Raw genomic sequence first — 56511 nt, 5'->3', positions numbered from 1 at the left:
TTACAGCAGCTGATTGAGCTGGGTGATAATTTAGGGCTAGCCAGTCGTGCGCTGCAATGCCCAATCGAAGAAGTCCATAAACTGCAAACACCGTGTATATTGCACTGGGATATGAATCACTTTGTGGTGCTGACCAAAGTCTCTGGTAAAGGGCCTTCAGCTAAATTTGCTATTAACGACCCTGCTGTGGGTAAGCGTAGTTTAAGCTCGGAAGAGTTTAGTAAACACTTTACCGGCATTTGTTTAGAGCTCACGCCAACCAGCAAGTTTGAAGCTAAACAAGAACAAGCAAGAATGAAGTTTACCCAGCTTTGGAGCACCATGAAGGGCTTAAAAGCAGGGTTGCTAAAACTGATTGCATTGTCATTAGTATTACAACTATTCGCCTTAATGACCCCGTATTATATGCAGTGGGTTGTGGATGAAGTACTAATTAGTTTTGACGAATCGTTATTAACGGTACTGGCTATGGGGTTCGCGCTGATTGCAATTATCTCAGTGGTGACTAATGCAGTGCGGAGTTGGCTGATTTTGCGGCTTTCGAGTTTGCTCAATATGCAAATGGGGGTGAACTTGCTCAGGCACTTATTGCGACTACCAATGAATTATTTTGAGTCGCGCCATGTTGGCGATATTGTCTCGCGCTTTGGCTCATTAGCACAAATACGAGAACGCATTACTACTGGGTTTGTAGAAACCTTAGTCGATGGCGTCATGGCCATTACCGTATTGATTATGATGCTTATTTATTCACTGAAACTCACTGCGGTGGTTGTAGGGGCAATTGTGCTGTATACCTTAGTGCGCTTAGCACTTTACAGGCCACTGCACCAAGCCACCGAAGAAATGATTCAAAATTCAGCTAAAGAACAATCCAACTTTTTAGAAAATATTCGCGGTATGCAAACCATAAAATTGTTTGGTAATGAATCGCAGCGCCAAGGCATTTGGCAAAACCGTTATGCTGAGGTAATAAACAGCGAAATTCGTTTAGGGCGATTAAATATAAGTTTTGATTCATTTAATAAACTGCTATTTGGCCTGGAAAATGTATTAGTGATTTACTTTGCGGCATTGTTAGTTATGAGCAATAGCTTGTCTGTTGGTATGGTACTGGCGTTTATTGCCTATAAAAACCAGTTAACTAGCCGCTTTGCCAACTTAATTGAGCAAATCATTCAATTTAAAATGATGCGCTTACACTTAGACCGTATTGCCGATATTGCCCTAACTCAACAAGAAGCCAATCGCGATGGTGAAATAGCCTATACCGGTGATGACGAGGGTAATGTTAAAGGTCAGCTTACCCTTGAAAATATCTGCTTTAGTTACAGTGAAGAGCAAGCGCCCATTTTAACTAACGTGAATTTAACGCTCAATGCTGGTGATTCTATTGCGATTACCGGGCCTTCTGGTGCGGGTAAAACTACCTTGATGAAAATGATGCTCGGGTTATTGCAACCTACCTCAGGTAAAGTGCTGCTTGATGGTAAAGACATTACCCAGCTCGGCCTTAAAAATTACCGTAAGCAAATTGCCGCTGTAATGCAAGACGACACGTTACTGGCAGGTTCAATCGCCGATAACATCAGCTTTTTTGATCCACAACCCAATTATTTAAAAATAGAGCAGTGCGCCCACCATGCTGCTATTCATGATGATATTACTAAAATGACCATGGGTTACAATTCGTTAGTAGGTGATATGGGCTCAAACTTATCGGGTGGGCAGGTGCAGCGGTTATTACTTGCCCGTGCGTTATATCAATCGCCCTGCGTGTTGTTTATGGATGAAGCAACAAGCCATTTAGATAAAGATAACGAGGCTAAAATAAGCGAGCAAATTCAGCACTTACCCATTACACGCATTATGATTGCCCACCGCCAAGAAACTATTAATATGGCAGATAAAGTATTTGAACTTAAAGGTGGAGAGCTGGTGAATATGCAACAGCAAACAGTAAGTGCGTAATGTTGGGCAGTAAAAATAACTTTAAAAATTTTGGTAGTTTGCTAAATGCAAACAACTAAAAGACGGGTAGCTTTAGTTAACTTTAGCGAGCAGCTAAAGCCAGCCTATTAACCGCACACCTAATTGTAAGGTTGAGCATATTAACAACCCGATGACTTAACTAAAAAGCACCGGATTTATGGAGTATAATAAAATGCGTGAATTAAGCGTGAATGAATTTCAAGAAGTGAATGGTGGATGTGCAGAACATTGTTGGGGAGATTTTTCTTCAAAAGATTTATCTTCGGCAATGTCTGCTGGTGGTATGTTGGGCGTTAAAGGGGCACTTGTTGCTGGTGCTGTATACATAGCTGCAGTAGCTTGGTTTGATTTGAAGTAATGAGATATAAAGTACTTTTAATTCAGATAATTGCAACTTTTTTTATATGGTCTTCTCTTAACTTATTATATGAAAATTATATTCACTTTACAGATGAAGTATATAAATTTGCTTATTATATGCTCATAGTCTTAGTTGTTATTTACTTCAATAGAAAGTTGCGAACATATCTTTTGAAAGATAAAAAGTAGTAGCTTTAATATGATTGAGTTTTACTATTTAGGTTTAATATGACTATTGGGTTTAATTTAGCAATAATGTTAAAAAAGAGGAAGCAGAGCCGCTGCGAACGTTGCTGTTTATTACATGATAATTCATTGTGCACATGTCCTCACTGCTCTTCCTTGATGGGTGATCAGCTTTTAGATTATAAGCTTAAGAATCAAAAGAAAGTTCATAATATGGGTAAGTTTTTCATTGTATTATCACTTTTTTTATTTTTTTGCTTACTAATAAGTTTTTTTCTTTACGGATAAAAGCTCAACATCAAGGATATAAACACCCCAGTAATAATCAGCTGTACCACGCAAAAGCCCATAATGTCTTTAGCTTTTAATCCTGCAATGGCTAATACCGGCAATGCCCAAAAGGGTTGAATTAAATTAGTCCACGCATCTCCCCACGCCACAGCCATAGCAACCCGCGCCATATCTGCACCAAGCTCTTGTGCTGCAGGGATAACAATAGGCGCTTGTACCGCCCATTGTCCGCCACCTGAGGGCACAAACATATTAACGAGTCCTGCACTAATGAAACTGTAAAATGGCAAGCTATCGGCATCAGCGATGGCTATAAAGCCCTGTGATATTTGTTGCGCCAGTCCAGTATCTACCATGACCGCCATAATGCCAGCATAAAAAGGGAACTGAATTACAATTCCTGCGCCACTCGGAATCGCTTGTTGCAAGCTATTAAGCACATTATGGGGTGTTTGATGCAGAGTGATTGCCATAAACAAAAACAGGGCAATTACACTATTGAGGTTTAAGCCGCCACCTGCGATGAAAAAGTAATAACCTAAGTAGGCAAGTCCGATTAAACCAATGCCCATACCTAATAGCTTACTTTGTTCTAAATGCTGAGCAGGGCGTGTTATTGTTACTTTATCAGGTGGTGTGTTTTCAAGCAGTGATGGGTCAACATAAACACTGTCTTTTTCACTCGGTAGCATGTAGCGGTTAACCAGCGGCATAATAATAAATAAGCCAATCAGAATCGCAATGTTAAAGCCTGCGAATAAGGTTTGCTGTGTGCCAATAATACCCATAGTCGCCTGTGAAAAATGCCCTTCGGTGGCAATGGTTAGTGGTACGGAGCCTGCCAATCCGCCGTGCCATACTACAAAGCCTGAATAGGCACTTGCCACTAACAGCCGATAATCCACTCGAGTCTGATTAGCAATCGCTTTAGCAAATAAAGCACCAATTACTAAGCCAAACCCCCAATTTAGCCAGCTTGCCAAAAGCGAAATAAATGTCACTAAAATAATGGCTTTTGGGGCCGTATTAGCAAGCGTTGCTAATTTTGTTAGTAACATACTTATTAAAGAGGTACTGGCAAGCATATAGCCTGTTACTAGCACCAACAGCATTTGCATGGCAAAGCTTAGTAAGTTCCAAAACCCGCTCCCCCATGATGTTATTACCTCAAGTGTGGTTGCAGGGGTCGCTAAATTCGCAATGACTAAAGTAATAATGGTGAGCAAAATAACAAATATAAATGGGTCGGGTAAGTAGCGCTCGACGAGCTTGGTAAATGGACTGGCAACTTTATTAAGCATAATTAATAACGAGTTAGTGAAAACTTATTTGTTAATTAATCATGAAATCTTAGGATTAGCAAACACCGCTTTGAATAAACGCTCAGCAAGGCAGACTTTTTAAAGGTTGTTAATGAGGGGGTGTCGCTAGCAAATACTTACCTTGGTCGGTATTTGCTAGTTATGCTCAATTAAGAATCACCAAGCACTTGCTTTAAGCGATTTTGTACTTCTTGAACGAGTAAGTCGGGCTGAAATTTTGATAAAAATGCATTACAGCCTACTTTTTCCACCATGGCTTGGTTGAAGCTACCACTCAGGGACGTGTTAAGCACCACATGTAAGTTTTTTAAGCGATTGTCGTTACGTATTTCATAGGTTAAGCGATAGCCATCCATCGAAGGCATTTCGGCATCGGTAATCACCATTAGCAGCTCTTTTTCAACATCGCGCCCTTCATCAGCCCAGCTTTTGAGCATTTGTAGGGCTTCTAGGCCGTTACTGGCAGGAATAATTTCGATACCAAGCTGCGATAACGTATCGCTAACTTGTTTACGTGCTGTTGGCGAATCATCGGCGTGCAATATTTTGCGTCCTGCAAATTCGTTTACGATGGTTTCATCCAACACCCCATCAGTAATATTGACCTCGTACTCAACTATTTCAGCGAGTACTTTTTCTACATCAATAATTTCAACTAATTGCTCTTGGCCATCACGCTGCACTTTAGTTAGTGCCGTAATATAATGATTTTTACCCACAGAGCTGGGTGGCGGCATAATGTCAGACCAGGTCATATTCATGATTTGATCAACCTTGCCAATTAAAAAACCTTGTGTGGTGCGGTTATATTCAGTTATGACCAGGTTACAATCTTCACCATATTCTTTTTTAGCCATAGAAATGGCTTGGCGAAGGTCAATCACTGGGATAGATTCACCGCGTATGTTGGCTACACCGGTTACCTTAGGGTGAGAGTGCGGTATTTTGCTTAAACGGGGAAGCTTTACCACTTCTTTTATTTTAAATACATTGAGTGCAAATAAATGGCGGCTATGCAAATAAAAAAGTAGCAACTCTAAACGATTTTCGCCTACAAGCTGAGTACGCTGATCAACTGACGCTAAAACACCTGACATAATAGACCCATATTTTTCCTCATAACTTTATAACTATAGTTTACTCTTATTTTTCTTCATAACGAACCGTGAATATTTCGATTACAGTAAAACGTTGCTTAAGTGTTATCATGTGCAGTATCGTGTTACTAAATGATTTAAATAATCAATCGATTAACAAAAAATTATGCATCATATTTTTAAACGTATTGTTGTGCTGTTGCGCAGCCATATTGATCAGGTAAGTTGGCAGTCTGTTGTAATAGCAACATCCTTACATATGCTGCTTACTTGGTGCTTATTGTTAGTGGCAAATGAGCAGGCACTGCTTTCACCGGGTACTTTTTTTTACTACTACACGGTAACCACTTCAACGGTAGGGTATGGGGATTTAAGTCCATCAACTGACTTAGGTCGATGGATTGTCGCATTAATACAAATACCTTTTGGTTTGGCTTTATTTGGTGTCTTGTTGGGTAAAACAGGACAAACAGTAACTTACTTAATTAGGCGCGCTATGACTGGTGATAAAAACTTTGCTCACAGTAGCAATCATATTATTATTTTTGGTTGGCATAATGCTCGTACCAAAAAAATGATCGACTACATTTTGGCTGATACTAAGCGGACAGATCGCCGTATTTTATTAGCGGTTACTGAACAAATAGAGCATCCGTTTTTAAGTAATGAGAATGTTGATTTTGCTCGCCTAACCAGTTTCACCGATTTGGATGAATTAGAACGCGTTGCCATTCGCCACGCCGATAAAGTGATTATTGATGGCCAAGATGACGACCAAACATTTACCACCGCACTGCGTATTAGCCGTTTAGTCAAAGAAGATTGTCACATAAGTGCACACTTCTTTGATGAAACGAAAGTGGAAATGTTATTAGAGCATTGCCACAACGTAGAGTGTAGCAGTACTAAATCGGCAGAGATTTTAGTGCGCTCAATGCAAGACCCAGGCTCAAGTCGTGTACAAGAGGAACTATTATCAACCTTGCATGGTGATACGCAGTTTAGTTTACAAATCCCTAGTAATGTAAAAACCATGGAGTTTGGTAAATTATTTCATCACTTTAAGTACGATCATGATGCAATATTGTTAGGTGTGGCTCATAATTTAAGTGCAAAAAATATGGATTTAAATCCGCCTTTAGATTATGCAGTAAACGCCGGAGATATTTTGCATTACATTGCGCAAGAGCGAGTATTGAGTAATGAAGTTGACTGGCCTAGCTTGGAAAAATAATGACTGAAATTGCGTTTTTAATTATCGTTTTATGTGCTTACATTTTCCCTATTATGATAATTCTTAACAGTAAGCGTAGCCAAGGCCATGAAAAAAATGGCTGGCTAGTCGGCGCTATCTTCTTTTCGTGGATAGCGCTGATTCTTTACTTTTCGATTGTGCCCAAGCAAGGGCACGCCAAGAAAAAGTAAAGAATGAGTACCTTTTGTTACTTATTCTAATTGTCTCAGCTTATGCTCAACCAGCGGGTCGTCTGGCGCTAGCTGTTGAGCCACTTCTAATAGTTTAATGGCATCATTTGGATTTTCATCTTGATGCTTAATGGCTACGTCTATTAAAGGTTGAATATCAATTTTTTCTTGGTGCTCTTGCACGTGCGCTGCTTTTTCGTCGATTAAAATAGTGTGAGCGGTACTTAATAACGCTTGACGATGCGGCGAATTAGCATTGGCTTTATTAAGTTTTTTATAATAATCCTCTTTTAAACGCAGTGTTTTTGTTTGTAGCCTAAATTGTGCAATGTCGATTTGTTGATTAGCAATAAAATCAATAGCCACTTGTTTATAAAACCCAAACTTATTTAAATAAGTGGCATGGGTGCCGTGCCCCATCCCAAATACGCGTAAGTGAGTGAGCTGCTTATAGCGTTTAGCGTGTTGGCGGTCAATGCAGTTGGTTGGGTCGTAAATAATGTAGCCCTGTGCATCCCCTAAATCTAAATCATGGTAGTCACCTTGCCAGTCATATTGCTGGGCAATGTCGGTACTTGAGCGGTCATCCCAAGGGGCGATAAGTTTGTTTTTAGTGCTAACAGGATGGAAAAGCAGTACTTTGTCGAGTTTGAGTAATTTAGCAAATGCACCCACAGCAAAGCCGCCACGACTAAGTCCATAGCCTAGCTTGGTTTCAAAAGGAGAGAGTAGAGTTGATAGTTGCTCAATAAAAAAGATTAAATTGCGGTTACGAAACCAATTACTTTTACCCAAATGCTGAAACGCAATAATATTAACGTTTTGCTTTTGTGCTAAATGATAGCCCCAAGGTGCAAAGTCTTCGTTCAAATCACGCTCTTTTACATCAGTACCGGCAGGTGAAAAAGTAAAAAGCAGGGGGTTGTTGAGATCAACAAAGTGATATTTTACATACACATCACCGAGTAAATCCCCACCAGAGGTAGGTAGTTTTGCTTGCTTCTCATTATCGCTGAGAGTTAACCATTCATCTAACCAGTATAGTAATTTCATTTTTCCTCCAGTGCGCACAAGCCGCAGATCATAGCAAATCTGAGGGCATAAGAGAAATTGAGCCAAGCTATGCTGCGCTGGTGGAGTGCCTTTTTAATGGCAAAATGTATGTTACCTTTGCGACTATTAAGCCATGTTCAAAATTTCATTCCAGTCATTTTCGGTCACTGGCATGACCGATAAACGTCCCCCTTTTTTAAGTGCAATGTCTGTCACTGACTCATTTGCCTTAATTGCTTGCAAGCTCACTATGCTACTGAGATGAGAATGGTAGGTTACTTCCACCACAAACCAACGGGGGGTCTCAACGGTTGCTTTGGCATCATAATAATCGCTACTTAAATCAAACTGAGTCGGATCAGGGTAAGCGGCTTTAGTGACAATTCCTATTCCCGCAACACCAACCTGTTTACAGCTAGAATGATAAATCATCACTAAATCACCTTGTTTAACATCATCGCGGATAAAGTTACGCGCTTGGTAGTTTCGCACGCCTTCCCATAACGTGGTTTGTTCAGGTGCATACTTTAAGTCATCAATTGAAAAGGCGTCGGGTTCGGTTTTAAATAGCCAAAAAGCCATATTAGTTTTCCTCACTCAGTGTGTTGGTATTTTTCCAGTATTGTATAGTATCATTTAGAAATTAGGGGATTGAGGAAGAAATAATGAGCCAAGTATTAGATGATTTATTGTCGTTGTTATCACTTGAAGAAATTGAACAAGGTTTATACCGAGGACAAAGCCAAGACTTAGGTTTTAGAGCGGTGTTTGGCGGTCAAGTTATGGGGCAAGCGCTTTCAGCAGCCAAAGAAACACTGCCAGCGGGGCGAATTGTTCACTCATTACATTCTTACTTTTTACGCCCAGGCGATGCTGCAAAGCCGATAGTGTATGACGTTGAAACGATTCGCGATGGTAAAAGTTTTAGTACGCGTCGTGTTAGCGCGATTCAGTACGGTAAGCCTATTTTTTACATGACGGCGTCGTTTCAAGGTGATGAACAAGGGTTATCGCATCAAGCGACCATGCCAGATGTTCCTGCCCCTGAAGAGCTACGTTCTTCATTAGAGTTTTATCAAGAAAATGCACAGCATATTCCAGAAGCTATCCGTAATAAATTTATTCGTGAAATGCCAATTGAAATGCGCCCAGTGAATTTTCATAACCCCTTTAAACCAGAAGCCATTGAACCAGTAAAACATATTTGGTTTAAAGCCAATGGCGATATGCCTGACGATCAACGTATTCATAACTATTTATTAGCGTATGCGTCCGACTTTGAATTTTTACCAACCGCATTACAACCACATGGCGTGTCGTTTATGCAGCCGAATATGCAAGTAGCGACGATTGACCATGCTATGTGGTTTCATCGTCCGTTTAGAATGGATGATTGGATTTTATATACTATTGATAGTCCAAGCGCGAGCTCAGGAAGAGGGCTGGTACGTGGGCAGTTTTTTGACCGCCAAGGAAACTTGGTAGCCTCTACTATTCAAGAAGGGGTAATGCGCCAGCGCTAATCCTAATACCCACTATATTGAATACCTTTAATATAGTGGGTATGGCTTTATTTTACTTGCATTGAGCGTGCACAATATCTGTTATTGACTGCCAAATACGTGCCGGTAATAGCGTTTGTAGTTGCTTGTAAGTCTCGCACAACGCTGAGCTGCCTTGTAAGCCACTGTCTGATTCACTAATCAGCTTTTGTTCGCGTAGGTTTGAAATAAAGCTACTGAGTACCTTTTTGTCAAAAAACTCCGGCGTTTTAATGCCATGTAACGTACCCAAGCGCTGCGCCAGCACATAGCTTTCACGTTCAAGCTCTGCTTTTTCAATCCCTTGGCTGGTTTGAATAAAGCCAATCACAATCGCATAACGTTGCAAAGTAAAGCTCAATGCACGACCGAGCATTTCGAGTTTGGCAAAGCTATCGTTATTTTGAGTCACTTTAATGTTATCACCATCAAGCGCAATTAAGCCTTGATCACTAAAGTTAGTTAAAATACGAGTAACATAGCTCTCATCTAACTCTTGCAAGTACCACTCTTTAGCAAACAATGGATAAAAAGATTTCACCAGCTGATGGCACTGAGTTACGGTGCTTTGATGTTGCTTAAATAAATGCAGCGCCACTAAACTAGGTACCGCAAAAATATGTAAAATGTTATTACGGTAGTAGTTGAATAAGGTTTTTTCTTTATCGCTTATCGCAATTATTTCGCCAAACTCATCACTGATCACATCAAACTTATTAAGCTTTAAGGCATGTTCAAGTAGCTGCTTTGGTGTTTCATCTGGTGCGGTTATTTTACTGCTATAGCTGGCTTCACGTTGCAATCGTAAGTAAAACTCAAGCTGAGCTAACAGCTTTGGCTTACTCAATGCCTGCTTATCGTTTACCAGCAGTATCATCGCCAGTAAGTTAACAGAGTTAAGTGCGGCGGCATTGTTAATTTTAACCATAACCTGATCAGCAAGATTAGCCACCTGCGGCCCTAACCATTGTGGTTTTTGCACATCGGTTGCATGAATTGATTCACGCCAGTCAGGCTGGTTATCATTTAAATACTGATTGATAGAAATAGGGTCGCCAAAGTTTAAATAACCACGACCATAGTTTTTTAAATTTTTAATCGCTTTAAAAATACCTAATATCGACTCGCCTTTTTTATCGTTCCCAGCCAGCTCTTTTAAATAGGTATTGATTTCCATGACGTGCTCGTAACCAATATATACCGGCACAATAGATATAGGTCTGTCTATACCGCGCAACATGGCTTGCATTGTCATTGCGAGCATGCCGGTTTTAGGGGGTAGTAAACGTCCCGTTCTGCTGCGCCCACCCTCGGTATAAAACTTTACCGAGTAACCTTTGATAAATAACTGGCTTAAGTATTCTTTAAACACCGCTGAGTAAAGTTTGTTACCAGCAAACGAGCGGCGAATAAAAAACGCGCCACTGCGGCGGAATATGCCACCGGCTGGGAAAAAGTTTAAGTTAATACCCGCTGCAATATGCGGTGGAACAAGCCCTTGATGGTAAATAGAGTAGGTCAGTAGCAAGTAATCCATATGACTACGATGACACGGCATGTAGATTATTTCATGGCCTTTGTTGGTTAGGTCATGGATTTGCTCGGTGTACTTTATATCAATCCCATTATACAGCTTGTTCCAAAGCCAGGTTAATATGCGATCGGCAACGCGAATGGTGGCGTCGCTGTAATTAGCAGCAATTTCATCAAGAAGCTTTAATGCGTTTTGTCGCGCTTGGGCTTGGCTAATATTTTTTTCAGACGCTTCAGTTTGAATCGCTTTTTTTATCGTTGGGGATGCCAGTAGTGAGCTAAATAATTGATCTCGAGATGGGATTTTAGGCCCTGTGGCAGCCAGCTTCTGGCGCTTAAAGTGTACTCTAGCTACGCGAAGTAGTTTATGCGGAAGCTCATTTACATCGGCTTTTTCGTTCACCAATAATGATAAATCGAGTGGTTGGCTAAAACGAATAAAGTTGTCTCTACCTGAAAAAAGTACAACAAATATTTTTCTAAACCAGCTGGGCGTAAGTGAGTGCGAAAGTAAAGTACTCAGTCCTGGCTTCTCTTTACCCGGCGCTCTGCCCCATAAAATAGTCACAGGCACAACCTGCACATTTTTTTGGCCACTATTTAATAAGTGTTCAATGATTTGCTTGCCCTGATCTAATGCGTTGGTAGGCTTTTCTTTATTACCAAATAACGGTGGTGGGTTTTTAATGCCAATAAAACGATCTAACGCTTGGTCACCTAACACTTGCTGCTCGGTAGGGTCGGGCAAGCCATTTCGTTTACATACGCGCGCGAGTGCCGCTAAATCAAAGCGTGAATTTAAACGCACTATATAAAAGGTCGGGTTTTTAGGGTTTAACTCAAATTGCTCTAACGGCTTCTCAGGCAGTACTTTGCTTTTAACAAACAAGCGGCTAATACCACCAGAGATAAGATTTAAACCATAATTTAAAATACGCATTGACTCACCATAAGAGAGTAGTTACCCAAATCAATATGGGTATATAACAGCAAAATTAGCGCATAGGATAACATATTATCGCAAAGATCCTCTGCAGATTAATCGACAAGCTATGACATTATAGTGACATCATCACTTCCATTACGTTCACTATTAATAAACTTAGCTATTTTTTAAACGACAATTGCAAAGCAATTATGTCTAAATAGTTGTTGCATTTATCACCAGCATCATTATAATACGCAGGCTTTCAAAATTCCCTCGGGAACAAGAAAGAATAAATTAAGCTTGGATTTCAAGCTAATAAACAGGAGTTCCGATTTGGAACTCAACGTAGATATAATCTAACAACCGGCATCTTAATTATTAAGATTGTTTCGGTCGTTTTTTTATGCTCTTTAAATGCTCTTTATATTGAGGTTTAAGAATGTCAAATCAACGCATTCGTATTCGCCTAAAAGCTTTTGACCACCGTTTGATTGACCAATCAACGGCGGAAATCGTGGAAACTGCGAAACGCACTGGCGCACAAGTACGTGGTCCAATTCCACTACCTACACGCTTTGAACGTTTTACTGTACTTACATCACCGCACGTTAATAAAGACGCGCGTGATCAGTACGAGATCCGCACCCATAAACGTCTGATCGACATCGTAGAACCAACTGACAAGACTGTAGACGCACTTATGCGTTTAGACCTTGCTGCTGGTGTTGATGTTCAAATCAGCCTGGGTTAATCGGAAGATTAGAGAGGTTTTAGGAAAATGGCATTAGGTCTAGTCGGTCGTAAAGTGGGTATGACACGTATCTTCACTGAAGATGGTGTATCTATCCCTGTGACAGTTATTGAAGCGACTCCTAACCGCATTGCTCAGATCAAATCTGACGCAACAGACGGTTATAACGCGCTTCAAGTAACCGCAGGCACTAAAAAAGCAAGCCGTGTAAACAAAGCAACAGCGGGTCACTTCGCTAAAGCTGGTGTTGAAGCGGGTCGCGGTCTGTGGGAATTCCGCCTAAATGGTGGTGAAGGCGATTTTGAAGTAGGCGCAGAGCTTACGGTTGAATTATTCAACGAAATCAACAAAGTTGACGTAACCGGTACTTCTAAAGGTAAAGGTTTCCAAGGTGGTGTTAAGCGCTGGAATTTCAGCATGCAAGACGCTACACATGGTAACTCTCTATCTCACCGTGCTCCTGGTTCAATCGGTCAAAACCAATCACCTGGTAAGGTGTTTAAAGGTAAGAAAATGGCCGGTCAAATGGGTAATGAGCAAGTAACAACTCAGAACCTTGAACTAGTTCGCGTTGACGCTGAGCGTAACCTGCTTTTAGTTAAAGGTGCAGTACCTGGCGCTATCGGCGGTGACGTTATCGTTAAACCAGCTGTTAAAGCATAAGTCCTGGAGATTTAGTGATGGAATTAGCAATTAAAGACGCTTCTGGCGCTCTTGAAGTTTCTGAAGCTACTTTTGGACGTGAGTTTAACGAAGCATTAGTACACCAAGTAGTTGTTGCATACGCAGCAGGTGCTCGTCAAGGTACTCGTGCTCAGAAGACACGTTCTGAAGTAAGCGGTGGTGGTAAAAAACCATGGGCTCAAAAAGGTACTGGCCGTGCACGTGCTGGTACAATCCGTAGTCCAATTTGGCGTTCAGGTGGCGTTAGCTTCGCAGCTAAACCACAAGACCACAGCCAAAAAGTAAACCGTAAAATGTACCGCGGTGCGATCAAAAGCATCTTATCTGAATTAGTTCGTCAAGAGCGTTTAATCGTTGTTGAAAGTTTTGGTCTTGAAGCACCAAAAACTAAAGAACTAGTTGCTAAGCTTAAAGAACTTGAGCTTAAAGATGTTCTTATCGTGACTGAAGAAGTAGATGAAAATCTTTTCTTATCGGCACGTAACCTGTACAAGGTTGACACACGTGATGTAGCTGGTATCGATCCTGTAAGCTTAATTGCTTTCGACAAGGTACTAATTACAGCTGCTGCTGTTAAGCAACTTGAGGAGGCGCTAGCATGATCCGTGAAGAACGTCTTTTAAAAGTGATCCTTGCTCCACACATCTCTGAAAAAAGCACAATCGCTGCTGAAGAAAACAACACGATTGTTTTCAAAGTAGCAAATGACGCAACTAAAGCTGAAGTTAAAGCGGCAGTTGAGAAGCTTTTTGAAGTAGAAGTAACTGGTGTTCGCACACTTAACGTTAAGGGTAAAACAAAACGTACTGGCATGCGTTTCGGTCGTCGTAGCGACTGGAAGAAAGCTTACGTTACTCTTAAAGAAGGTAGCGAGCTGGACTTTGTCGGCGGCGCCGAGTAATAAGGGGAGTTAGAATTATGGCACTTCAAAAGTGTAAGCCAACTTCTGCGGGTCGTCGTCACCTAGTTAAAGTGGTTAACCCAGATTTACATAAGGGTAAACCTTACGCACCACTATTAGAGAAAAACTCTAAATCAGGTGGTCGTAATAACAATGGTCGTATTACGGTTCGTCATATCGGTGGTGGTCATAAGCAGCATTACCGTTTAATCGATTTTAAACGTACTAAAGATGGTATTCCAGCCACTGTTGAGCGTTTAGAATATGATCCAAATCGTAGCGCAAACATCGCTCTTGTATTATATGCAGACGGTGAGCGTCGTTACATTATCGCACCAAAAGGCTTAAAAGCTGGCGATGCAATCCAGTCTGGTGTTGATGCACCAATCAAACCTGGTAATGCATTACCAATGCGTAATATGCCTGTAGGTTCGACTGTTCACAACGTAGAACTTAAACCAGGTAAAGGTGCTCAAATTGCACGTTCTGCTGGTGCATACGTTCAAATCCTTGCACGTGATGGTCAATATGTAACATTACGTCTTCGTTCAGGCGAAGTTCGTAAAGTTGAATCTGATTGTCGTGCGACACTAGGTGAAGTAGGCAATGCTGAGCATATGCTTCGTTCACTTGGTAAAGCAGGTGCAAATCGCTGGCGTGGTATTCGTCCGACAGTTCGTGGTGTTGCCATGAACCCGGTTGATCACCCACACGGTGGTGGTGAAGGTCGTACATCTGGTGGTCGTCATCCTGTGTCTCCATGGGGTAAGCCGACTAAAGGTGCTAAGACGCGTAAGAACAAGCGTACGGATAAATTTATAGTACGTCGTCGTACTAAGTAATATTGAGGAATAGCCATGCCACGCTCTCTCAAGAAGGGTCCTTTTATAGACCTACACTTGCTGAAGAAGGTAGAGAAAGCTTTGGAAAGCGGTGAAAAGAAGCCAATTAAAACTTGGAGCCGTCGTTCAATGATCATACCTAACATGATCGGATTGACCATTGCTGTCCATAATGGTCGCCAGCATGTACCAGTTTTCGTTTCTGACGAAATGATCGGTCACAAACTAGGTGAATTTGCACCAACTCGCACTTACCGTGGCCATGCTGCGGATAAGAAAGCGAAGAAACGTTAAGAGGGGAAGATAAATGCAAGCATTAGCTAAACATAAATTCGCCTCTGGTTCGGCGCAAAAAGCACGTCTAGTTGCAGATCAGATCCGCGGGTTACCTGTCGATCGCGCACTAGAAATCCTGGCGTACAGCCCGAAAAAAGCGGCTGTATTAGTTAAGAAAGTACTTGAGTCTGCTATTGCTAACGCAGAGCATAACGAAGGTGCTGACATTGATGAGCTACGTGTAACAACGATTTTTGTGGACGATGGTCCAACAATGAAACGTATTATGCCACGTGCTAAAGGACGCGCAGACCGCATCCTTAAGCGTACAAGCCACATCACTGTTGTGGTTTCAGATAGCTAGGAGATATAAGTAATGGGACAAAAAGTTCATCCTACTGGTATTCGCCTAGGTATATCTAAACCTTGGGTTTCTACCTGGTACGCGAATTCAAAAGATTTCTCTGCACAGCTTTTTGGCGATCACAAAGTACGTACATTCCTTACTAAGGAATTAAAAGCGGCTTCTGTGTCTAAAATCGTTATTGAGCGTCCAGCAAAATCTATCCGAGTAACTATTCACACGGCTCGTCCGGGTGTTGTTATCGGTAAAAAAGGCGAAGACGTAGAAAAATTACGTCAAGCGGTAACTAAAATCGCTGGTGTACCTGCTCAGATTAATATTTCTGAAGTACGTAAACCAGAACTAGATGCACAACTAGTAGCAGACGGCATTGCCTCTCAGCTAGAGCGTCGTGTTATGTTCCGTCGCGCTATGAAGCGTTCGGTACAAAATGCAATGCGCATCGGTTCTAAAGGGATTAAAGTTGAAGTTAGCGGTCGTCTTGGCGGCGCAGAAATCGCACGTTCAGAATGGTATCGTGAAGGTCGTGTACCTCTACATACTCTTCGTGCTGATATCGACTACGCAACTTCTGAAGCCTTAACCACTTACGGTATCATTGGTGTTAAAGTTTGGATCTTCAAAGGCGAAGTTATTGGTGGTTTACCACTAGTACAAGAGCAAGAGAAGCCAGCTAAACGCGCACCAAAGAAAGCCAAAAAAAGTGCTAAGTAGAGGTAGCGAGTAATGTTACAGCCAAAACGTACAAAATTCCGTAAAATGCATAAAGGCCGCAACCGTGGTCTAGCGCAAAACGGTAACAAAGTAAGCTTCGGTACTTTCGGTTTGAAAGCTACTGGTCGTGGCCGCATGACTGCTCGTCAAATCGAAGCAGCTCGTCGTGCTATGACGCGTCACGTGAAACGTCAAGGTAAAATCTGGATCCGTGTCTTCCCTGACAAGCCGATCACAGAAAAACCTCTTGAAGTTCGTATGGGTAAAGGTAAAGGTTCTGTTGAATATTGGGTTGCTGAAATTCAGCCTGGTAAAGTACTTTACGAAATGGAAGGTGTTTCAGAAGAGCTTGCTCGTGAAGCGTTTAACCTTGCTGCTCGTAAACTGCCATTCAAAACAACTTTCGTAACTCGGACGGTAATGTGATGAAAGCAAGCGAACTAAAAGATAAAAGCGTAGAAGAGCTAAATGCTGAACTTCTAGGTCTTCTTCGTGAGCAGTTTAACCTGCGCATGCAAGCAAGCACTGGTCAGTTAGCTCAGACACACACGCTAAGAACAGTACGTCGCGATATCGCGCGTGTAAAAACAATTATTAACCAGAAGGCAGGTCAATAATGAGCGATAAAATTCGTACTCTTCAAGGCCGTGTAATCAGCGACAAGATGGAAAAATCTTTCACTGTTGCTATCGCACGTTACGTGAAGCACCCAATCTATGGGAAATTCATCAAACGTACGACTAAGTTACACGTACATGACGAAAATAACACTGCAAAAGCGGGTGACGTAGTTACTATCCGTGAATGCGCTCCAATCTCTAAGAACAAATCTTGGACTTTGGTAGATGTTGTTGAACGTCCAAAACAAGCTTAATTTTTAATTAAGTCTGTTTTATGAAAAGCCCCGGCATTAGCTGGGGCTTTTTACGTTTAGAGCAGTTTTTAGCGGTAAGCTTTCAGCCTTTAGCTGGCAGAAGTAAATTATAGCGCCGTAGTTTGGGTTGAGTGTTACGAACCTAAGTGCAATAAAATATTATTATAAAATAGGCGTAAGAAAAGCCTTTGCAAGTGCAAAGGCATATGCTTTTCTGCGAAGCCCGAAGCCCGAAGCCCGAAGCCCGAAGCCCGAAGCCCTTTTACCAAATCATTTCTACAAATTCAGGGTGGTCGATATACGGGTTACGATTTCCCTGAAATTCAAACGCTGCTTGATTGCGGTCTAATTCCATTTGGCTAACGGGGTCGTTGTTATGCCATTTTAACAACATAGCCACGACCCAATTTTCAAATACTTGGTTACTAGAGCCGTTAAGTACGGCATTACTAGCCGTGGTGTTATTTTGCCAAGAGCCGATTACGTTTTGGTAGCGTGTAGCCATGTAAAAATAAGCACGAGCAAAGTCACCTTTAAATTCATCAATAGGCTCAAATACAGTACCAGTGTAATTAATCGCACTACTTGCAGAACCTAGTTTGCTGCCGTTTGTTGATGTAAACGTAGCGCTGGCCACTTCACCGAACGGGAAGTTGCTACGCTTTGAATTTACATAGCCGTCAGTGGCGTAAATATGATGAACATCAGAGTTCATTGGTTCTATGGTGCCGCCAAACCAGCTTTTAGGAAATGAATGTTCACGGTTATAACAATCGGCTTCGCTATTGTAGGTGCCACACTGATCGCTTACAGCAGTATAAGTGTAGCTATCAACTCCATTTGGCTTTTCACTGTACATATCTAAAATACTATTATCATTTTCAAAGTATTTATCGCGTGCTGATGCGTCGTAAAAACTCCAAATAGCAGAATACCCTTGAGCGTTATGGTTATTAATAATGTTATAAAGCTCAGTTTTTAGCGTGTATCCAGTTAAGCCTTGGGTTGTCACATAGTAGCCGGTTGGCGTCGGTGTTGGCTGAGTCTCACCTAATGAGAATGCGGTAGACTCACTTGATTGAAAGCTTGATCCACTGGCAAGCAATGTGGCTTCATTATTCAAGGCGTAGCTACCACTGCCATATGAACAGCAAATACCATCGCCGTAGCTGTCGTTAATAGTAAATGTATAGTCGCCATTGGTTAAACATAATTGTTCGGTGTATTGAGTATTTGCGGCATAACCACTGCCGCTGGCAACTATACCGACTTGGTTGTGTGTTATTTGCCAACTGGTTTCTTCGCCGTAGTTATCTGTGGTTAGGTTAAAAGTAAGGCTGTTATCTGCGCAGCTTGGAGAACCGCCGCCGCTATCATTATTAGGTAAGAAGTTATCAACATAGACTAACTCACTACCATCAAAGCCGCTTGTATCGTAAAAGCGTAAACCGACATCAATCGTTTTACTACTATCAGCGGTATAGCTGTAAGTTATGGTTTGCCACTGGTTTGTTAAAGCAGGGTTTGAGTAGCCTTGATAACCATCTATGAACAAACGGGCCTTAAGATGACCTTCGGTATGATACACATCCACTGAGAACTCATAAGTTTTGCCCATTTCAACTGCGACTTGCTGTAAAAAATCAGTGTTACTTTGTGTGCCTGTATTTACGCTAATCACAGCTGCTTGTAAGCCTGTACTCACGACTGCGCTGTTGGCAGATACGTTAATACCGCTATCAATCACCGTCCATGCTTGTGGGGTGTTGCCTGTCCATTGTTCAAAGTTGCCATTAACCACATTAGCCATCGCAGGCAAAGAGCTCAATAACAACGCGCTCAAAAGTAATTTGTTTTTATATATGCCGTGTAACATAGGTGTTCCTATTTTATAGTTTTAAGCAATATACATTAGATCATAAAGGTTATAAAATTGTTAAATTAGAATTTCATAAAAGGCAATAAAAATCCTTTAGGTTAATTTCACTGGTTTTTAACTAGATTAATAACTAAATGGAATATCAAAGCAGATTCTATTCTTTTTTTATCTATGCTTAGACGGCTATCCTGCATACTCAATTAACCTCAACAGAACCTTCTGAATGAGGTGGCACTCATTTTAAACAATGTGAACAAGCATTGTGTTTAACGTTCAGGGTTATGAGGAAAAATTCATGTTGTTAGGTCAACTCAATGCGCTAGCAAGTCCGCTTTCGCAAGAGCAAGTACAAAAGCTACAAGGTTTAGTGGCTGAGCTTAATCCAATTCAGCAAGCGTGGGTTAGCGGCTATTTGGCTGCTAATGCTAATTCAGCAGCGCTAGGCGCGCCAATTGCAGGTACACCAGCAACCTCTGAGGCAGCAGTACTTACTATTTTGTATGGTTCACAAACAGGTAACGCTAAAGCGGTGGCGACTAAGCTTAAAGAGCAAGCTGAATCTCGTGGGTTAGCTGCAAAGCTGGTTAGCATGTCAGATTACAAGCCAACCGCATTGAAAAAAGAAAAGTTTTTAACCGTTGTTGTATCGACTTATGGTGAAGGTGAGCCACCTGAAGATGCCGAAACACTGTACGAATTTTTAATTACCAAAAAAGCGCCAAAGCTTGATGGCGTTAAAGTCGCGGTATTAGGTTTAGGTGATTCTAGCTATGAATTTTTCTGTCAAACCGCTAAAGACTTTGAAGAGCGTTTAACTAAACTCGGTGCAGAGGTTATTTATCAACGTGCCGACCTAGACGTTGATTACGATGATGAAGCCGCCACTTGGATTGAGGGCGCGTTAAATGCGTTTGAACCAGATTTAAAAGCTCAGCAAGATGCCACAGGCGGCCAAGTTGTATCAATGCCATTTGGCACGCCCACTACAGCGGCTAGCCAATACACTAAGCAAAACCCGTTTGCGGCAGAGCTAAGCTTAGTGCAAAAAATTACCGGTCGTGACTCAACCAAAGATGTACGCCATGTTGAAATTTCACTTGAAGGCTCTGACATTACCTATACGCCGGGTGACTCGTTAGGCATTTACTTTTTAAATGATGAAGCCCGTGTAGATGAGTTACTAGCGCAAACACAAATTGATCCAACTAGCCGCGTTAAACTTGGCGATGAAGAACTCAGCGTGCGTGATGCCTTAATTGAAAAACTAGAGCTGACACAATCGTACCCTGGTTTTGTAGAAAAATATGCCACGGCTACAGGCACGCCTGAACTTCTTAAGCTTGTGGAAGATAAAGCCGCAATGCGTGAATATATTGAGCCTCGCCAAATTTTTGATGTGGTTGCACAAAACCCAGCTAAATTAGAGGCGCAAACACTGGTTGATTGCCTACGTAAATTGCAAGCGCGTTTATATTCAATTGCTTCTAGCCAAAGCGAGGTTGAGGACGAAGTGCATTTAACTATTGCATTGGTTGAGTTTGAAGCGTTTGGCACAGAGCATTTAGGTGGATGTTCAGGCTATTTAGCACGCCGTGCGCAAGAAGGCTGTAAAGTAAAAGTATTTAGTGAACATAACGACAACTTCCGCTTACCAGTAAATGATGACACACCGATCATCATGGTAGGGCCAGGTACAGGTATTGCACCGTTCCGTGCCTTTTTACAAGAGCGTGATGCGCGAGAGGCTACGGGTAAAAACTGGCTGTTTTTTGGTAACCCACACTTTACCCAAGACTTTTTATACCAAGTAGAAATTCAAGGTTACTTAAAATCAGGCTTGTTAAGTAAAGTAGATGTGGCGTTTAGCCGTGATCAAGCAGAAAAAGTTTACGTGCAAGATAAGTTACGTAAAAACTCAAAAGAAGTGTTTGACTGGTTAGAAGCGGGTGCTCATTTTTATGTGTGTGGCGATGCAAACCGTATGGCTAAAGATGTACACAATGCCTTAATTGATATCATCACAGAAAATACCGGCAAAAGTAATGAAGAAGCCGATCAATACTTAAAAGATTTGCGTAGCGCAAATCGCTATCAGAAAGACGTGTACTAAGTGCACGTTGTTTATTTTATTAAAAGCTAACAGCCGTCACTGTAACAAATTTAGGATTTAAAATGAGCGAACAAGATAAAACCGTAAAGCTTTCTGATAACGAACGTTTAAAAAGAGAAAGTAACTTTTTACGCGGCACTATAGCGCAAGATTTAAAAGATGAAATTACCGGTGGTTTTACTGCCGATAATTTCCAGCTAATTCGTTTTCATGGCATGTACCAGCAAGATGACCGCGATATTCGCCCCGAGCGTGCTAAACAAAAGCTAGAACCACTACATAATGTCATGCTGCGTGCGCGTATGCCTGGCGGCATTATTAAGCCCGAGCAATGGTTAGCAATTGATAAGTTTGCTGGGGAGAAAACCAGCTATGGCAGTATTCGTTTAACTACGCGCCAAACATTTCAGTTCCATGGTGTATTAAAACCTGAAATTAAAAGTATGCACCAGCTACTTAATAGCGTGGGTATTGATTCTATTGCCACCGCCGGTGACGTGAACCGCAATGTACTTTGTACCACTAACCCTGTTGAGTCTGAGTTACACCAGGAGGCGTATGAGTGGGCGGCAAAGATTTCTGAGCACTTATTACCTAAAACCAAAGCGTATGCAGAGATTTGGCTCAATGGCGAAAAAAGCGAAACCACAGAAGAGCCAATTTTAGGCTCAACTTATTTACCGCGTAAGTTTAAAACCACTGTAACAATTCCACCTAATAATGAGGTGGACGTACATGCTAACGATTTAAACTTTGTGGCGATTGCTGATAACGGTAAATTAGTTGGTTTTAACGTTCTAGTAGGGGGTGGCCTTGCCATGACCCATGGTGATACTGCAACGTATCCACGAAAAGCCGATGATTTTGGTTTTATTGCCCTTGAAGATACCTTAAAAATTGCTGAGCACGTAGTGTCTGTGCAACGTGATTGGGGTAATCGTTCTAACCGTAAAAACGCAAAAACTAAATACACACTTGACCGTGTTGGGTCTGATGTATTTAAAGCAGAAGTTGAAAAACGTGCAGGCGTGAGCTTTGCACCAAGCCGCCCTTATGAGTTTACTCATCGAGGGGATCGTATTGGTTGGGTTGAAGGCATTGACGGTAAACATCACTTAACGCTCTTTATTCAAAGTGGTCGTATTTTAGATTACCCCGATAAGCCACTGAAAACAGGGTGTCGTAAGATTGCAGAAATTCATCAAGGTGATTTTCGCATGACCGCCAATCAAAACTTAATTATTGCCGGTGTACCTGCAGATCAAAAAGCAATCATTGAAAAAATAGCGCGTGAACACGGTTTGATTGATGACAAAGACACTGAGCAACGTAAAAACTCAATGGCGTGTGTGTCACTGCCCACTTGTCCTTTAGCGATGGCTGAAGCCGAGCGTTACTTACCGAGTTTAATTGAAAAAATAGAAGGCTTATTGGCTAAGCATGGAGTACCAAATGACAGCATTATTATGCGTGTGGTTGGTTGCCCTAACGGCTGTGGTCGTGCCATGCTAGCTGAAGCTGGATTAGTAGGTAAAGGCCCAGGTAAGTACAATGTTTACCTTGGTGGGAATACGGAGGGTACACGTATCCCTAAGCTTTATCTTGAAAATGTGGGCGAAGAAGTTTACCTAGAGGCATTTGATAAGCTGATAGGGCAATGGGTTAGTGAGCGCAATGAAGGCGAATGCTTTGGTGATTTTGTTATTCGCAAGGGTATTGTTGCAGAAGTAAAAGTATCTGTTACCGATTTTTACGCATAATTTAAAAGCAGCGCACCGCGCTGGTGAGGTTTAAAATTGACCATGAGTGAATTTAAAAACATATTACAGCTAGATAAGCAAAGCCAACAGGCTATGTTAGCTGATGCGAACGGTTTGCTGGCTAACATGAGTGCTGAGCAGCGCGTTGCATGGGCGTTAGAGCACTTGCCTGACACCGCGTTTTTATCATCGAGTTTTGGTATTCAAGCAGCGATAATGTTGCATTTAATGACATCACAGCGCCCCGATATACCTGTTGTACTAACAGACACGGGTTATCTATTTCCAGAAACCTATCAGTTTATCGATCAGATGAGCGAGCGTTTATCACTTAATTTAAAAGTGTATAAAGCGCAGTTGAGCCCTGCATGGCAAGAGGCTAAATTTGGAAAACTATGGGAGCTAGGTGAAGAAGGTATTAAGCAATACAACCAGCTCAATAAAGTAGAGCCAATGACGCGTGCTTTAAAAGAGCTTAACGCGAGCACCTGGTTTAGTGGCTTGCGTCGAGATCAATCGTCGAGCCGTGCTGAAAAACAAGTTTTAGAAATCAGCCGAGGTACAGTAAAAGTGTACCCTATTATTGAGTGGAATAATCGTGATGTGTACCAATACCTCACTAAACATGATCTGCCATACCACCCATTATGGGAGCAAGGCTATGTGTCGATGGGTGATGTACACACTACGCGTAAATTAGAGCCAGGAATGAGCGAAGAAGAAACCCGCTTTTTTGGGCTGAACCGTGAGTGTGGCTTGCATATTGATGGTGATGGAATTTAATTACCTTATTATTCAAAGCTATAAATTTAAAAACGCAGCTAAAGCTGCGTTTTTATTTTGTGGAAAATAATTGCCTGACTGCTGTTTTTTTATTATATTAATGATAATAAAGGATTAAATTTACAGCAGGAACGCTATGAAATACTTTGCCTACTTAGCAATATCAGTAATGGTCATTGCTCTTATCTCTTTGTTTTATCTTAAAAAGCCAAATGGGCAACCTTGGCTCACCAGCTCATTGATTAAAAATGAATCTTTTTCTATTAAAGATAAAGTGGTAGCGCTTTCATCTAATACATTCGAACAGCTCACACTTGAGCTTAAAAAAGTAGGAGATAAAATCACATCGTCACCGTTGGCTTCTGACTCTCAAAGTAAAATTTATAAGTGGCAAGATGAGCAAGGGCAGTGGCATTTCTCCGATGTGCCAAATAAAAATGGCAAGAGTATTGAAGTGCACCTTGACCCTGCAGATATTAATGTTGTGGTAGCCGAAGATACGGCTATATTGAGTGGCAGTGCTAAATCTGCGGCAAAACCTTTTCCTCAGCGAGCGCCTGAAATATACAACAGTGAGTCAATCAATAAGTTGTTTGAAGATGCTGAAAAAGCCAAAAAGAGAATTGAGCAACGCAGTAAAGAAGTCGAAAGTTTCAGCGGCTTTTAGCCCTAGGGAGTTACTGCGATTTCAAGTAGCGCTTTTCTGCTTCCATTAATAATATGGTTAAATAAATTTTAGTTGGCAGTGATAAAAACACACCAATTGCAATGCACGCTGCTGCAGTAATAATGCCTTTAATACCGTACTGGCTGGTAAAGTAGCTCGATACAATTAATACATGGCCTGTCACAATCAGGCATAACCCAAGCAAAATAGATGTTTTAAGCAGTCTTATCATTACTATTGAAGACATGGTGACCTCTGCGCAGCGTGTCTTCTTAGTGTATGGTATCTTGATAGAGCAACATTGATTTAGCGCAAGGGTGTATCAATATTTACTCTATAGCGAATGTAAAAAAGCCCAGCTCATTGCTGAGCTAGGCTTTTAAGCTACCTTGTTTAATGGCTAGTTAGTCGAGCATATTGCGTAATACGTACTGCAAAATCCCGCCATGTTTGTAGTAATCCCACTCTTTAGGGGTATCAATACGCACATCGGCACTAAAACTAACTTGTTTACCTTCACTGTTAGTGGCAATGACACTGACTTCGTCGGTTTTGTCGTATAAACCTTGAATATCAAATTGTTCTTGCCCCGTTAAGCCCAATGACTCATGGCTTTCACCCTCTTTAAATTGTAAAGGTAATACGCCCATACCAATCAGGTTCGAGCGGTGAATACGCTCATAGCCTTGTGCTATCACAGCTTTAATACCGAGTAGTAATGAACCTTTTGCAGCCCAATCTCGTGAGGAGCCGGTACCATATTCTTTACCTGCTAGAACAACTAATGGTGTTCCACTCTCTTGATATGCCATTGCCGCATCATAAATACTCTCTAGCTTATCGTCAGGTTGAGTGCGGGTTACACCGCCCTCAGTACCAGGGGCGAGTAAGTTTTTAAGGCGCACATTAGCAAACGTACCACGCATCATTACTTCGTGATTACCACGGCGAGAACCATAAGAATTAAACTGTGCTTTTTCTACCCCATTTTCTTGTAGATAAAGTCCTGCGGGTGCCTCCGCTTTAATCGCACCTGCTGGTGAAATATGATCGGTAGTCACTGAATCTCCTAGTTTAGCTAGACAGCGCGCACCTTCTATTTTTGGGATCCCCGGTGGTTCAACACTCATACCATCAAAGAATGGCGCTTTTTTGATATAAGTCGAGGCAGCATCCCAATCGTAAAGCTTACCATCAGGTATTTGAATTTTTTGCCAGCGACTGTCGCCATCGTAAACATTGGCGTAGCTTTTTTCGAACATTTCTTTAGTTACCGTATTTTTTACAAGCTCACTCACTTCTTTAACGCTTGGCCAAATATTTTTAAGGTATATATCGTTACCATGCTTATCTTGCGCAAGTGGTTCGTTGTATACATCAATATCGGTTCTACCTGCTATAGCATAAGCTACTACAAGTGGTGGCGACGCGAGGAAGTTCATTTTAACGTCTTGGTGAATACGCCCTTCAAAGTTACGGTTACCCGACAAAATAGAGCTTACAATTAGTTTATGTTTTTGAATAGCTTCTGAAATTTCATCCGCTAATGGGCCTGAGTTACCGATACAGGTGGTACAGCCATAACCAACTAAGTTAAAACCAAGCGCATCAAGATCATTCATTAACCCTGCTTTTTCAAGGTAATCGGTAACCACCTGCGAACCTGGTGCTAAAGACGTTTTAACCCAAGGTTTTACATTAATACCTAATTGACGTGCTTTTTGAGCCACTAATCCTGCCGCTAAAATTACGCTTGGATTAGAGGTATTAGTACAGCTTGTGATTGCAGCAATGACGCAGGCGCCATCGTTTAATTCAAACTCTTGGCCATTAAAGTTAACTTTTGCTGCGCCCATAAACTGCGCTTCATCAGTGGGTTCGTCAGGATTGGTAGTAGGGCCTTCACTTTCAATACGCGCTTGCTCTTCATCGCTTTTATCTCGACGTGCCATACGTTCGTCTTGGAAGTCTTTTAAGTGTTGACCAATAACATCACCGGCTTTATCCAGTGTGATTCTGTCTTGTGGACGTTTCGGGCCAGCAAGACTTGGTACTACATCATCTAAAGTTAGTTCTAGCTTATCGGTATAATGTGCTTCATCGCCATCATTACGCCATAAACCTTGATGTTTTGCGTAATCTTCAATCAGTTTAAGCTGCTTTTCATCACGATTAGTTAAGCGTAAGTAATTAATCGTTTCATCATCAATAGGGAAAATACCACAGGTTGCGCCATATTCCGGTGCCATGTTGGCAATAGTCGCTCTGTCGGCCAGTGGTAAGTCGGCAAGCCCGTCACCATAAAACTCAACAAACTTACCTACCACACCGTGGTTACGCAGCATTTCAGTAACAGTAAGTACTAAATCGGTTGCTGTAGTGCCCTCAGGTAAGCGACCATTTAATTTAACACCCACAACCTGTGGGATAAGCAAGCTAATAGGTTGGCCAAGCATGGCGGCTTCGGCTTCAATACCGCCTACACCCCAACCGAGTACGCCTAGGCCGTTGATCATGGTTGTGTGAGAATCAGTACCAACCAGTGTATCTGGATAGGCTAACGATTTACCGTTTTTTGTATCATTAAATACTACACGTGCTAAGTATTCTAAATTTACTTGATGGACAATACCTGTGGCTGGTGGCACCACTTTTAAATTATCAAATGCGGTTTGACCCCAACGTAAAAACTCGTAGCGCTCTTTATTACGTTCATATTCTAGTTTTGAATTTAAGTCGAATGAGCCATCTTTACCGTAACCATCCACTTGTACTGAGTGATCGATCACCAGTTCAGCCGGAGAAAGCGGATTTATTTTTGCAGGATCGCCACCAAGCTTTTCCATCGCATCACGCATGGCGGCTAAGTCAACAATAGCAGGGACACCGGTAAAATCTTGCATTACTACGCGGGCAGGGGTGAAGGCTACTTCGGCCGAGGGCTTAGCCTTTGGATCCCAATCTAGTAGTGCCTGAATATCTTGCTCTTTAATATTCACACCATCTTCATTACGCAATAAATTTTCTAGTAATATTTTTAACGAAAAAGGCAGGCGTTTGGCTTTATCGCCAAGTCCCATGAGCGAGTTAATATGGTATTGCTCGCCATTGATAGTAAGCTGTTGTTGGGTGTCGAAACTATTTTTCATTATTTGTCCCTTCAATAAATTAGATTGATATTCTTGAAAAAGTGAGCTCTGTAGTAGTTTGCAAACTGTGTACCATGATAAAAAAATACCATGCAGTGTAATTTTTTTGACTGTTATATAAATAGAGATGAAGGCCAAAAGTTAAAATTCAAGGGATGCTCTGAGTAATAATTGGCCACAAAACTAAACTCAAAAAAGTGTTATTTAAAGTAGTCCTGTTGTTTTAAGTGGAAACTTAAATACACCAATGCAATCGCAATTAAGGTCACTGCAATAGGCATAAAAATAGCGCTAACGCCAAACAAGCTGATGCTATTAATAATCATAAAATTATAGTATTGCTGAGCTAAAACCGCTGCCAAAGAGATTATTAATGTTAATGCGGCTAGTGATTTTTTGAATAATAAAAGTACGCACCCTAATGCGCCGCCAAATACTGCAATAGCAAACGCTAAAGTAGCCCATAGAGGTTGGTTGTTATAAGCAAGCTGTTGTTCTTGTGGGAGTTTACTTACCATTTCGGGTGTTAATGATAGCTGCATGATAAATGCAAAAACACCTAATATATTCCATAACAGGGCGGTGATGAGTACGGGTTTTATCCAGCGGTTTGCAGTGTTTTCTGACATGTAAGCATCGATTTTTTATTATTGATATTCTATTAAAGAATAAAAAAGCCAGTGATGCAAACTGGCTTTTAATAACACATATGACGTAAGCGAATGTTAGCCAAACGAAATAGGACGACGACCCGTTTTTTCATCCACTTTAGGTTTTTTAGTACGTTTGCGCTTATTTTTAGCCGGCTCTGTTGTTGCTACGGGCGCGGCTTTTTCTGCTGTAACTGTTTCATCAATAACAGGACGCTCTGCAGGAGTTGCATCTTCACTTAGCGTCAGTTGGAACAACTCGCCATCAAATGTAAGAACATCGCCACTGTATAATTTTTTCCGTTTAATTGTACAAATTTCATGGTTAACACCCACATAGCCACCGCTAATTAGATTTTTTGCTTGGCCACCACCTTCAACTAGATCTAATACTTTTAATAATTTACAAAGCTCTATAGGCTCTTCTTCTAATTCAATTTCTATATATTCTTCGTTCATCATGTTTCTCTGTGGGGGGTGGTATTAGCTGTAGTATAAAGGCTAGCTGGTTATTTTGCATCAAAGTGCGTTTGTTAGATGCGATGATTGTGCATTTTTTATGAAACTTTTTACCTCTTTCATTTGTCTTTAAAAAAACTGAAGTAATTCAAGGCTACACTTCGCGTGAAAAAAATTACACATTGGCGCGCTTATTGCCAATATCTGTCGTAAAAAGAGATTGAATATAAACAGTGGAGTAAAACATGGGCATAAGATTAGCGATGAAAAAAGAGCTAATGGGCTTAGACAATTCAGATATGTTAACTGCTGATGATGTTAGAAAGCATTTGGCTCAGCAGGTACAAGAAGACACTGAACGTGGTTTTTCAGTTATCTCCAAGTTTAATGACACCCATAGTCAGTTAGTCAGCGGGCTTAAAACCAAACAAAGCGAGCTGGTATTTGAACGACATCGTTTATTTAATGAAGTACTTTATAATCGCCAGAGTGTTGATGCATGGTTAAATAACCAAATAAATTAAATTGCCATTTTAAATCCCCCCTTATAGACTACACTTGTAATCATTTGGGGGTGATAATGAAAAATGGAATTTTAATATGTATATTGGTGTTTTTATTAGCTGCGTGCCAGCGACCTACTGTTTATGTTTTTATTGAAAACTTGCAAGGTGAACAGCGCAACCAGCTAGATGCTGCACTAAATGCACAAACTCTTCCCTATGAATATGTAGAACTAGCAATCCCATCAGATTTTGGTGAGGCCACATTACTACTCTCAAGCGATAAAATTTACCCCAAAGAGACGGAGCAACTTGCAGCTATAATGCAAGAGTTAGGGTACGCGCCACAAGTTAATTATACAAGTCGTTCAAATCATTTTTATGGTGATGGCAATATAGGCTTTTATTTAAAAAATGCTGATGCCAATAGAAATTTTGTTATGCCTAAACAGCTGAGAACAACTCATTGCAGCGAAGATAAATACAATGATTTAGCAGTCAAATTTGCAAATGAAGCTGTTGAGTTTACATTACCAAGTGGCGCAATCGTGAGGTTAAGTTGGGAATATTTATATGGTTATGTTGTTGTTTATTATAAAGACTATTCGCAAACATACAGTCATTCGCAGCCGCTTGTAAATACCCCCTTTGGCGCCAAGCCGTCAGATACCTACACATTTACCGCAAGTGTTAACACCCCCGGTTGGCTTGATTGCTCACTACAAATTGTTTATATGGACTGATTTAACCGTGGGTTTCTATATGTTCGCTTAGTTTAGCTATGCGCAGGCTCATTCCTTCAATAATACGGTCTTTAATTTTTTCGCGTATAACATTAGGCAGGCGGGTAAGGGCGTCGGCAGTAATAGCCAGTACGATGGCATTTTCTTTGGCGCGTGCATTAATGCTGCGCTCTCGGTTATTAATAAACGCGCCTTCACCAATAAATTCACCAGGTTCTATACTACCCAGTTCCAGTAGGTGACTATGCTTAAACACCATCAAAGAGCCACTGAGGACAATAAAAAGTCGCTTGTCATTATCAAACTCTTTAAATAAAAACTGATTTTTACTTACTAAGTATAATAATCCAAACGACTCTAAAAGAATTTGACGTTCATTAAGCGTGAACTCTTTAAAGAATTCTAAGCGATTTATAATTTCCATTTGCTTAAACAAAGGGATGTTTTCAATTAACTTCATCAATAACCTAGGGCGCTAGCCTTATAAAATATCAGCTAATATTGCGCTCTTTTAATTTACGGGTCAACGTATTGCGACCCCAACCAATTTTTACCGCGGCTTCTTGCTTATGGCCTGAACAATTAGCGAGTGCTGTTTTTATTAAGCGGGTTTCCAGCTGGGCTTGAATATCCGGCCAAATATTTTCTTTACCTTGTTTAAACTCTTGATTAAGCCATTGCTGAAATGAATCTAGCCAATCGCCTTCTTGAGTTGCGGCGGCATTATCAATAATTTCAGGGGGTAAATCTTGCTCACCAATCAGCTCCCCAGGTGCCATTACGGTTAACCATCGACAGGTGTTTTCAAGCTGGCGAACATTTCCTGGCCAATTAAATAAACACAGTTGTTTAATCGCTTTAGGGCTAAGTACTTTACTATCTACTTGCAGGTCTTTTGCACTTTTATGTAAAAAGTGTAGCGCTAAGCGTTCTATGTCTTCGGGGCGCTCGCGTAGAGCCGGCAAGCGTAAGCGAACCACGTTTAAACGATGAAATAAGTCATCTCTAAACTTACCTTGTTTTACCAGCTCTTCTAAATTTTGGTGAGTGGCAGCAATAATGCGCACATCCACCTTTATACTTTGATGGCCGCCAACGCGGTAAAACTCGCCATCGGCTAATACGCGTAACAAGCGGGTTTGTACATCAAGTGGCATATCACCTATTTCATCCAAAAATAAGGTACCGCCATTGGCTTGTTCAAAGCGCCCTTTACGCACGCTATCGGCCCCCGTAAAAGCGCCTTTTTCATGGCCAAATAATTCAGACTCAACTAACTCTTTAGGAATAGCGGCCATATTAAGAGCAATAAATTGATTTTCTTTACGCGGGCTATGATTGTGCAAGGCGCTGGCAACCAACTCTTTACCGGTACCTGATTCACCATTGATGAGTACGCTCATACTGGATGCTGACAGCTTACCTATAGCACGAAACACTTCCTGCATAGCAGGGGCTTCGCCAATAATATGAGCGCTTTTGGGTGGCGCGCTTTTTCGTTTGGTTTTTTTGGTCGAATTAGCACGATAGGCGCTTTCCACTAGCGCAACGGCTTCATTTAAATCAAACGGTTTAGCTAAGTACTCAAACGCACCTTTTTGAAAAGCATTAACCGCTGAGTCTAAATCAGAGTGTGCGGTCATAATAATAACGGGTAGGCCAGGGGTTTGCTCAGCTATCAGCTCAAGTAACGCCATCCCGTCCATCCCCGGCATTCTTACATCTGAAATTAACACACTGGGTTGACTAAATTTTAGTGCATTAAGAACGTTTTGCGCATCTGCAAAGCTTTCTACTTCAAACCCTGCGCGAGTCAGTGCTTTTTCTAGTACAAAGCGAATTGAGGCATCATCATCTACAAGCCAAGCTGTTTTCATGCAAACTCCAAAGTATTAATCTGTAAATGGCAGATAAATATTAAATTCAGTATGTCCTGGCCAACTATCGCATTCGATATAGCCATCATGTTGATCAATCAAGGTTTGCGCTATAGATAATCCAAGTCCCGAGCCACCTTCTTTATTAGTGGTCATAGGGTAAAATAAGGTGTCGCGTAAATTAGCATCAATACCTGGGCCGTTATCCATTACTTGAATAAGTAATGCCTTTTTAGGGGCTTTTCCCGGACGACGATGCTGATAATTAATCCGTGTTTTTATTTTTATTTCGCCACCATCTACCAATGCCTGTTGTGCATTACGCACAATGTTTAGCACCACTTGTTGAACCTTGCTCTGATCAATATAAACATCAGGAATACTCGGGTCGTAGTCTTTAACTAACCGAATATTGCGGTTGTTATCTAACGTACTGAGTTTAACAACCGACTCTAATGTTTGATGTATATTGCCATACGATTTTTGCGGTAGTTGGTTAGGCCCAAGGAGTTTATCAACTAATTCACGCAACCGATCGGCTTGTTCAATTATCAGTTCTGCACATTGATCTCTTTCTTGTTGATCACCCTCGTACTGCAATAATTGCGCCGCCCCGCGAATTCCACCCAGCGGGTTTTTAATTTCATGAGCTAAACCGCGAATTAAGTTACGCGCAGCTTGGTATTGATGCATTTGATTTGAGACTTGGTCATGCTTTATTTCGTCATCGGTTTGTCGACATTCAAATAAAATATAATAGGTGTCGTTATGTTTTATTCGCCGAGTACTCACCGCTAATTTTGCATGGCGAGAATCGATAAACACCACGTCAGCTCTGTGCTGGTGGCAGTCTACACCATCAACTAACGAGTACTGTGCAATGCGTTTTAAGTCGATAGAATGGTAGTTAAATAAATCGTCGAATGCTTGTCCTAGCAAACGTTTTTCGCCTAAGCCAAGTAATTCACTGGCACTGGTGTTAGCGTAAATAAGCTTAAAGCTTTCATCAAGTAACATCAGGGCGGTGGTTTGGTTTTGCCAAATTATATTCAGTAGCTCTGGGCTAAAATGTGTTTTATTAATCATCATTGCACCATTTTAGTGCGCCTGGGAAGGTAGGCAAGGTTTTTAGAAAATATACGCTAAACACGCGTACTTAATTGTAATTATCGACCTATGTTAAGGCCTTTACGGTGCATAAAAAATACACTTTCAGGACTGGTTGCAATTACCTGATTTTGTTTATTATAAAGTTTAACTTGCAGTGTGTGTTGGCCTCGCTCCACATCTCTTAACGCCAGTGTAGTGGTGTCACTAGGTTCACCAATGGCAACGCCATTTAAAAATAAACCAATAGTAAATCCAGCTTCAAATCGAGGGGCAATACGGGTAGAGACATACACAGAGCCGGTGTTTTCCCTGATAGTTTGGTTTGGTTCAGGCGATGAAATACTAATACTAAACTTTACTGCTGTTTTAGTAGGAGCAGTATCAAGAATATCGGTGTTTGTAGCGGGCATGCTGAGATGTTGGCTCGTGAGTTTAACCTCTTTAGCGCCAGGCTGAGGAGTATCTGAAAAAACCAGCACCCCATTTTTGTCTTTCCATGCGTAAATTTTTTTATCGCTCGCATGGCTATTAAGGCTTAACATTAAAGCTATTAATAGCAACAAAATCTTACCTACCATCCAGCTATCCTGCATTGTTTAAACTAACTTCACTTTAGTGTAGAACCGTTAAATTTACCATAAAAAAAGCCCGCAAAGCGGGCTTAAAACACACATTATTTATCGGTTAATAAATTAACAGCTGTAGTACATTTCAAACTCAACTGGGTGAGTTGTCATGTTAAGTTTTTCAACTTCTTTTGACTTAAGTGCGATGTAAGCATCGATTAAGTCATTGGTGAATACACCACCTTGGTTTAAGAATTCACGGTCTGAATCAAGCGCAGCTAATGCTTCATCTAATGAAGAAGCAACTGTTGGAATTTCTGCCGCTTCTTCAGCAGGTAAGTCGTATAAGTCCTTGTCCATAGCATCGCCAGGGTGGATCTTGTTTTTAATTCCGTCAAGGCCAGCCATAAGCATTGCAGAGAAAGCAAGGTATGGGTTAGCTGTTGGATCTGGGAAGCGTACTTCGATACGACGACCTTTTGCAGATGGAACCACTGGAATACGGATTGACGCAGAACGGTTACGAGCCGAGTATGCAAGCATTACCGGTGCTTCAAAACCAGGTACTAAACGTTTGTACGAGTTAGTTGACGCGTTAGCAAAAGCGTTGATCGCTTTAGCATGTTTGATAATACCGCCAATGTAGTAAAGTGCATCTTCAGAAAGTCCGCCGTATTTATCACCTGCGAATAAGTTTACGCCATCTTTTGCTAAAGACTGGTGACAGTGCATACCAGAACCGTTATCACCAACAACCGGCTTAGGCATAAACGTTGCCGTTTTACCGTAAAGGTGAGCCATGTTGTGGATAACATATTTCATTTCTTGGATTTCATCGGCTTTTAACACCATAGTGTTAAAGCGCGTTGCAATTTCGTTTTGACCGGCAGTCGCCACTTCGTGGTGATGCGCTTCAACAACTTGACCCATTTCTTCTAAAACTAGGCACGTTGCAGAACGCCAATCTTGGAAATCATCAACAGGTGCAACTGGGAAGTAACCGCCTTTAACAGCTGGGCGATGGCCTGTGTTGCCATCTGCATATTCTTTATCTGAGTTCCAAGCTGCTTGCTTAGAATCAATTTTGTACATTGAACCAGACATGTCAGATTTGTATTTAACGTCGTCAAATACGAAAAACTCTGGTTCTGGGCCAAATAAAACAGTGTCAGCAATACCCGTAGAGCGCATGTACTCTTCAGCGCGCTTAGCAACTGAGCGAGGGTCGCGTTCGTAACCTTGTAATGTAGAAGGTTCAACCACGTCACAACGAACGATTAGGGTTGTTTCTTCTGTGAAAGGGTCAAGTTTAATTGAATCTGCATCTGGTAGTAACACCATGTCTGATTCGTTGATGCCTTTCCAGCCAGCAATTGAAGAACCGTCAAACATCTTTCCATCTTCAAAAAAGTCTTCATCAACTTGATGATGAGGAATAGAAACATGTTGCTCTTTACCTTTTGTGTCAGTAAAGCGTAAATCAATGAACTTAACGTCATTTTCTTTAATAAAATCTAAAACCGATTGTGACATGTGTCCTCCAACTATTGGGTTTTATTATTGCTGCTTAGATACGTTGAATATCTACAAGCTGATTTTGTGCCACTATTATAATTATTTGTTTTTTATGTAAAAAAATATAAATAAAATAAAGGTGATATAGATTGAGCACCATCTTAGTGCGTAATTTTTCCAAAATGGTGCAATATTTACAAAGCAATAATTGCTTGTAAATTAATCACCTTAGACTAGCACAAAGAAAATGCAAAATACGCAGTAAAGTCGCTTTAAATTAACCCAAAACCATCTTTTTATATAAATATCTAAAAATTAATCATCATAATTAATTATTTTAAAACAATGGGTTAATTATTTTATTGAGAAAGTTTGAAATTTTATTTTGGATAAACTTTCATCCATTCCATTTATAGGGGATAATATGCGCCCTTTTAAATCCTATGCTGGGACATCTCGTGAAAGCGCAGGTGAGAACGTATAGCCCCTGCAGGATCAATGAGATTCAATTTCTCTGAGTGAATATATGAGCATCGAAAAGTTAAGAAATATAGCAATTATCGCCCACGTTGACCACGGTAAAACAACACTGGTTGATAAACTACTTGAGCAATCAGGTACATTAGAAACACGCGGCGGTAATGAAGAGCGCGTGATGGATTCAAACGACATTGAAAAAGAACGTGGTATTACCATTTTAGCGAAAAACACCGCTATCTCATGGAATGATTACCATATCAATATCGTAGATACTCCTGGACACGCCGACTTCGGTGGTGAAGTTGAACGCGTACTTTCGATGGCTGACTCAGTATTACTACTTGTTGATGCTCAGGAAGGTCCAATGCCACAAACGCGTTTCGTAACGCAAAAGGCATTCGCGCAAGGCTTAAAGCCAATCGTTGTTATCAATAAAATTGATAAGCCAGGTGCTCGCCCTGATTGGGTTATGGATCAAATCTTTGATTTATTCGACAACCTAGGCGCAACTGATGAACAGTTAGACTTTAAAGTAATCTACGCATCAGCAATCAATGGTTGGGCTACATTAGATTTAGACGAAGCATCTGATAACATGGAACCTATGTTCAAGATGATCGTTGACGAAGTATCACCACCGGATGCAGATCCTGAAGGTGACTTCCAAATGCAGATCTCACAGCTTGATTACAACTCTTATAAAGGTGTAATTGGCATTGGTCGTATCAAACGCGGTTCAGTTGTACCTAACCAACAAGTTACGGTTATTAGCGCTGACGGGTCTAAACGTAACGGTAAAATTGGTTCAGTACAAAGCTACTTAGGTCTTGAGCGTATTGACACTGACAAAGCTTACGCTGGTAACATCGTAACGGTAACGGGTCTTGGCGAGCTTAAGATTTCAGATACGCTTTGTTGTCCTAACAACGTTGAAGCATTACCTCCACTAAGTGTTGATGAGCCAACAGTAACGATGACGTTCTCTGTAAATAACTCACCTTTCTGTGGTAAAGAAGGTAAGTTTGTAACATCACGTAATATCCGTGAGCGTTTAGACAAAGAATTAGTACACAACGTTGCACTTCGCGTTGCAGACACTGATAACCCAGATAGCTTCCGTGTATCGGGTCGTGGTGAATTACACTTAGGTATCTTAATCGAGAACATGCGTCGTGAAGGTTACGAGTTAGCTGTATCTCGTCCAGAAGTTATCTTACGTACTGTTGATGGTGTGTTAGAAGAACCGTATGAAACACTAACAATTGACTGTCAAGAAGAGCACCAGGGTTCTATCATGGAACAAATTGGTCTTCGTAAGGGTGAGCTTACTGATATGGCCCCAGATGGTAAAGGCCGTATGCGTTTGGACTTTATGATCCCAAGCCGTGGTTTAATCGGTTTCCAAACTGAGTTCATGACGTTAACATCGGGTTCTGGTTTACTTTACCATACGTTCGATCACTACGGTCCGCACAAAGGTGGCGAGCTAGGTGTTCGTAAGAACGGTGTAATGATTGCAAATGCAACAGGTAAAGCACTAACTAACGCATTATTTAACTTACAAGAGCGCGGCCGTTTATTCATCGGTCACGGTGTTGAAGTATACGAAGGTATGGTTATCGGTATTCATAGCCGTGATAACGACCTTACAGTTAATGCGCTTAAAGGTAAGCAACTTACTAACGTTCGTGCATCTGGTACCGATGAAGCACAAACACTAACACCAGCTCTTAACTATTCACTTGAGCAAGCGCTTGAGTTTATTGCTGATGATGAGTTAGTAGAAGTTACACCTGAGAACATTCGTATTCGTAAACGTCATTTAACTGAAAATGAGCGTAAACGTGCGGGTCGTGCGCCTAAGTCATAATCTATTAATTTAGAATCATGATTTTAAAAGCCGCTGTATTGCAAAATACAGCGGCTTTTTTGTGGATAATAGTTAGCCAGAGAAGAGCGTAAGTCCACAGGTTAAAGCATCGCAGTTGGTTCGATACTGTTAAACAGTTTTTAATATTGAACCTAAAAGAGGTATTAAGTTATTATCAAAGCTATATTTACTATGTGCGTGTGAGCTAGTGTGAATACCGAAAATGAAATTATGGCAAAACTAGAGATAGAACATATTGCTGAACTGCAAAAATATAAAGATGAATTTGAAACGTTAGGAAACAATGATTGGGGCTTGAAAGATCTCATATCAATTTTTTTACCCTTTATTTTGTTATCAATTGCTAATAGCTTCTATAATATTGAAACTGAAATATTTCAAATAATATGTTTTATTTTCCTTGCTTCAGCTGTGGTGCAGGGAATGGTTAGGGAGCAGACCAAAAAAACAAATCGCAGAATTGATTTGCTTCTTAAAATTATTAATCATGAGCAAAAGGGTGGCTGAAATTAGCTTTATTAGGGCGCAGCGCTCTTTATATAAGGAAAAACGTGCTTGAGAATTAAATAATCTATATTGCAAAGTCTCTGTTTTTGTTAATAGGATATTTTTGTTGGGTTTCGCTTAGCTCAACCCAACCTTCGTTATCAATTATTTAGTTAGTGATTACTTACTTTTCGGTAGCAAAGTGATTTTCCCAAATACATCTGCATCTATAAATCCACGGTTTCTGTCACCGTTCACTGGCTTTACTTCGTGTGAGCCCATAAAGTGCTCACGAACTTTACTGCCGTCGTTATCGCAGTAGGCGAGCATAAAACCAATAACGTGTTTTTCAGTTAATTTAAGCGGTGTATTTTTTGCGCCTTGTTGATAATCATTCGGGTAGAGTTTTATCGCCACTTCCCACGTGATATTATAGGGCGCAGTGGTATTACGCTTCCAGTTACTAACTAAGTGGTCGGTATATAAATGCGCTTTTTTATCAGGGCCATAATCGGCTGCTTGGTTATCAAGACCAATGTGATAAGCAAACGCGGTATGATTAAACTGATGATTCCCACCCGATGCGTCACTATCTATAAACACTTCTAAGGCATCATCATCCCAGTATTTATCAGTTGGATCTGGGTGAGTATCAATCAGCACATCGTCACTAATATCTGCTTGTAAATACAAGTAGTTTTCATCCCATAGAAGACGGTAGCGGCCTTTAAAATCGGCCTCTGGTGAGGGAAGTGCGCCATCCATTAGGTGCGGCATAGGATGCCATGTGGCGCTATCCCATGTACTTTCAGAGACACCATCAATAATAATAGCTGTTGATGTATGACTAACTTCAATAGCCATAAGTGGTTGGGTGAAAAGTAAACTAAAAGCGAGTAGTGTTTTTTTCATTAATAAGCTCATCAATTAAAGATGATTTAGCTTGGCTTAAATAGCAATTAAAAACAATCTCATAGTTGTATTTATTATATTAACTTATTGCCCCAGTTATGCTTGTTTTTAATGCCAACATTAATAAATGCGCGCTTTCACCCGACATTTTAAAAGGGTTAAAGTCAATGTTACCCGAGTATTTTAGATTAAGTAATTCGGTTAGCTGTGATTGCGGCACATAGCCCATTGACCATGTTTCAAACTCTCTTTCGGGAATTTGGGTATAGTTGAGCATAATTACATTGTGGTGGCGTTTGTCATTTAATATTTGTTGATAGGTATTATTAACAGCGGTTCTGGAGCCTTCAAGGCATTGTAAAAAGTACTCATTACTAAAACATAACATGCCGGTGACATTTGTTTTTACATTGTAGGTTCGCGCACTTTGTAAAATATTTTCTATATCTTCAGGCCCAAAACCACTACTTATTTTACTGGCGTAAATGAGTCGCACAAGAAACATAAAACCCCCTGACTGTTTAGTTAATTAAAGATAGTTCAGTGAGGGGGTTATTACTAATTATGTAAACGCATTTTGTGTAAATGACTAATTAAAGCTGGATGCTTTCACCTTCATTTAAAATATACAGAGGGATCTTCGAGTTCATTTTTTTATGCATATGCAATAAGCGCAGTAGTGCTGAATGGCTGCTGTGATCGCCCATCTTCCAACTTGAGTTACCATAGCCCCACGGTATCATTACTTTACAGTTAAGCGCTTGTGCTGCGGTTAAGGCATCCTCAGGAGTGGTATGTACATAACGGTACCAGTTGCCGTTCTCTTTATGGTAATAAGAGGCAATAGGCATTAAGCACACATCGATATCGCCATATTTTTGCTGTATATCGTTAAAGTGTTTTGAATAACCAGTGTCGCCTGCAAAAAATAAAGTGCTGCCACTTTGCTCAAGTAACCAGCCATTCCATAGGTCTTTATTGTTATCTTCATAAATAAAAGGCACTAACACACGACTACTAAAATGATGCGCAGGTAGCGCATGAATGGTTAAATCATCAATTTTAGTTTTTGCATACCATGCCATTTCACTAATGTTAAAGCCACCTGTTGGAAAGTTATCAGCCATGCCAAGGGGGGTTAGGTAGCGAGGCTGATTACCAATTTCTTCAATATCGGCTTTATTGAAATGATCGTAGTGAATGTGAGAATACATAACGGCGACTACGTTTTTCAATTCATTGTCTGTGAGCCAGTCGCCAGGCTTGCGATAAAATCCTGAAGTAAGGCGAAAAGCTAAATCAATAGGCGAGTCAAATTGCTCTTTTACGGGATCAAACACAACTTGTTGGCCATTCGGGGTTTTGATCACAAAGCCTGCGTGTCCGAGCCAACGAATAGTAAAGCCCGCATTAACCTGCGGATTTTTTTGCTGACCTTGATATTGGCAGTTTTCAGCCTCTGTTTCACAAACTAAGTTATTGTTTTTTGGGTAGCAATCAGTTTCACAGCTAACAGGATAACTTTTTTTGCCTGGGTAGAGGTTGTGGTAGCGCCCAGCTTGCTCACCTTGTTGATGAAGTGGAATAACGGTATTAGGGCCAGCAATAACCTCAATATTATTCGCAGTGCTGCATGCAACGAGCACACTGGAGGCGATGATTAAGCTAAGTGTATGTATTTTCATAATTCATTTTTAGTTGTTATTTTTATCTTACTGAAAGTGTAACAAAAGCAGTTTGCTAAAAAAGGACAAAAAAGTAACAAAAAGTGTGTATAAAAAAGCCCGCTATTTTTAGCGGGCTCAGTTTAATAGGTTAAATATTTAGGATTTATTCATTTGCTCAATAAATTTATTTGAGTCTTCAATCGATTTGTTCATATCATTCATTAATAACTGAATATCGCGCTTTAAGTTAGTAAATTCACCTTTGATAGCCGCTACCGCTTGCGCATTTAAGTTATGCTTTAAGTACAATACGTTGTCTTTTAAAGATGATAATACCGGCTCCATTTTACTCTCGGCGCTGCGCATTGAGCGAAGTAACTGGTCGAATTGACGTTGTGTTGCTGCTAACTTTTTGCTGCTTTCACGCTTAAGTGAGGCGCTTTTGTATTGCTCTAACTCATCATTCCACTCATCAAATAAAGCTTCTGCTACGTCTTCAACTTTATTAATGTTACTTGATACTTCGTTTGCCGCTTGAAGGCTTGACTCGTAATCGTCATTAAGCTGATTGTAAGCATCTTGCAACTCACCGCCATCAAAATTAATGAGTGTAGTTAAACGCTCAAGTGCTGATTGAAATTCTTGTTGAGACTCTTGTTGTGAGTCTTTTGTTTCTTCAACGCGGTCAATCAAAATATCACGCTTATGAACACCTACTTTTTCCATTGCCGAATAATAAGCAGACTGACAACCAGAGATCATCAGCATTAACGCAAGTATGGTTGTCCCTAAAAATGTTTGTTTTTTCATCTGAATTCCTATTTACGAGTGTTAATGCTGTAAATTATGGCCTTGATTGTTATTATAATCAAAAGCTCACCAACAAAGTTAATTGTATGAATGATAAGCTCTCCCATTATAAACAGCAAGTTAAGGCGTTTTTAAAACTGCAACCAGGCTGGTGGATGCAATATTTTAATCGCTGTATTGACGATCAAATAACCATTAATGCAGGGTATTTAGCTTACGTTACTTTACTTTCGTTAGTCCCACTTATTGCTGTAGGTGTGGCAATATTTTCTGCTTTTCCAGGATTTGAGTCGACCCGCTTAGCCATTGAGAGCTTTTTGTTTACTAATTTTGTGCCCACCTCTTCTGGTGTTATTAAAGAGCATATTAGCTCGTTTGCCAGTAATGCCAATCAAATGACGGCAGTAGGTATTGGCTTTTTAGCAGCCATTGCCTTGCTACTTATTCGTAATGTAGATGCCACGCTAAACCGTATTTGGCGAGTAAAGAAAAAGCGCCCGATGATGATATCGTTTGCCGTATATTGGATGGTACTCAGCTTAGGGCCCGTGTTACTGGGCGCCAGTATCGGTGTAACCTCATATATTGTGTCGTTGGTATCGTTTGCCGATCAGGGGATCCCAGGGTTTAGTGGTTTCTTGTTAAAGCTACTCCCTTATGCGATCTCTATGGCCGGTTTTATTATGCTTTACACCTTAGTGCCTAATACTCGCGTTTCGTTTAAAGCAGCCGTTCCCGGTGCGCTATTTGCTGCCATGTTATTTGAGCTAACCAAAAAAGGCTTTGCTTTGTACATTAGCCATTTTCCATCATACGAAGTGATTTATGGTGCGGTAGCAACCATTCCTATTTTATTTGTATGGGTTTACTTGTCGTGGGTCGTGGTGCTACTAGGCGCTGAATTCACCGTGTGTATTAACATGCAGCATTACAATAAAAAAGATCAACAAGCAGAGGATACAGAGTAAATGCAGGGATTAATTCAACGAGTAACACATGCTAATGTGGTGATAGACCAACAGCTTGTCGGTGAAATTAAACAAGGCATTGTATTATTGCTGGGGGTGGAAAAAGAAGATGATGAAAGCAGCGCTGATAAACTATTACACAAAGTCACCAATTACCGTATTTTTAATGACGAAAACGATAAAATGAATCTCAGCCTTAAAGACATACAAGGCGAACTGTTAGTCGTATCGCAATTTACGCTCGCAGCCAATACAAAAAAAGGCATGCGGCCTAGCTTTTCATCGGCAGCTACACCAGACCAAGCGCAAGCGCTATATAATTACTTTGTAGAGCAGGCTAAATTACTCGGTATTAAGGTCGCGACCGGTGAATTTGCAGCCGATATGCAGGTGAGTTTATGTAACGATGGGCCGGTTACCTTTAATTTAACCGCTTAACGTGCTTTTTTTACAATCACAATATGATTAACAAAGCCGGTAATTTTTTGAATACTAATAGCCTTCCCAAATACAGTCAGTAGTACATGTTGTAACTGAGTGAGTTGTGATGAGTGCTGCGATAAAAAGTTAATAAATAAGATGCCCTGTTGATCAAGTGCATCATAAATTGTTTGATAAAAGCATGAATCAAATAAAAATCGCGGGGCGTCTAATTCACTAAATAAATCTAAAATGACCCAGTCCATATGCTCTGCTGATTTTAAAATTGTTTGCGCATCCTCGCAATGAATCTGTTGTTGTTCACTGGGGGCAAAAAATTGTTGATAACAGTCAATAATATGGGGGCTTTTCTCTACTGAAGTAACCTGCACTTGAGGATACTGTTCTAATAAGTAATTACGAATGGCACCGCCACCTAACCCCAGTTCGAGTACTTTTTTAGGCGCAGGTAGCTGTTGCCAAGCCGTTGCTAAATAAGCAAGGTGTGGAAACAGTAATGCATGTGGTTTTGCTTTTAAAATAACAGACTGCAACGTGTTATTTATGAGTAGCCAGCGAAGTTGTTGATACTCTCTTACTTGTATGTGCTCACCATGCTGATTATGCCAATAAAGTAACTGGCCTAGCGATGAACTATGCTCAATAAAATGTTGGCTGATCAGGCCACTACTGTAATGGATATATTTATTCATGCTATTGAGCATAAACCAGCAGAGGTAAATCGCAACGGCTTTTGTCATTAATTTTTTACAGCTGTTTTCTCAGCACCAAAGTCTTATTTGCAGTTTTATCCAGATCGAGTATGGTGTTTTTCACAAAATGCACAGCGTAATATTTTACATTTTTAATTTATGGAGTATGTATGTTTCAAGTGAGCACCCCACAAAGTAGTGAAGACTGGCAAGCCTATTACCAATTACGCTGGCAGATTTTACGTGCCCCATGGGGCGAACCTCGGGGCTCTGAGCAAGACGATTTAGAGCAAGAGGCTGAGCATCGCTTCATTAAAAATAAAGCGGGTGAAGTATTGGGTGTGGCTCGTTTGCACTTTAATAATCAGCAACAAGCTCAAGTACGTTATATGGCGGTTGCAGAGGGTAACCGTAATCAACATATTGGTAGCCGTTTACTACATGAGCTAGAAAAAATAGCGTGGAATCAAGATGCTGATGAATTAGTGTTGTTTGCTCGCGAACGTGCACTGGAATTTTATCAGCGCCATGGCTATGAAAATAAAGAAAAAGCACATTTGGCTTATGGTGATGTACAGCATTACAAAATGGTTAAGCTCAAACCGAGTGAGCCAGGTTGGTTTCGCCACCCTAATTGGACTCAAGTACTGCAAAACACATGGCGTGAATCAATCCCCATTAGTGATGCTATGGGAATAAAAGTAGAAAGCTACACTGATTGGCAATTTACTACTCGTGCAGATTTAAATGCTAACTTAAACTTACACAACACTATGTTTGCGGGCTCTATTTATAGCCTAGCTACATTAACGGGTTGGGGAGCAACGTATTTAGCATTAAAAGAAGCCGGACTTGAGGGCAATATCGTGTTAGCAGATGCCAACATTAAGTATTTAAAGCCACTGAATACTGACCCTAAGGGCTGTGTGAATATTCAAACCTGTAAAGGGAACTTAAATGAGTTACAAGAGGCGGGTAAGGCGAGCTATTTAGTACCAGTAACCATTTTTGATGGTGACCAAGTAGTTGCCCAGTTTGAAGGGCAGTTTGTGGTTAAAAAGTGATAAAATAAACGAAAAAGCCAAGCGAGTTGCTTGGCTTTTTTTATAAGCGTTTTTTACAGTAAATCTGTCAGTAATATACCCACACCAAAGCGTTCAATATCGGTGTTATAGTCTATCAAGCTCTCGCCATAGCCATTAAAATATTGTGCGTAGCCGCGAACTCTTCCCCATAGAGGGAATGACCAATCAAGCTGAATTGCCCCGCGGTTATCTGAATTTAAATTATTACGGGTCATAAAACTAAATTCATGATCGTGAAAGCGATACGCGCCACCAAATTCAAAGTAACCCATGTATTTATAGATATCTGGGTTATCGTCACCTCGTGCATCTAACGGCGCAGGCTTTTTGTTTTCAGGAATGCGATACCAAGGTTTAAAGCTAAATACAAAGCCGTCTTTTTCCCAAATGAAATCGGCATAAATGCGATTCCAAGAACGCGAGTTTGGCTGACTACGACCATTAGATTGGTGCGAAATACCAATGGCTATTGCCATTTCATCGCCCCATAAAACGTTTTCAGGGTCTAAGTAATTAATCCAAAATACTTCTGGCTCGTAGTTGGTTTCACGAAAAGGGGAAGAAATATCGTCGTTATATACTTGCCAGTATGACTGCAAAGTAAAGCCAAAAAATATCGCTTGGTCTGAGTCAGCAAACTCATCATACAAAGGCACTTTAATTGATAGCTGATATTTAGCTTCTAAGTTATCAAGTGGGTCGCCATCTTTTTTATCGGTTAACTCTGCAAATCCATCAAACGGGCGAGTGTTTGGGTTCGACATATAAGAAACAGGTAAAATATAATTACGTTTATGCGGGGTAATTACATTACGATTTTTTTTACCAACCGCTTCACGGGCTTGGCGTTTGTCGATAGCCGTTAGCTGCTTGCTTTCTTCAACGGCAGAACACTTTTTACGTAATTGATCGAGGGTTTGCTTACCGTCTCCACCGATCACTTCATTTAAAATACATTGCTTTACCAGCTCAAGTTCATTGTTTTGCTCGTTATTCGCTGTTTCTTCAGCAGCAACGGTTGTGCTGAGTAATGTAGAAAGTAGTATCCAATGGCGCCAACTCATTATAATTCCTTTGTAAGTGAGGGAAGTCAGTATTTTGCTAATTATAGCGCCTTTTTAACACATAAATGGTGAATTTGTCCTGAACTTTAATACTTTAAAAAGAAAAGCGACCTAAGTCGCTTTTACTGTGTAACTAGTTATTTACTAGCTAACTCTCACGCAATGAGAAGGGGTGAGCTAAAGCTCAAAGACGTTGGTAAAAAATTTATACAGCTCGGTACCTTGATTCACACTCGCTGAGGCAAAATGCAATATCGCAATTGCATCGAGATCAAAGCTTAGAGTTTGCAGCGGTTGTTCGCTTAAATAGCGCTCCATTCGCAGTATTTTAGCAATGGGTTCTCCAGCTTTAACATGCCCGCCAAGAGGTGCTAGGTATTCGACCATGCCACCCATGGGGGCGTAATAAGCGATATAATCATTTAGTTGGCAGCCATATCTTGTCATCAATTTTGGCTTGTAGGGGGCATCAACAAATACTTGCTTATGATTTAAATAACTTAAAATACTATTGGCATCGTCTAGTGCCGCGCTTAAATCGATTTTTTCTTGGCTGCCAAGCTCTACCGTAAAGGCTTCAACTTGCACGTTAAATTCACGCCCTTGCTGAGCAAGTTGCTCACTAAGCTGCCACCATGGACAAAAGCTTGCTTCATCCATTGCGCCATCAAAGTCATTAGGAATAACCAGCACATGGGGAATATTAAAGTAACGCGCGCTATCGGTCGCATACTCAGGGCAATATAAGTGCTGACTAGAAATAGGGCCGGTGTGTAAATCTAAAACTATATCTGCTTGATGCGCCAATTTTTGTAAGTTTAGCGCAATCCGTTTCCCCGTTGTTAAACGATAATCAGGGCCGTTGAGTTGTTGCTCAACGTCATTAATTAACGCGGCTTTAAAGGCTGTTTTCAGAATCTTATCATCGGCATCGCTGAACTGCTGTGCAAACTGGGTCGCCAGTTTATTATTGCAGTGATACATGCGATTCCAATTAGTCCCCGTAATGGGATCGAATCGGCCAAGGGTAAATTCCCCCGACTTTTGATTACAGCCAATGGGGTTAGCGTAAGGAACTAAGGTAATATCACCTTTTAAATTAAGTGTTTTTAGTTGCTCAAGTAATTGGTAAATTACCGCGTTGCCTTGCACTTCTGCGCCATGCATATTTGCTTGTACATACACACTTGGGCCGGTGCCATCGCCTTTTAAACGATACACAGGAATAGTCAGTGGTAGTCCGTTTGCGACTTCGCCAACTACAATGTTTTCTTGGCTTATAGCTATGGTGTTATTCATCTTTTTTATCTCAAGTAGTGGCTTGCATCTTCTGCTTGTCGCACGCAACTCAATACGCCATTGTGGATAACATATTCACCGGCCAGCTCATGGCATAAAAAGTACGGCATACTTTCGGTAAAACCGTAGGCACCGCATTGACTAAATACTAGCCAGTCTTGCTCATTTAAATCACTGGGTAATTGGTGCTCTCCTAAGCAATCAAGTGCAGTACATAAGGGGCCGTATAGGCTCATTGCTTGATTTGCTGCGTTTGAATCTCGTAATAAACGCGCAGGGAAATCTTGACTGGTGACCGCAGGGCGCAATAAATGATTAATGCCGCCGCTCATAATCACCTGTTGTTGGCCGTAATTTAGTTTACGCTCAACAACAGGTGTGGCGTAGTGGCCGCATTCGCCTACAGCGTAGCGACCTAGTTCCATCCATAGCTCAGTAACCCCCGCATCGCATTTAATTTTTGCAAGCGCCTCTATGAGTGCATCCCAACTTAGAGTGGGCGTATCAAGCGTATAGGGAATACCTAAACCACCACCTAAATCCAGCACCTTGAGGTTAATATTTAAATCCTCAGCAAGTTGCCTTAACGGCGTAATCATTTGTGTCCACAGCTCAGCGAGTTTGTCGCTGCTAAGCATGTTGCCCCACTGAAAAATATGCAGACCGTCAAAATTAAGTGCACAGTAGTCACTGGTATTTAGCGCCTGCCACTCGTCGCACCCTAAGCCAAATGGAGTAAGACTATCGCCCCCTAGCGGGTTTTTATCACCCTCGGGCCAGCGTAATTGTACCCTTAATAAAACCTGCAACTGGCACTGCTGAGCAATCGCTTGTTCGTTGAGCCAACGTACCTGATTGAGACTTTCGGCCACAAAGGTACGCACGCCACGCGCAATAAAGTGCTTAATTTGTTTAGGGCTTTTTGCAGGCCCCGTGTTGAGCACGCGTTCACTGTTAATTCCTTGAGCAAGGACTTGCTCAAGCTCGCCTTTACTGGCGACATCAAAGTTAAAACCAGCGTTATTTAAGCGTTGGATCACGCTAGATAACGGGTTCGCTTTAACTGCATACCAGAGTTTTACCTCGGTTTGTGCCACTAAACGCGTTAAATGTGTGTTTAGTGAATCAAGATCATAAACAAAAAAGGGCGTATCAAGCTCAGTTGCTAGCTTATCAATAGCGGTTTTAACGGGCGTGCTCAAAAAGGTCATTAACGTAAAACCTCTTCAAGCAATAATGACGCATCACTTTGCTCGTCACGGTATTTAACAATTAACGCACACGACATGCTTAAGCCTTGCTCGCGCGCCCAATCGTTTGACGCAGGGCGAGATCCAGGGATCACAATCGCGTATTCAGGGATTGCTTCGCCTTTATCAAGCTGGCGCTCATTTACGCAGTCATAAACAGGGATGGTTGCAGATAAGCGAACACCTGGGGCAAGTACCGCGCCTTTTTTAACTACCACGCCTTCAACAATCACACAGCCTGCACCAATGAATGCATCGTCTTCTATGACCACAGGGCTGGCACCAATGGGCTCAAGTACTCCGCCTAATTGTACCGCTGCGCTTAAATGCACATTTTTACCTACTTGAGCACACGACCCTACGAGCGCGTGGCTATCTACCATAGTGCCCTCGTCAATAAATGCACCAATATTTACGTACGCAGGTGGCATAATAATAGTGCCTTTGGCAACATGTGCACCACGGCGCACACTTGAACCACCGGGTACCATGCGAACGCCTGCTGTGGCTTCAAAGCTTTGCGGCGCTAAGTTATGTTTATCAACAAAACCGCCAGCAAACTCGGTGTTTTGACCGTTTTTAAAGGCTTCTAAAATGCCTTGCTTTACTTCTACGTTAGCGTGCCATTGGCCGTTTTCGTCTTGTGTTGCTGCGCGAACCGCGCCCGTTTCTAAATTATTTAATAGTTCTAACCAGTTCATTATAAAAACCTGTATTTAATGCCAAGATAAAATGGTGTTGTTTGCCGATGAAATGTCATCTGTGTGTGTCAGCTCAAGGTGTGTTAAAGGTGGGCGTAAATACGGACTGCCAATACGCCCTTGTAAATGCATTAACACTTTGACTGGGATAGGGTTGGCTACTGAAAATAAGCTATTGATAGCACTAGACCACTGGACAAAAAGATTAGGGTGTTGGCCGCTTAAACTGCGCTTTACAAACTCATGGGTTTGCACTGGCCATGCATTGGCTGCAACCGACACTAAACCTTTTGCACCTGCTTGGGCAAAATAAGGCATGAGGGCATCGTCACCACTAAAAATGGCTAGTTCAGGCGCTGCTTGTCGATAGGCTTCAAATTGAGAGATAGAGCCACTGGCTTCTTTCAGTGCCCATAAATTTTTATGTTGTTTGAGGTTTTCAATGGTTGCAATGGGAATGCTAACCGCACTACGTCCTGGTACGTTATAAAGCATACAAGGATGAGAACTGGCATTGAGTAAGCTTTCAAACCAATGCGTTTGCCCCACTGCACCGGGTTTGGCATACAAAGGCGAGCCGAGTAAAAAACCATGGATAGGCAGCTGGTTGCAGTAATTAACCCATTCAAGCTGTTGCTTTAAGTTACTACCGCCTACCGCAACCATAAGGGGGACGCTCGGCTGTAATTGGCAGACATGCTCTACGATGGCTTGCTGTTCTTTGAGGGTAAGGGCTAACCCTTCGCCGGTGCTACCTAGCAGTAAAATGCCATTGTTAGCGGCTTCTTGTTCGGCCACCAAGGTGTCTAAGGTTGCGTAATCAACTAGGCCATTTTGATCAAATGGGGTGATCAGCGCAGTCCATAAATGGAAATTGTTAATATTGAAGTTGTTGATCATCTCTCACGAACTTATAGGGCATTCGTCGAGTTTTTGGCGGGTATTTAGGATGCCTGACTCTTTGAATGTGTTTATAATTCGAAGAGCGAATGGGCTTAAATAATAGGGCGCACGGCCTTATTATACTAAGACCAGAAGCTCTCCACCAAATATGTTATTGGTGACAGTCGCTAGGATTCAACCTAGTCGCCCGAAGCAACCTTTCACAAAAAAGTGTTACCTCTCGGCGTTAATTCCCCTCACGTATGCTCAATGGAGTTTGCGCTCCTAACATACGCTACCTGAATAACGCACCTCTTCCAGCCCTTTGCACTTGCTATTGAAAAATCAATCAGCAAATACAATGTAATAGGGTAAGTGTGGCGATTAAACCACTTTAGCCGTCTAGGTGTCAAGTGACTAAATATAGATAGATTCATCCTGATTGACAGTTATTACGTATTAGCTGCTTTTCTCGTACACTAGTACTATTGTCGAAGTAAGGTATTAAGCAGATGGAAAAATTTAGTGATATTTATAAGCGAGCGGTAGAGCGAAAGGGCTCTGAAAAAATGCTTAAGTTGTTACTCGCAAAACCTTTATCAACAAAGCAACTCGTCACATTAAGTGATGATGATTGGCTAGAAGAATTTACTCGGAAAGTTTTTCAAAGTGGTTTTTATTGGTCGGTGATCAACAGTAAGTGGGCCGGATTTAGAGAGGTTTTCTGGGACTTTAGTGTTGAAAAGCTATTGATGATGCCACCGGATATGCTTGAGCAAAAAGCCAGTGATGAGCGGATTGTACGCAACTATAAAAAAGTAAAAACTATTACTGAAAATGCGTATATGATCCACGAAGTTGCAGAGCAATACGGCAGCTTTAGTGAGTTTATTGCTAACTGGCCAAGTGAAGATATTATTGGCTTGTGGGCGTATTTAAAAAAGCATGGTGCAAGGCTTGGTGGTAATACCGGCCCTTATGCGCTGCGCGCCTTAGGAAAAGATACTTTTTTACTTTCAAGAGACGTAGAAAGCTATTTGCGTGCCCATAAAATTATAGATGGCGGATTACAAACTAAAAAGTCACTAAGTGCGGCGCAGGCATTCTTTAATGAACTGCAGCAGCAAAGCGGCTTAAGCATGCAAGAGCTAAGCTTAATTGTCGCTTATGGTGTAGGCGACAATCGCGTAGGTATCAGCCAAAAACAATAGGATTAATTATGAAATTAGTGCCAAGGTATACCGACATTGGTGAGGGGTTTGCAATTAGCGATCATCCAGCCAAGGTGACAGCGCCACAGTTATTGTTATGGAATGAGCCCCTAGCTAAGCAATTTAATATACAAGTGGATGCAGATTCCCGAGCAAATATATTTAGCGGTAATGAACCCCAAGCGATTTCTCCGGTGGCACTGGGATATTCTGGTCATCAGTTTGGTCACTTTTCACCGCGACTAGGGGATGGTAGGGCGCATTTGCTCGGTGCGATTAGCGATGATAAAAATCAGCTTTGGGATCTGCAATTAAAAGGCGCTGGTGCTACGCCATTTTCGCGCGGAGGCGATGGCCGCTGTGCATTAGGTCCAGCTATTCGTGAGTACGTAATGAGCGAAGCTATGCACGCGCTTGGCATTCCAACAACGCGTTGTTTAGCCGTGGTTGGCAGTGGCGAAACCGTCTATCGCAACCCACCTCAACCAGGTGCTATTGTAACCCGACTCGCCAGCAGTCATATTCGGGTGGGCTCGTTTCAATATTTAGCCACTCAAGGTGACGTTACTAGCCTAAAAAACTTAGCCGACTTAGCCATTCAAAGACACTATCCCGAGATTAACAGCACTGGCGCTCAGCGTTATTTAGATTTTTTAGCTGCAGTGATCGCCAACCAAGTCAAATTAGTCGTAAGTTGGATGAGGGTGGGGTTTATTCATGGTGTTATGAACACCGATAACACCTTAATTAGTGGTGAAACCATAGATTACGGCCCATGTGCCATGATGAACCAGTTTGATTTTGATACCGTGTTTAGCTCTATTGATAAACAAGGGCGTTATGCGTTTGGTAATCAGCCAAACATGGCAAGTTGGAACTGTGCCCGCTTAGCAGAGAGTCTAATAGCGCTGATCAGTGACGATGACGAGCAAGCGGTGGCAATGATGACGCCTTTAATTGAGGGCTTTTCAACGCAATTTAACCAACAATTTAGCGCGATGTGGGCGCAAAAGTTAGGGTTAACAGTCGCGGATGATAAAGATAATGAGTTGGTGGGGGAGTTACTAGGGTTATTAAAACAACACCAGCTTGATTATACCAATACTTTTAATGCACTCACTGAGTCGTTAAATGGGCAAGCTGAAATACCATCAGCACTTACCTCTTGGGCACAGCAATGGCAAACACGAACTAATGAGCACAGCTATCAAGTGATGCGACAAGCCAATCCGAGCGTGATCCCACGTAACCATATTATTGAAGATATTATTACTCAGTACACTACGCATGGGGATAGTGAGCTACTCAGTCGTTTTAGCAAAGTGATGGCGAGCCCTTACACAAACCATGTGCAGGCCACAGAGTTTCAAACGCCGCCCGAAGATGATAAGAATTATCGTACTTTTTGTGGTACTTAAGTATGATTTTTTGCATTTTAAAATGAATATAAAAGGTCATTTTTTACCCCAGCGACGTTCATTCATAGAGCAAACTATGAACGGGTGATACCATAACTCCATAAAAGCCAGTGATCGTGTGGGGTTTAAAGCGATTGTTTGCTTTTTGAGCTAGCCTGTGTTCATCGACATTTTTTATGAGCTAGTTTTATTATCCTAGATATTGAAAAAATATATTTGCGTTAAGTATTGATTAACAAAGACTCAGTTACTGTATAGGTAAGTTAGAAGAGCTAGCAATGCTTAGCTACATTTTTAGTTGTTAAAATGGGAAGAAAACAATGAAATTAAAATCACTTACAATGGCTATTGCGTTAGCTGCAACTAGCGCATCTACTTTCGCAGCCGAGCAAGAAGGCTTTTACATCGGTGCATTCGGCGATTATTACGATGCTTCGTGGAAAAACATGCGTGAGCAAGCTGGCCTTGACGTTAATGAGTCAACAGGCTGGGGTGCTGAATTAGGCTACCGCTTTAATGATTACTGGAGTGCGCGTTTAGAGTACGCAGACCTAGACTTTAATGCTCACGACAAAGTATTGAATAACCGCAACGATATTGACGGCGAACGTTACGGTATCGATGCACTTTACCACTTTGGTGGCGGTCCTTTCTACGGTTTATTTGGTCTGAAAGATATTGATGTTGTTGATGACAACACGTTTGTAAACGCAGGTGTAGGTTACCGACACTTTGTTACAGACAACTTTTTTGTTAATGCTGAAACCAGTGTTTACCAAGGTTTAGACAAAGGCTACACAGATGTTGGCGCTAAATTAGGTATAAACTACTTCTTTGGTCAAAAATCGGCGCCAGTAGCACCGGTTGAGCCTGCACCACAGCCAGAGCCAGAAATTGTTCCTGTGCCGGTAGCACTTGCTGATACAGATAAAGACAGCATTCCTGATGTAGATGATAAATGTGCCAATACACCTATGACAGATGCTGTTGGTAGCGATGGTTGTACACTTTATGAAGATACTGAAGTAACAGTAAGCTTGTTAGTAACATTCCCTAACAATGACTCGTCAGTTTCACAGCAGTACTTAAATGATATTGATGAAGTAGCGACTTTCTTAAAAGAGTACCCAGATACAACAGTGCTTCTTGAAGGTCATACGTCTGCAGTAGGTAAAGCGTCTTACAATAAATGGTTATCTAAAAAACGTGCTGATGCAGTAGCTAAAAAGCTAATTGCTGATGGTATTGCAGAAGATCGCATTACAACGGCAGGTTTAGGTGAAGAACGCCTTAAAAATGAAGCGAATACGGCAAAAGCGCATGCTGAAAACCGCCGCGTTGAAGCACACGTAAAATCTATTAAACGTGTAAAAGTATTACGTTAATAGCCTCATTATTGAGTAAAAACCCAGCTTAGGCTGGGTTTTTTTATGGCTGCTTAATAGGTATTCATGGGATTTGGTTTTACTTTTTTCACTATTCATATTATTAATAATCGGTATAACTAGTTGCCTAACTGGATGGATTTTAATCTATGCACAAAAGCTTTATAATCGGCAGATAGAATACTATAAGTATTGGGTTATGGTGTGTTTAGTAAACACCACCGAATACTTTAACGTCACCAAGAGGGCAATACTGTGCTACAAGAATATCGTAAACACGTAGAAGAACGTGCCGCGTTAGGTATCGTACCAGCGCCATTAGATGCTCAGCAGACGGCTGATCTTATTGAGCTAATTAAAACGCCACCGGCAGGTGAAGAAGAGTTCATCCTAGAACTACTGATCAACCGCGTACCACCAGGTGTTGATGATGCAGCCTACATTAAAGCAGGATTTTTAGCGGCTGTTGCTAAAGGTGAAGCTGTTTCTCCGTTGATTTCTAAAGAAAAAGCAGCTGAGTTACTAGGTACTATGCTCGGTGGCTACAATATTGCGCCAATGGTTGAACTACTTGATGACGAAGCGTTAGCGCCAATTGTAGTAAAAGGCCTTTCGAACACATTATTAATGTTTGATGCGTTCTACGATGTAGAAGAAAAAGCAAAAGCAGGTAATGCATACGCCAAGCAAATTATAGAGTCTTGGGCTGCTGCAGAATGGTTTATCAATAAGCCAGCCGTTGCTGAAAAAATCTCTGTTACGGTATTTAAAGTCACTGGCGAGACAAACACAGATGATTTATCACCAGCACCAGATGCATGGTCACGTCCTGATATTCCACTTCATGCATTAGCTATGCTTAAAAATGAGCGTGATGGTATTAACCCTGACAAAGACGGTGAAGTAGGTCCAATCACTCAGCTTGAAGAATTAAAAACTAAAGGCTTACCACTTGCTTACGTAGGTGACGTTGTTGGTACAGGCTCTTCGCGTAAGTCTGCAACAAACTCTGTGCTTTGGTTTATGGGGGATGATATCCCATTCGTACCAAACAAGCGCGTGGGTGGTGTATGTTTAGGTAACAAGATTGCGCCTATTTTTTTCAATACAATGGAAGACTCGGGTGCGTTACCAATCGAATTAAATGTTGATGAATTCAACATGGGTGACCAAATCGACATCTACCCTTATGAAGGTGTTGTGAAACGTCATGGTACTGATGATGTGATCTCTACATTTGAACTTAAATCAGAGGTAATTTTAGACGAAGTTCGTGCTGGTGGTCGTATTCCATTGATCATTGGTCGTGGTCTTACAGACAAAGCACGTACATCATTAGGTTTAGGCGCAACTGACGTATTTAAAGTACCAGCAATGACTGAAGTATCAGACAAAGGCTTTACGCTTGCGCAAAAAATGGTTGGTAAAGCATGTAACGTTGCCGGTATTCGCCCAGGCCAATACTGTGAACCTAAAATGACCACGGTTGGCTCGCAAGATACAACAGGTCCTATGACGCGTGATGAGCTTAAAGACTTAGCCTGTTTAGGTTTCTCTGCAGATTTAACAATGCAGTCTTTTTGTCATACATCCGCTTACCCTAAGCCAATCGATGTAAACACGCACCATACGCTTCCTGATTTTATTATGAATCGTGGCGGTGTATCGCTTCGCCCTGGTGACGGTGTAATTCACTCATGGTTAAACCGTATGTTATTACCAGATACCGTAGGTACGGGTGGTGATTCACATACACGTTTCCCATTAGGTATTTCATTCCCAGCAGGTTCGGGGGCGGTAGCGTTCGCAGCTGCAACGGGTGTAATGCCACTAGATATGCCTGAATCAATTTTGGTTCGTTTTAAAGGTGAAATGCAACCGGGTATCACTTTACGTGACCTTGTACATGCTATCCCTTATTTTGGTATCAAAGAAGGCCTATTAACGGTTGAGAAGAAAGGTAAAATCAACGAATTCTCTGGTCGCATACTAGAAATTGAAGGGGTTGAGCACTTAACGGTTGAGCAAGCGTTTGAGCTATCCGATGCATCTGCAGAGCGTTCAGCTGCTGGCTGTACTGTTAAGCTTTCTAAAGAGTCTATCAGCGAATACCTTGAGTCTAATATTGTTATGCTTAAGTGGATGATTTCTGAAGGTTACGGCGATGTACGTACGATTGAACGTCGTGTTACTGCAATGCAAGACTGGTTAGCAAACCCAGAGCTAATGGAAGCTGATAAAGACGCAGAGTACAAACACGTACTTGAAATCGACCTTGCTGAGATTAAAGAGCCAGTACTGTGTGCGCCAAATGATCCTGATGATGCACGCCTACTTTCTGATGTGACAGGCGAGAAAATCGATGAAGTATTTATCGGTTCTTGTATGACTAATATTGGTCACTTCCGTGCTGCAGGTAAATTACTCGATGGCTTTAAAGGGCGTATCCCAACACAGCTTTGGGTTGCTCCACCAACGAAAATGGATAAAGACCAACTTACAGACGAAGGTTACTACGGTATTTTTGGTCGTGTTGGTGCACGTATTGAAACGCCAGGGTGTTCACTGTGTATGGGTAACCAAGCACGTGTTGCGGACAAAGCAACGGTTGTGTCTACTTCTACACGTAACTTCCCTAACCGTTTAGGTACAGGGGCAAACGTATTCTTAGCATCAGCAGAGCTGGCAGCAGTAGCAGCAATTTTAGGCAAATTACCTACACCTACTGAGTACCAAGAATACGCAGCGAAGATCAATGCAACGGCAGCAGATACCTACCGTTACTTGAACTTTCACCGTATGCCTCAGTACACTAAAAAGGCAGACAACGTAATTATTCAGCAAGCTGTATAATTTATAGAGTGTGTTTAAAAAACCCGCTTTGGCGTAATGCCAGTCAGTTAAGAACTGACTGGCATTTTCTTTTATAGGGGTACTTATTCGGCTTCTTTCTTATCACCCTTG

General features: G+C 41.4%; 56 protein-coding genes and 1 riboswitch (1 of these 57 only partly in view). Of the genes, 31 read left to right on the top strand and 25 right to left on the bottom strand.

The features are described 5' to 3' along the window. Both QL984_RS08750 and QL984_RS08745 read left to right on the top strand, forming a co-directional pair. A protein-coding gene (locus QL984_RS08750; protein WP_076916056.1) for a peptidase domain-containing ABC transporter crosses the window boundary here: on the top strand, positions 1-1971 show its 3' portion. 165 nt of this gene lie to the left of the window's left edge; only the last 1971 of its 2136 coding nucleotides appear in the window; its start codon lies beyond the left edge, outside the window; it ends in the stop codon at positions 1969-1971. Positions 1972-2164: 193 nt separating this feature from the next. After that, on the top strand, positions 2165-2350 hold the full coding sequence (locus tag QL984_RS08745; RefSeq protein ID WP_013463771.1) for a hypothetical protein: 186 nt from the start codon (positions 2165-2167) through the stop codon (positions 2348-2350). Positions 2351-2816: 466 nt separating this feature from the next. On the opposite strand, the gene QL984_RS08740 is transcribed toward QL984_RS08745, so the two are convergent. Both QL984_RS08740 and QL984_RS08735 read right to left on the bottom strand, forming a co-directional pair. Continuing rightward, complete coding sequence (locus QL984_RS08740) at positions 2817-4130, bottom strand: TIGR00366 family protein (RefSeq protein ID WP_013463772.1); 1314 nt, start codon at positions 4128-4130, stop codon at positions 2817-2819. Between the two features lie 170 nt (positions 4131-4300). Continuing rightward, the gene (locus QL984_RS08735) at positions 4301-5248 is read right to left on the bottom strand and encodes a chemotaxis protein CheV (RefSeq protein WP_013463773.1); all 948 of its coding nucleotides are present in this window, start codon (positions 5246-5248) and stop codon (positions 4301-4303) included. A 166-nt stretch (positions 5249-5414) separates the two neighbouring features. Between QL984_RS08735 and QL984_RS08730 the strand changes: the two genes are divergently transcribed. After that, the gene (locus QL984_RS08730; protein ID WP_013463774.1) at positions 5415-6482 is read left to right on the top strand and encodes a potassium channel family protein; all 1068 of its coding nucleotides are present in this window, start codon (positions 5415-5417) and stop codon (positions 6480-6482) included. Then, on the top strand, positions 6482-6673 hold the full coding sequence (locus QL984_RS08725) for a hypothetical protein (RefSeq protein WP_013463775.1): 192 nt from the start codon (positions 6482-6484) through the stop codon (positions 6671-6673). The genes QL984_RS08730 and QL984_RS08725 overlap by 1 nt, the downstream gene beginning before the upstream one ends. Positions 6674-6694: 21 nt before the next feature. On the opposite strand, the gene QL984_RS08720 is transcribed toward QL984_RS08725, so the two are convergent. Together QL984_RS08720 and QL984_RS08715 are read right to left on the bottom strand one after the other, a co-directional pair. Further along, positions 6695-7726 carry a hypothetical protein gene (locus QL984_RS08720; protein WP_013463776.1) on the bottom strand — a complete coding sequence of 344 codons (1032 nt, stop codon included), beginning with the start codon at positions 7724-7726 and terminating at the stop codon, positions 6695-6697. Between the two features lie 126 nt (positions 7727-7852). Then, entirely contained in the window at positions 7853-8308 is a 456-nt protein-coding gene (locus QL984_RS08715; RefSeq protein WP_013463777.1) for an EVE domain-containing protein, read from the bottom strand. Between the two features lie 83 nt (positions 8309-8391). Between QL984_RS08715 and tesB the strand changes: the two genes are divergently transcribed. Beyond that, positions 8392-9249: an acyl-CoA thioesterase II gene (tesB, locus tag QL984_RS08710; RefSeq protein ID WP_013463778.1), complete on the top strand. Its 858-nt coding sequence runs from the start codon at positions 8392-8394 to the stop codon at positions 9247-9249. Between the two features lie 52 nt (positions 9250-9301). On the opposite strand, the gene plsB is transcribed toward tesB, so the two are convergent. Beyond that, positions 9302-11740 carry a glycerol-3-phosphate 1-O-acyltransferase PlsB gene (plsB, locus tag QL984_RS08705; protein ID WP_138764742.1) on the bottom strand — a complete coding sequence of 813 codons (2439 nt, stop codon included), beginning with the start codon at positions 11738-11740 and terminating at the stop codon, positions 9302-9304. A 427-nt stretch (positions 11741-12167) separates the two neighbouring features. Here plsB and rpsJ point away from each other — a divergent pair, with 427 nt between their 5' ends. Genes rpsJ through rpsQ form a run of 11 tightly spaced genes read left to right on the top strand, consistent with a single transcriptional unit; the run spans position 12168 to position 17134 of the window. Further along, a complete protein-coding gene (gene rpsJ / locus QL984_RS08700) occupies positions 12168-12479 on the top strand; it encodes a 30S ribosomal protein S10 (RefSeq protein WP_002957900.1) in 312 nt (103 codons plus the stop codon). A gap of 27 nt (positions 12480-12506) precedes the next feature. Continuing rightward, positions 12507-13142, top strand: coding sequence for a 50S ribosomal protein L3 (gene rplC, locus QL984_RS08695; RefSeq protein WP_008108338.1), 636 nt, complete (start codon positions 12507-12509; stop codon positions 13140-13142). Between the two features lie 17 nt (positions 13143-13159). Next, entirely contained in the window at positions 13160-13765 is a 606-nt protein-coding gene (gene rplD / locus QL984_RS08690; protein WP_008108340.1) for a 50S ribosomal protein L4, read from the top strand. After that, positions 13762-14064, top strand: coding sequence for a 50S ribosomal protein L23 (rplW, locus tag QL984_RS08685; protein WP_008108343.1), 303 nt, complete (start codon positions 13762-13764; stop codon positions 14062-14064). Before rplD ends, rplW begins: the two co-directional genes overlap by 4 nt. 17 nt (positions 14065-14081) lie before the next feature. Continuing rightward, complete coding sequence (rplB, locus tag QL984_RS08680) at positions 14082-14906, top strand: 50S ribosomal protein L2 (protein ID WP_007376192.1); 825 nt, start codon at positions 14082-14084, stop codon at positions 14904-14906. A 15-nt stretch (positions 14907-14921) separates the two neighbouring features. After that, complete coding sequence (gene rpsS, locus QL984_RS08675) at positions 14922-15200, top strand: 30S ribosomal protein S19 (protein ID WP_004588689.1); 279 nt, start codon at positions 14922-14924, stop codon at positions 15198-15200. A gap of 13 nt (positions 15201-15213) precedes the next feature. Next, entirely contained in the window at positions 15214-15546 is a 333-nt protein-coding gene (rplV, locus tag QL984_RS08670) for a 50S ribosomal protein L22 (protein ID WP_004588690.1), read from the top strand. A gap of 12 nt (positions 15547-15558) precedes the next feature. Further along, complete coding sequence (gene rpsC / locus QL984_RS08665) at positions 15559-16260, top strand: 30S ribosomal protein S3 (RefSeq protein WP_008108350.1); 702 nt, start codon at positions 15559-15561, stop codon at positions 16258-16260. 12 nt (positions 16261-16272) lie between these two features. Continuing rightward, on the top strand, positions 16273-16686 hold the full coding sequence (gene rplP, locus QL984_RS08660) for a 50S ribosomal protein L16 (RefSeq protein WP_008108352.1): 414 nt from the start codon (positions 16273-16275) through the stop codon (positions 16684-16686). Next, positions 16686-16877, top strand: coding sequence for a 50S ribosomal protein L29 (rpmC, locus tag QL984_RS08655; protein WP_004588692.1), 192 nt, complete (start codon positions 16686-16688; stop codon positions 16875-16877). The genes rplP and rpmC overlap by 1 nt, the downstream gene beginning before the upstream one ends. Continuing rightward, complete coding sequence (rpsQ, locus tag QL984_RS08650) at positions 16877-17134, top strand: 30S ribosomal protein S17 (RefSeq protein WP_013463780.1); 258 nt, start codon at positions 16877-16879, stop codon at positions 17132-17134. The genes rpmC and rpsQ overlap by 1 nt, the downstream gene beginning before the upstream one ends. A 262-nt stretch (positions 17135-17396) precedes the next feature. On the opposite strand, the gene QL984_RS08645 is transcribed toward rpsQ, so the two are convergent. After that, on the bottom strand, positions 17397-19010 hold the full coding sequence (locus QL984_RS08645) for an endonuclease (RefSeq protein WP_128583472.1): 1614 nt from the start codon (positions 19008-19010) through the stop codon (positions 17397-17399). 298 nt (positions 19011-19308) lie between these two features. On the opposite strand from QL984_RS08645, the gene QL984_RS08640 reads away from it, so the two are divergent. From QL984_RS08640 to QL984_RS08625, 4 genes are all read left to right on the top strand, one after another. Beyond that, positions 19309-21123, top strand: a complete 1815-nt coding sequence (locus QL984_RS08640) for an assimilatory sulfite reductase (NADPH) flavoprotein subunit (RefSeq protein ID WP_028835919.1) — start codon at positions 19309-19311, stop codon at positions 21121-21123. Between the two features lie 62 nt (positions 21124-21185). Then, the gene (gene cysI, locus QL984_RS08635) at positions 21186-22883 is read left to right on the top strand and encodes an assimilatory sulfite reductase (NADPH) hemoprotein subunit (protein WP_128583473.1); all 1698 of its coding nucleotides are present in this window, start codon (positions 21186-21188) and stop codon (positions 22881-22883) included. Between the two features lie 42 nt (positions 22884-22925). Continuing rightward, entirely contained in the window at positions 22926-23666 is a 741-nt protein-coding gene (locus QL984_RS08630; protein WP_128583474.1) for a phosphoadenylyl-sulfate reductase, read from the top strand. Positions 23667-23802: 136 nt separating this feature from the next. Further along, the gene (locus QL984_RS08625; protein WP_128583475.1) at positions 23803-24333 is read left to right on the top strand and encodes a DUF4124 domain-containing protein; all 531 of its coding nucleotides are present in this window, start codon (positions 23803-23805) and stop codon (positions 24331-24333) included. 10 nt (positions 24334-24343) lie between these two features. Here QL984_RS08625 and QL984_RS08620 read toward each other — a convergent pair whose 3' ends face one another. From QL984_RS08620 to QL984_RS08605, 4 genes are all read right to left on the bottom strand, one after another. After that, a complete protein-coding gene (locus tag QL984_RS08620; protein ID WP_024601183.1) occupies positions 24344-24580 on the bottom strand; it encodes a hypothetical protein in 237 nt (78 codons plus the stop codon). A gap of 157 nt (positions 24581-24737) precedes the next feature. Then, positions 24738-27482 (bottom strand): aconitate hydratase AcnA, encoded by a 2745-nt coding sequence (gene acnA, locus QL984_RS08615; RefSeq protein WP_290172435.1) that lies wholly within the window; start codon positions 27480-27482, stop codon positions 24738-24740. A 200-nt stretch (positions 27483-27682) separates the two neighbouring features. Further along, entirely contained in the window at positions 27683-28111 is a 429-nt protein-coding gene (locus QL984_RS08610; protein WP_128583477.1) for a hypothetical protein, read from the bottom strand. A gap of 96 nt (positions 28112-28207) precedes the next feature. After that, positions 28208-28591, bottom strand: coding sequence for an RNA-binding S4 domain-containing protein (locus QL984_RS08605; RefSeq protein ID WP_013463789.1), 384 nt, complete (start codon positions 28589-28591; stop codon positions 28208-28210). 245 nt (positions 28592-28836) lie between these two features. Here QL984_RS08605 and QL984_RS08600 point away from each other — a divergent pair, with 245 nt between their 5' ends. Then, positions 28837-29115, top strand: a complete 279-nt coding sequence (locus tag QL984_RS08600; protein ID WP_013463790.1) for a hypothetical protein — start codon at positions 28837-28839, stop codon at positions 29113-29115. Positions 29116-29171: 56 nt separating this feature from the next. Further along, positions 29172-29837, top strand: coding sequence for a hypothetical protein (locus QL984_RS08595; RefSeq protein WP_128583478.1), 666 nt, complete (start codon positions 29172-29174; stop codon positions 29835-29837). Position 29838: 1 nt separating this feature from the next. On the opposite strand, the gene QL984_RS08590 is transcribed toward QL984_RS08595, so the two are convergent. From QL984_RS08590 to glnA, 5 genes are all read right to left on the bottom strand, one after another. Further along, on the bottom strand, positions 29839-30297 hold the full coding sequence (locus QL984_RS08590) for a cyclic nucleotide-binding domain-containing protein (protein WP_013463792.1): 459 nt from the start codon (positions 30295-30297) through the stop codon (positions 29839-29841). A 31-nt stretch (positions 30298-30328) separates the two neighbouring features. Further along, positions 30329-31714 carry a nitrogen regulation protein NR(I) gene (gene ntrC, locus QL984_RS08585; RefSeq protein WP_010391999.1) on the bottom strand — a complete coding sequence of 462 codons (1386 nt, stop codon included), beginning with the start codon at positions 31712-31714 and terminating at the stop codon, positions 30329-30331. Between the two features lie 15 nt (positions 31715-31729). Continuing rightward, a complete protein-coding gene (gene glnL / locus QL984_RS08580) occupies positions 31730-32800 on the bottom strand; it encodes a nitrogen regulation protein NR(II) (protein ID WP_128583479.1) in 1071 nt (356 codons plus the stop codon). An 80-nt stretch (positions 32801-32880) separates the two neighbouring features. Further along, positions 32881-33402, bottom strand: a complete 522-nt coding sequence (locus QL984_RS08575; RefSeq protein ID WP_024601187.1) for a DUF4124 domain-containing protein — start codon at positions 33400-33402, stop codon at positions 32881-32883. 114 nt (positions 33403-33516) lie between these two features. Further along, entirely contained in the window at positions 33517-34923 is a 1407-nt protein-coding gene (gene glnA / locus QL984_RS08570; protein ID WP_138764759.1) for a glutamate--ammonia ligase, read from the bottom strand. A gap of 508 nt (positions 34924-35431) precedes the next feature. Between glnA and typA the strand changes: the two genes are divergently transcribed. Together typA and QL984_RS08560 are read left to right on the top strand one after the other, a co-directional pair. Beyond that, positions 35432-37255, top strand: a complete 1824-nt coding sequence (gene typA / locus QL984_RS08565) for a translational GTPase TypA (RefSeq protein WP_013463797.1) — start codon at positions 35432-35434, stop codon at positions 37253-37255. Positions 37256-37465: 210 nt separating this feature from the next. Continuing rightward, positions 37466-37783, top strand: coding sequence for a hypothetical protein (locus QL984_RS08560; protein ID WP_128583481.1), 318 nt, complete (start codon positions 37466-37468; stop codon positions 37781-37783). A 159-nt stretch (positions 37784-37942) separates the two neighbouring features. Here the strand turns inward: QL984_RS08560 and QL984_RS08555 are convergent, their stop codons facing one another. The 4 genes from QL984_RS08555 to QL984_RS08540 form a co-directional block, all read right to left on the bottom strand. Next, positions 37943-38674, bottom strand: a complete 732-nt coding sequence (locus tag QL984_RS08555; protein ID WP_171046557.1) for a CBM9 family sugar-binding protein — start codon at positions 38672-38674, stop codon at positions 37943-37945. A 79-nt stretch (positions 38675-38753) separates the two neighbouring features. After that, complete coding sequence (locus tag QL984_RS08550) at positions 38754-39179, bottom strand: BLUF domain-containing protein (RefSeq protein ID WP_016900061.1); 426 nt, start codon at positions 39177-39179, stop codon at positions 38754-38756. Between the two features lie 88 nt (positions 39180-39267). Then, positions 39268-40359: an MBL fold metallo-hydrolase gene (locus QL984_RS08545; protein WP_128583483.1), complete on the bottom strand. Its 1092-nt coding sequence runs from the start codon at positions 40357-40359 to the stop codon at positions 39268-39270. 138 nt (positions 40360-40497) lie between these two features. Then, the gene (locus tag QL984_RS08540) at positions 40498-41151 is read right to left on the bottom strand and encodes a DUF2959 domain-containing protein (RefSeq protein ID WP_128583484.1); all 654 of its coding nucleotides are present in this window, start codon (positions 41149-41151) and stop codon (positions 40498-40500) included. 86 nt (positions 41152-41237) lie between these two features. On the opposite strand from QL984_RS08540, the gene QL984_RS08535 reads away from it, so the two are divergent. Together QL984_RS08535 and dtd are read left to right on the top strand one after the other, a co-directional pair. Next, on the top strand, positions 41238-42119 hold the full coding sequence (locus QL984_RS08535; RefSeq protein ID WP_013463803.1) for a virulence factor BrkB family protein: 882 nt from the start codon (positions 41238-41240) through the stop codon (positions 42117-42119). Continuing rightward, complete coding sequence (gene dtd / locus QL984_RS08530) at positions 42120-42557, top strand: D-aminoacyl-tRNA deacylase (protein ID WP_033102725.1); 438 nt, start codon at positions 42120-42122, stop codon at positions 42555-42557. Here the strand turns inward: dtd and QL984_RS08525 are convergent. Continuing rightward, a complete protein-coding gene (locus QL984_RS08525) occupies positions 42554-43300 on the bottom strand; it encodes a fused MFS/spermidine synthase (protein ID WP_138764761.1) in 747 nt (248 codons plus the stop codon). The genes dtd and QL984_RS08525 overlap by 4 nt on opposite strands. Positions 43301-43422: 122 nt before the next feature. Here QL984_RS08525 and QL984_RS08520 point away from each other — a divergent pair, with 122 nt between their 5' ends. Beyond that, complete coding sequence (locus QL984_RS08520) at positions 43423-44316, top strand: bifunctional GNAT family N-acetyltransferase/hotdog fold thioesterase (RefSeq protein ID WP_138764762.1); 894 nt, start codon at positions 43423-43425, stop codon at positions 44314-44316. Between the two features lie 53 nt (positions 44317-44369). Here QL984_RS08520 and QL984_RS08515 read toward each other — a convergent pair whose 3' ends face one another. The 5 genes from QL984_RS08515 to dapA form a co-directional block, all read right to left on the bottom strand. After that, positions 44370-45401, bottom strand: coding sequence for a phospholipase A (locus QL984_RS08515; RefSeq protein ID WP_138764763.1), 1032 nt, complete (start codon positions 45399-45401; stop codon positions 44370-44372). A 177-nt stretch (positions 45402-45578) separates the two neighbouring features. Further along, positions 45579-46700, bottom strand: coding sequence for a succinylglutamate desuccinylase/aspartoacylase family protein (locus QL984_RS08510; protein WP_058154012.1), 1122 nt, complete (start codon positions 46698-46700; stop codon positions 45579-45581). Between the two features lie 5 nt (positions 46701-46705). Beyond that, a complete protein-coding gene (locus QL984_RS08505) occupies positions 46706-47911 on the bottom strand; it encodes a PLP-dependent decarboxylase (RefSeq protein WP_024601193.1) in 1206 nt (401 codons plus the stop codon). Then, positions 47911-48651: a 2,3,4,5-tetrahydropyridine-2,6-dicarboxylate N-succinyltransferase gene (locus QL984_RS08500; protein ID WP_013463810.1), complete on the bottom strand. Its 741-nt coding sequence runs from the start codon at positions 48649-48651 to the stop codon at positions 47911-47913. The genes QL984_RS08505 and QL984_RS08500 overlap by 1 nt, the downstream gene beginning before the upstream one ends. Positions 48652-48666: 15 nt before the next feature. Further along, positions 48667-49551 (bottom strand): 4-hydroxy-tetrahydrodipicolinate synthase, encoded by an 885-nt coding sequence (gene dapA / locus QL984_RS08495; protein WP_013463811.1) that lies wholly within the window; start codon positions 49549-49551, stop codon positions 48667-48669. 127 nt (positions 49552-49678) lie between these two features. Further along, positions 49679-49858: riboswitch (Lysine riboswitch) on the bottom strand. Between the two features lie 187 nt (positions 49859-50045). On the opposite strand from dapA, the gene QL984_RS08490 reads away from it, so the two are divergent. From QL984_RS08490 to acnB, 4 genes are all read left to right on the top strand, one after another. Next, entirely contained in the window at positions 50046-50744 is a 699-nt protein-coding gene (locus tag QL984_RS08490; RefSeq protein ID WP_128583486.1) for a DNA-3-methyladenine glycosylase I, read from the top strand. Positions 50745-50752: 8 nt separating this feature from the next. After that, the gene (locus tag QL984_RS08485; protein ID WP_128583487.1) at positions 50753-52162 is read left to right on the top strand and encodes a protein adenylyltransferase SelO family protein; all 1410 of its coding nucleotides are present in this window, start codon (positions 50753-50755) and stop codon (positions 52160-52162) included. A 320-nt stretch (positions 52163-52482) separates the two neighbouring features. Further along, positions 52483-53547, top strand: a complete 1065-nt coding sequence (locus QL984_RS08480; protein ID WP_013463815.1) for an OmpA family protein — start codon at positions 52483-52485, stop codon at positions 53545-53547. Positions 53548-53802: 255 nt separating this feature from the next. Then, complete coding sequence (acnB, locus tag QL984_RS08475) at positions 53803-56400, top strand: bifunctional aconitate hydratase 2/2-methylisocitrate dehydratase (protein WP_013463816.1); 2598 nt, start codon at positions 53803-53805, stop codon at positions 56398-56400. The last annotated feature ends 111 nt before the right edge of the window (positions 56401-56511 follow it).

The sequence above is a fragment of the Pseudoalteromonas sp. APC 3495 genome, assembly GCF_030407645.1.
Lineage (GTDB): Bacteria > Pseudomonadota > Gammaproteobacteria > Enterobacterales > Alteromonadaceae > Pseudoalteromonas > Pseudoalteromonas tetraodonis.
Note: the sequence above shows the minus strand (reverse complement) of the source record. Positions and strands in the feature narration are given on the sequence as shown.

What these genes read in the sequence shown, in the direction of transcription:
- QL984_RS08745 (WP_013463771.1), top strand. Translation starts at nt 2,165, where the DNA reads ATGCGTGAATTAAGCGTGAATGAATTTCAAGAAGTGAATGGTGGATGT.
- QL984_RS08740 (WP_013463772.1), bottom strand. Translation starts at nt 4,130, where the DNA reads ATGCTTAATAAAGTTGCCAGTCCATTTACCAAGCTCGTCGAGCGCTAC.
- QL984_RS08735 (WP_013463773.1), bottom strand. Translation starts at nt 5,248, where the DNA reads ATGTCAGGTGTTTTAGCGTCAGTTGATCAGCGTACTCAGCTTGTAGGC.
- QL984_RS08730 (WP_013463774.1), top strand. Translation starts at nt 5,415, where the DNA reads ATGCATCATATTTTTAAACGTATTGTTGTGCTGTTGCGCAGCCATATT.
- QL984_RS08725 (WP_013463775.1), top strand. Translation starts at nt 6,482, where the DNA reads ATGACTGAAATTGCGTTTTTAATTATCGTTTTATGTGCTTACATTTTC.
- QL984_RS08720 (WP_013463776.1), bottom strand. Translation starts at nt 7,726, where the DNA reads ATGAAATTACTATACTGGTTAGATGAATGGTTAACTCTCAGCGATAAT.
- QL984_RS08715 (WP_013463777.1), bottom strand. Translation starts at nt 8,308, where the DNA reads ATGGCTTTTTGGCTATTTAAAACCGAACCCGACGCCTTTTCAATTGAT.
- tesB (WP_013463778.1), top strand. Translation starts at nt 8,392, where the DNA reads ATGAGCCAAGTATTAGATGATTTATTGTCGTTGTTATCACTTGAAGAA.
- plsB (WP_138764742.1), bottom strand. Translation starts at nt 11,740, where the DNA reads ATGCGTATTTTAAATTATGGTTTAAATCTTATCTCTGGTGGTATTAGC.
- rpsJ (WP_002957900.1), top strand. Translation starts at nt 12,168, where the DNA reads ATGTCAAATCAACGCATTCGTATTCGCCTAAAAGCTTTTGACCACCGT.
- rplC (WP_008108338.1), top strand. Translation starts at nt 12,507, where the DNA reads ATGGCATTAGGTCTAGTCGGTCGTAAAGTGGGTATGACACGTATCTTC.
- rplD (WP_008108340.1), top strand. Translation starts at nt 13,160, where the DNA reads ATGGAATTAGCAATTAAAGACGCTTCTGGCGCTCTTGAAGTTTCTGAA.
- rplW (WP_008108343.1), top strand. Translation starts at nt 13,762, where the DNA reads ATGATCCGTGAAGAACGTCTTTTAAAAGTGATCCTTGCTCCACACATC.
- rplB (WP_007376192.1), top strand. Translation starts at nt 14,082, where the DNA reads ATGGCACTTCAAAAGTGTAAGCCAACTTCTGCGGGTCGTCGTCACCTA.
- rpsS (WP_004588689.1), top strand. Translation starts at nt 14,922, where the DNA reads ATGCCACGCTCTCTCAAGAAGGGTCCTTTTATAGACCTACACTTGCTG.
- rplV (WP_004588690.1), top strand. Translation starts at nt 15,214, where the DNA reads ATGCAAGCATTAGCTAAACATAAATTCGCCTCTGGTTCGGCGCAAAAA.
- rpsC (WP_008108350.1), top strand. Translation starts at nt 15,559, where the DNA reads ATGGGACAAAAAGTTCATCCTACTGGTATTCGCCTAGGTATATCTAAA.
- rplP (WP_008108352.1), top strand. Translation starts at nt 16,273, where the DNA reads ATGTTACAGCCAAAACGTACAAAATTCCGTAAAATGCATAAAGGCCGC.
- rpmC (WP_004588692.1), top strand. Translation starts at nt 16,686, where the DNA reads ATGAAAGCAAGCGAACTAAAAGATAAAAGCGTAGAAGAGCTAAATGCT.
- rpsQ (WP_013463780.1), top strand. Translation starts at nt 16,877, where the DNA reads ATGAGCGATAAAATTCGTACTCTTCAAGGCCGTGTAATCAGCGACAAG.
- QL984_RS08645 (WP_128583472.1), bottom strand. Translation starts at nt 19,010, where the DNA reads ATGTTACACGGCATATATAAAAACAAATTACTTTTGAGCGCGTTGTTA.
- QL984_RS08640 (WP_028835919.1), top strand. Translation starts at nt 19,309, where the DNA reads ATGTTGTTAGGTCAACTCAATGCGCTAGCAAGTCCGCTTTCGCAAGAG.
- cysI (WP_128583473.1), top strand. Translation starts at nt 21,186, where the DNA reads ATGAGCGAACAAGATAAAACCGTAAAGCTTTCTGATAACGAACGTTTA.
- QL984_RS08630 (WP_128583474.1), top strand. Translation starts at nt 22,926, where the DNA reads ATGAGTGAATTTAAAAACATATTACAGCTAGATAAGCAAAGCCAACAG.
- QL984_RS08625 (WP_128583475.1), top strand. Translation starts at nt 23,803, where the DNA reads ATGAAATACTTTGCCTACTTAGCAATATCAGTAATGGTCATTGCTCTT.
- QL984_RS08620 (WP_024601183.1), bottom strand. Translation starts at nt 24,580, where the DNA reads ATGTCTTCAATAGTAATGATAAGACTGCTTAAAACATCTATTTTGCTT.
- acnA (WP_290172435.1), bottom strand. Translation starts at nt 27,482, where the DNA reads ATGAAAAATAGTTTCGACACCCAACAACAGCTTACTATCAATGGCGAG.
- QL984_RS08610 (WP_128583477.1), bottom strand. Translation starts at nt 28,111, where the DNA reads ATGTCAGAAAACACTGCAAACCGCTGGATAAAACCCGTACTCATCACC.
- QL984_RS08605 (WP_013463789.1), bottom strand. Translation starts at nt 28,591, where the DNA reads ATGAACGAAGAATATATAGAAATTGAATTAGAAGAAGAGCCTATAGAG.
- QL984_RS08600 (WP_013463790.1), top strand. Translation starts at nt 28,837, where the DNA reads ATGGGCATAAGATTAGCGATGAAAAAAGAGCTAATGGGCTTAGACAAT.
- QL984_RS08595 (WP_128583478.1), top strand. Translation starts at nt 29,172, where the DNA reads ATGAAAAATGGAATTTTAATATGTATATTGGTGTTTTTATTAGCTGCG.
- QL984_RS08590 (WP_013463792.1), bottom strand. Translation starts at nt 30,297, where the DNA reads ATGAAGTTAATTGAAAACATCCCTTTGTTTAAGCAAATGGAAATTATA.
- ntrC (WP_010391999.1), bottom strand. Translation starts at nt 31,714, where the DNA reads ATGAAAACAGCTTGGCTTGTAGATGATGATGCCTCAATTCGCTTTGTA.
- glnL (WP_128583479.1), bottom strand. Translation starts at nt 32,800, where the DNA reads ATGATTAATAAAACACATTTTAGCCCAGAGCTACTGAATATAATTTGG.
- QL984_RS08575 (WP_024601187.1), bottom strand. Translation starts at nt 33,402, where the DNA reads ATGGTAGGTAAGATTTTGTTGCTATTAATAGCTTTAATGTTAAGCCTT.
- glnA (WP_138764759.1), bottom strand. Translation starts at nt 34,923, where the DNA reads ATGTCACAATCGGTTTTAGATTTTATTAAAGAAAATGACGTTAAGTTC.
- typA (WP_013463797.1), top strand. Translation starts at nt 35,432, where the DNA reads ATGAGCATCGAAAAGTTAAGAAATATAGCAATTATCGCCCACGTTGAC.
- QL984_RS08555 (WP_171046557.1), bottom strand. Translation starts at nt 38,674, where the DNA reads ATGAAAAAAACACTACTCGCTTTTAGTTTACTTTTCACCCAACCACTT.
- QL984_RS08550 (WP_016900061.1), bottom strand. Translation starts at nt 39,179, where the DNA reads ATGTTTCTTGTGCGACTCATTTACGCCAGTAAAATAAGTAGTGGTTTT.
- QL984_RS08545 (WP_128583483.1), bottom strand. Translation starts at nt 40,359, where the DNA reads ATGAAAATACATACACTTAGCTTAATCATCGCCTCCAGTGTGCTCGTT.
- QL984_RS08540 (WP_128583484.1), bottom strand. Translation starts at nt 41,151, where the DNA reads ATGAAAAAACAAACATTTTTAGGGACAACCATACTTGCGTTAATGCTG.
- QL984_RS08535 (WP_013463803.1), top strand. Translation starts at nt 41,238, where the DNA reads ATGAATGATAAGCTCTCCCATTATAAACAGCAAGTTAAGGCGTTTTTA.
- dtd (WP_033102725.1), top strand. Translation starts at nt 42,120, where the DNA reads ATGCAGGGATTAATTCAACGAGTAACACATGCTAATGTGGTGATAGAC.
- QL984_RS08525 (WP_138764761.1), bottom strand. Translation starts at nt 43,300, where the DNA reads ATGACAAAAGCCGTTGCGATTTACCTCTGCTGGTTTATGCTCAATAGC.
- QL984_RS08520 (WP_138764762.1), top strand. Translation starts at nt 43,423, where the DNA reads ATGTTTCAAGTGAGCACCCCACAAAGTAGTGAAGACTGGCAAGCCTAT.
- QL984_RS08515 (WP_138764763.1), bottom strand. Translation starts at nt 45,401, where the DNA reads ATGAGTTGGCGCCATTGGATACTACTTTCTACATTACTCAGCACAACC.
- QL984_RS08510 (WP_058154012.1), bottom strand. Translation starts at nt 46,700, where the DNA reads ATGAATAACACCATAGCTATAAGCCAAGAAAACATTGTAGTTGGCGAA.
- QL984_RS08505 (WP_024601193.1), bottom strand. Translation starts at nt 47,911, where the DNA reads ATGACCTTTTTGAGCACGCCCGTTAAAACCGCTATTGATAAGCTAGCA.
- QL984_RS08500 (WP_013463810.1), bottom strand. Translation starts at nt 48,651, where the DNA reads ATGAACTGGTTAGAACTATTAAATAATTTAGAAACGGGCGCGGTTCGC.
- dapA (WP_013463811.1), bottom strand. Translation starts at nt 49,551, where the DNA reads ATGATCAACAACTTCAATATTAACAATTTCCATTTATGGACTGCGCTG.
- QL984_RS08490 (WP_128583486.1), top strand. Translation starts at nt 50,046, where the DNA reads ATGGAAAAATTTAGTGATATTTATAAGCGAGCGGTAGAGCGAAAGGGC.
- QL984_RS08485 (WP_128583487.1), top strand. Translation starts at nt 50,753, where the DNA reads ATGAAATTAGTGCCAAGGTATACCGACATTGGTGAGGGGTTTGCAATT.
- QL984_RS08480 (WP_013463815.1), top strand. Translation starts at nt 52,483, where the DNA reads ATGAAATTAAAATCACTTACAATGGCTATTGCGTTAGCTGCAACTAGC.